52 protein-coding genes, 1 pseudogene and 1 riboswitch (1 of these 54 cut by a window edge) are annotated in these 55,435 nt (G+C 71.5%); of the genes and pseudogenes, 33 read left to right on the top strand and 20 right to left on the bottom strand.

Features of this window, described 5'->3' with window-relative positions:
* Positions 1 to 1,126: the 5' portion of a peptide-N4-asparagine amidase gene (locus tag ACFYM2_RS15295; RefSeq protein ID WP_388836447.1), read on the bottom strand. 479 nt of this gene lie to the left of the window's left edge; 1,126 of the gene's 1,605 nt are visible here — the first part of the coding sequence; it begins with the start codon at positions 1,124 to 1,126; its stop codon lies beyond the left edge, outside the window.
* A gap of 161 nt (positions 1,127 to 1,287) precedes the next feature.
* Between ACFYM2_RS15295 and ACFYM2_RS15290 the strand changes: the two genes are divergently transcribed.
* Together ACFYM2_RS15290 and ACFYM2_RS15285 are read left to right on the top strand one after the other, a co-directional pair.
* Positions 1,288 to 3,090: an ABC transporter transmembrane domain-containing protein gene (locus tag ACFYM2_RS15290; protein WP_388836444.1), complete on the top strand. Its 1,803-nt coding sequence runs from the start codon at positions 1,288 to 1,290 to the stop codon at positions 3,088 to 3,090.
* The gene (locus ACFYM2_RS15285; protein WP_388836441.1) at positions 3,087 to 4,868 is read left to right on the top strand and encodes an ABC transporter ATP-binding protein; all 1,782 of its coding nucleotides are present in this window, start codon (positions 3,087 to 3,089) and stop codon (positions 4,866 to 4,868) included. Before ACFYM2_RS15290 ends, ACFYM2_RS15285 begins: the two co-directional genes overlap by 4 nt.
* Before the next feature lie 489 nt (positions 4,869 to 5,357).
* Here ACFYM2_RS15285 and ACFYM2_RS15280 read toward each other — a convergent pair whose 3' ends face one another.
* Positions 5,358 to 6,149 carry a metal-dependent hydrolase gene (locus tag ACFYM2_RS15280; RefSeq protein WP_359003951.1) on the bottom strand — a complete coding sequence of 264 codons (792 nt, stop codon included), beginning with the start codon at positions 6,147 to 6,149 and terminating at the stop codon, positions 5,358 to 5,360.
* 95 nt (positions 6,150 to 6,244) lie between these two features.
* Here ACFYM2_RS15280 and ACFYM2_RS15275 point away from each other — a divergent pair, with 95 nt between their 5' ends.
* The 3 genes from ACFYM2_RS15275 to ACFYM2_RS15265 are packed head-to-tail and all read left to right on the top strand — an operon-like array spanning position 6,245 to position 10,266.
* The gene (locus tag ACFYM2_RS15275) at positions 6,245 to 8,818 is read left to right on the top strand and encodes a DUF3516 domain-containing protein (RefSeq protein ID WP_359003948.1); all 2,574 of its coding nucleotides are present in this window, start codon (positions 6,245 to 6,247) and stop codon (positions 8,816 to 8,818) included.
* Between the two features lie 46 nt (positions 8,819 to 8,864).
* Entirely contained in the window at positions 8,865 to 9,746 is an 882-nt protein-coding gene (locus ACFYM2_RS15270) for an acyl-CoA thioesterase II (RefSeq protein WP_359004081.1), read from the top strand.
* A gap of 31 nt (positions 9,747 to 9,777) precedes the next feature.
* Positions 9,778 to 10,266 (top strand): glutathione peroxidase, encoded by a 489-nt coding sequence (locus tag ACFYM2_RS15265; RefSeq protein WP_359003945.1) that lies wholly within the window; start codon positions 9,778 to 9,780, stop codon positions 10,264 to 10,266.
* Positions 10,267 to 10,333: 67 nt separating this feature from the next.
* Here ACFYM2_RS15265 and ACFYM2_RS15260 read toward each other — a convergent pair whose 3' ends face one another.
* Positions 10,334 to 11,560 carry an acyl-CoA dehydrogenase family protein gene (locus tag ACFYM2_RS15260; RefSeq protein WP_359003942.1) on the bottom strand — a complete coding sequence of 409 codons (1,227 nt, stop codon included), beginning with the start codon at positions 11,558 to 11,560 and terminating at the stop codon, positions 10,334 to 10,336.
* 200 nt (positions 11,561 to 11,760) lie between these two features.
* On the opposite strand from ACFYM2_RS15260, the gene ACFYM2_RS15255 reads away from it, so the two are divergent.
* Positions 11,761 to 12,414, top strand: coding sequence for a TetR family transcriptional regulator (locus ACFYM2_RS15255; protein ID WP_388456967.1), 654 nt, complete (start codon positions 11,761 to 11,763; stop codon positions 12,412 to 12,414).
* Between the two features lie 349 nt (positions 12,415 to 12,763).
* Here ACFYM2_RS15255 and def read toward each other — a convergent pair whose 3' ends face one another.
* Positions 12,764 to 13,309: a peptide deformylase gene (gene def, locus ACFYM2_RS15250; RefSeq protein ID WP_358999664.1), complete on the bottom strand. Its 546-nt coding sequence runs from the start codon at positions 13,307 to 13,309 to the stop codon at positions 12,764 to 12,766.
* Positions 13,310 to 13,426: 117 nt separating this feature from the next.
* Here def and ACFYM2_RS15245 point away from each other — a divergent pair, with 117 nt between their 5' ends.
* The 7 genes from ACFYM2_RS15245 (at position 13,427) to ACFYM2_RS15215 (ending at position 19,825) form a co-directional block, all read left to right on the top strand.
* On the top strand, positions 13,427 to 14,674 hold the full coding sequence (locus ACFYM2_RS15245; protein WP_350229100.1) for a MurT ligase domain-containing protein: 1,248 nt from the start codon (positions 13,427 to 13,429) through the stop codon (positions 14,672 to 14,674).
* 25 nt (positions 14,675 to 14,699) lie between these two features.
* Positions 14,700 to 15,428 carry a glutamine amidotransferase gene (locus ACFYM2_RS15240; RefSeq protein ID WP_350229101.1) on the top strand — a complete coding sequence of 243 codons (729 nt, stop codon included), beginning with the start codon at positions 14,700 to 14,702 and terminating at the stop codon, positions 15,426 to 15,428.
* A gap of 166 nt (positions 15,429 to 15,594) precedes the next feature.
* Positions 15,595 to 16,620, top strand: a complete 1,026-nt coding sequence (locus ACFYM2_RS15235; protein WP_358999660.1) for a 6-phosphofructokinase — start codon at positions 15,595 to 15,597, stop codon at positions 16,618 to 16,620.
* Positions 16,621 to 16,724: 104 nt separating this feature from the next.
* On the top strand, positions 16,725 to 17,681 hold the full coding sequence (locus tag ACFYM2_RS15230) for a cytochrome c oxidase assembly protein (protein ID WP_388836438.1): 957 nt from the start codon (positions 16,725 to 16,727) through the stop codon (positions 17,679 to 17,681).
* Between the two features lie 64 nt (positions 17,682 to 17,745).
* Entirely contained in the window at positions 17,746 to 17,907 is a 162-nt protein-coding gene (locus ACFYM2_RS15225) for a hypothetical protein (RefSeq protein ID WP_358999654.1), read from the top strand.
* A 96-nt stretch (positions 17,908 to 18,003) separates the two neighbouring features.
* Entirely contained in the window at positions 18,004 to 18,705 is a 702-nt protein-coding gene (locus ACFYM2_RS15220) for a lysophospholipid acyltransferase family protein (RefSeq protein WP_358999757.1), read from the top strand.
* Positions 18,706 to 18,799: 94 nt separating this feature from the next.
* Positions 18,800 to 19,825, top strand: a complete 1,026-nt coding sequence (locus tag ACFYM2_RS15215; RefSeq protein ID WP_388836435.1) for an NAD-dependent epimerase/dehydratase family protein — start codon at positions 18,800 to 18,802, stop codon at positions 19,823 to 19,825.
* A gap of 85 nt (positions 19,826 to 19,910) precedes the next feature.
* Here the strand turns inward: ACFYM2_RS15215 and ACFYM2_RS15210 are convergent, their stop codons facing one another.
* The 9 genes from ACFYM2_RS15210 to ACFYM2_RS15170 all read right to left on the bottom strand — a co-directional run bounded on the left by ACFYM2_RS15210 (position 19,911) and on the right by ACFYM2_RS15170 (position 27,643).
* Positions 19,911 to 21,488: an alpha/beta hydrolase gene (locus ACFYM2_RS15210; protein WP_358999649.1), complete on the bottom strand. Its 1,578-nt coding sequence runs from the start codon at positions 21,486 to 21,488 to the stop codon at positions 19,911 to 19,913.
* 151 nt (positions 21,489 to 21,639) lie between these two features.
* Positions 21,640 to 22,407 carry an urease accessory protein UreD gene (locus tag ACFYM2_RS15205; protein ID WP_358999646.1) on the bottom strand — a complete coding sequence of 256 codons (768 nt, stop codon included), beginning with the start codon at positions 22,405 to 22,407 and terminating at the stop codon, positions 21,640 to 21,642.
* Positions 22,395 to 23,072, bottom strand: coding sequence for an urease accessory protein UreG (ureG, locus tag ACFYM2_RS15200; protein ID WP_358999643.1), 678 nt, complete (start codon positions 23,070 to 23,072; stop codon positions 22,395 to 22,397). The genes ACFYM2_RS15205 and ureG overlap by 13 nt, the downstream gene beginning before the upstream one ends.
* A 163-nt stretch (positions 23,073 to 23,235) precedes the next feature.
* Complete coding sequence (locus ACFYM2_RS15195) at positions 23,236 to 23,910, bottom strand: urease accessory UreF family protein (protein WP_358999640.1); 675 nt, start codon at positions 23,908 to 23,910, stop codon at positions 23,236 to 23,238.
* A gap of 14 nt (positions 23,911 to 23,924) precedes the next feature.
* Positions 23,925 to 25,646: an urease subunit alpha gene (locus ACFYM2_RS15190; RefSeq protein ID WP_388836432.1), complete on the bottom strand. Its 1,722-nt coding sequence runs from the start codon at positions 25,644 to 25,646 to the stop codon at positions 23,925 to 23,927.
* The gene (locus tag ACFYM2_RS15185) at positions 25,639 to 25,950 is read right to left on the bottom strand and encodes an urease subunit beta (protein WP_350229111.1); all 312 of its coding nucleotides are present in this window, start codon (positions 25,948 to 25,950) and stop codon (positions 25,639 to 25,641) included. The genes ACFYM2_RS15190 and ACFYM2_RS15185 overlap by 8 nt, the downstream gene beginning before the upstream one ends.
* A gap of 14 nt (positions 25,951 to 25,964) precedes the next feature.
* Entirely contained in the window at positions 25,965 to 26,267 is a 303-nt protein-coding gene (locus tag ACFYM2_RS15180) for an urease subunit gamma (RefSeq protein WP_350229112.1), read from the bottom strand.
* 261 nt (positions 26,268 to 26,528) lie between these two features.
* A complete protein-coding gene (locus tag ACFYM2_RS15175; protein WP_358999633.1) occupies positions 26,529 to 26,810 on the bottom strand; it encodes a type II toxin-antitoxin system Phd/YefM family antitoxin in 282 nt (93 codons plus the stop codon).
* Positions 26,811 to 26,950: 140 nt separating this feature from the next.
* A complete protein-coding gene (locus ACFYM2_RS15170) occupies positions 26,951 to 27,643 on the bottom strand; it encodes a lysophospholipid acyltransferase family protein (protein ID WP_388836429.1) in 693 nt (230 codons plus the stop codon).
* 251 nt (positions 27,644 to 27,894) lie between these two features.
* Here ACFYM2_RS15170 and ACFYM2_RS15165 point away from each other — a divergent pair, with 251 nt between their 5' ends.
* The 3 genes from ACFYM2_RS15165 (at position 27,895) to ACFYM2_RS15155 (ending at position 29,838) form a co-directional block, all read left to right on the top strand.
* The gene (locus ACFYM2_RS15165) at positions 27,895 to 28,524 is read left to right on the top strand and encodes an ATP-dependent Clp protease proteolytic subunit (RefSeq protein WP_358999627.1); all 630 of its coding nucleotides are present in this window, start codon (positions 27,895 to 27,897) and stop codon (positions 28,522 to 28,524) included.
* Positions 28,525 to 28,530: 6 nt separating this feature from the next.
* The gene (locus ACFYM2_RS15160) at positions 28,531 to 28,839 is read left to right on the top strand and encodes a hypothetical protein (protein ID WP_350229116.1); all 309 of its coding nucleotides are present in this window, start codon (positions 28,531 to 28,533) and stop codon (positions 28,837 to 28,839) included.
* 337 nt (positions 28,840 to 29,176) lie between these two features.
* Positions 29,177 to 29,360, top strand: a riboswitch (cyclic di-AMP (ydaO/yuaA leader).
* 4 nt (positions 29,361 to 29,364) lie between these two features.
* Positions 29,365 to 29,838: a C40 family peptidase gene (locus tag ACFYM2_RS15155; protein WP_358999624.1), complete on the top strand. Its 474-nt coding sequence runs from the start codon at positions 29,365 to 29,367 to the stop codon at positions 29,836 to 29,838.
* 46 nt (positions 29,839 to 29,884) lie between these two features.
* Here ACFYM2_RS15155 and ACFYM2_RS15150 read toward each other — a convergent pair whose 3' ends face one another.
* Positions 29,885 to 30,319 carry an ATP-binding protein gene (locus ACFYM2_RS15150; protein WP_388456982.1) on the bottom strand — a complete coding sequence of 145 codons (435 nt, stop codon included), beginning with the start codon at positions 30,317 to 30,319 and terminating at the stop codon, positions 29,885 to 29,887.
* Between the two features lie 263 nt (positions 30,320 to 30,582).
* On the opposite strand from ACFYM2_RS15150, the gene ACFYM2_RS15145 reads away from it, so the two are divergent.
* Together ACFYM2_RS15145 and ACFYM2_RS15140 are read left to right on the top strand one after the other, a co-directional pair.
* Positions 30,583 to 31,437 (top strand): helix-turn-helix domain-containing protein, encoded by an 855-nt coding sequence (locus tag ACFYM2_RS15145; protein ID WP_388456984.1) that lies wholly within the window; start codon positions 30,583 to 30,585, stop codon positions 31,435 to 31,437.
* Positions 31,438 to 31,468: 31 nt separating this feature from the next.
* The gene (locus ACFYM2_RS15140) at positions 31,469 to 31,690 is read left to right on the top strand and encodes a DUF397 domain-containing protein (protein ID WP_358999616.1); all 222 of its coding nucleotides are present in this window, start codon (positions 31,469 to 31,471) and stop codon (positions 31,688 to 31,690) included.
* Positions 31,691 to 31,724: 34 nt separating this feature from the next.
* Here ACFYM2_RS15140 and ACFYM2_RS15135 read toward each other — a convergent pair whose 3' ends face one another.
* Positions 31,725 to 32,867 carry an 8-amino-7-oxononanoate synthase gene (locus tag ACFYM2_RS15135; RefSeq protein WP_358999613.1) on the bottom strand — a complete coding sequence of 381 codons (1,143 nt, stop codon included), beginning with the start codon at positions 32,865 to 32,867 and terminating at the stop codon, positions 31,725 to 31,727.
* Between the two features lie 145 nt (positions 32,868 to 33,012).
* Here ACFYM2_RS15135 and bioB point away from each other — a divergent pair, with 145 nt between their 5' ends.
* The 8 genes and pseudogenes from bioB (at position 33,013) to ACFYM2_RS15095 (ending at position 40,237) form a co-directional block, all read left to right on the top strand.
* Positions 33,013 to 34,233, top strand: a complete 1,221-nt coding sequence (gene bioB, locus ACFYM2_RS15130; RefSeq protein ID WP_358999610.1) for a biotin synthase BioB — start codon at positions 33,013 to 33,015, stop codon at positions 34,231 to 34,233.
* Entirely contained in the window at positions 34,226 to 35,536 is a 1,311-nt protein-coding gene (locus tag ACFYM2_RS15125; protein WP_388836425.1) for an adenosylmethionine--8-amino-7-oxononanoate transaminase, read from the top strand. Before bioB ends, ACFYM2_RS15125 begins: the two co-directional genes overlap by 8 nt.
* Before the next feature lie 2 nt (positions 35,537 to 35,538).
* Positions 35,539 to 36,231: a dethiobiotin synthase gene (gene bioD, locus ACFYM2_RS15120; RefSeq protein ID WP_388836422.1), complete on the top strand. Its 693-nt coding sequence runs from the start codon at positions 35,539 to 35,541 to the stop codon at positions 36,229 to 36,231.
* Positions 36,231 to 36,593: a VOC family protein gene (locus ACFYM2_RS15115; protein WP_388836420.1), complete on the top strand. Its 363-nt coding sequence runs from the start codon at positions 36,231 to 36,233 to the stop codon at positions 36,591 to 36,593. The genes bioD and ACFYM2_RS15115 overlap by 1 nt, the downstream gene beginning before the upstream one ends.
* A gap of 115 nt (positions 36,594 to 36,708) precedes the next feature.
* Complete coding sequence (locus ACFYM2_RS15110; RefSeq protein WP_388836417.1) at positions 36,709 to 37,389, top strand: class I SAM-dependent methyltransferase; 681 nt, start codon at positions 36,709 to 36,711, stop codon at positions 37,387 to 37,389.
* Positions 37,390 to 37,477: 88 nt separating this feature from the next.
* Positions 37,478 to 37,693, top strand: a pseudogene (locus ACFYM2_RS15105) (GNAT family N-acetyltransferase); the annotation flags it as partial.
* Between the two features lie 169 nt (positions 37,694 to 37,862).
* Positions 37,863 to 39,218 (top strand): hemolysin family protein, encoded by a 1,356-nt coding sequence (locus ACFYM2_RS15100; protein WP_358999595.1) that lies wholly within the window; start codon positions 37,863 to 37,865, stop codon positions 39,216 to 39,218.
* Positions 39,215 to 40,237, top strand: coding sequence for a hemolysin family protein (locus tag ACFYM2_RS15095; protein WP_388456997.1), 1,023 nt, complete (start codon positions 39,215 to 39,217; stop codon positions 40,235 to 40,237). Before ACFYM2_RS15100 ends, ACFYM2_RS15095 begins: the two co-directional genes overlap by 4 nt.
* Positions 40,238 to 40,289: 52 nt before the next feature.
* Here the strand turns inward: ACFYM2_RS15095 and ACFYM2_RS15090 are convergent, their stop codons facing one another.
* Positions 40,290 to 40,544 (bottom strand): holin, encoded by a 255-nt coding sequence (locus ACFYM2_RS15090; RefSeq protein WP_388836414.1) that lies wholly within the window; start codon positions 40,542 to 40,544, stop codon positions 40,290 to 40,292.
* A gap of 226 nt (positions 40,545 to 40,770) precedes the next feature.
* Here ACFYM2_RS15090 and ACFYM2_RS15085 point away from each other — a divergent pair, with 226 nt between their 5' ends.
* On the top strand, positions 40,771 to 41,604 hold the full coding sequence (locus ACFYM2_RS15085) for an SGNH/GDSL hydrolase family protein (RefSeq protein ID WP_358999586.1): 834 nt from the start codon (positions 40,771 to 40,773) through the stop codon (positions 41,602 to 41,604).
* 127 nt (positions 41,605 to 41,731) lie between these two features.
* Here ACFYM2_RS15085 and ACFYM2_RS15080 read toward each other — a convergent pair whose 3' ends face one another.
* The 4 genes from ACFYM2_RS15080 to ACFYM2_RS15065 form a co-directional block, all read right to left on the bottom strand.
* Positions 41,732 to 42,463 carry a GNAT family N-acetyltransferase gene (locus ACFYM2_RS15080; protein ID WP_358999583.1) on the bottom strand — a complete coding sequence of 244 codons (732 nt, stop codon included), beginning with the start codon at positions 42,461 to 42,463 and terminating at the stop codon, positions 41,732 to 41,734.
* Between the two features lie 212 nt (positions 42,464 to 42,675).
* A complete protein-coding gene (locus ACFYM2_RS15075) occupies positions 42,676 to 44,007 on the bottom strand; it encodes an MFS transporter (RefSeq protein WP_358999580.1) in 1,332 nt (443 codons plus the stop codon).
* Positions 44,008 to 44,128: 121 nt separating this feature from the next.
* A complete protein-coding gene (locus ACFYM2_RS15070) occupies positions 44,129 to 45,298 on the bottom strand; it encodes an acyl-CoA dehydrogenase family protein (RefSeq protein ID WP_388836411.1) in 1,170 nt (389 codons plus the stop codon).
* 17 nt (positions 45,299 to 45,315) lie between these two features.
* The gene (locus ACFYM2_RS15065; protein ID WP_388836408.1) at positions 45,316 to 46,872 is read right to left on the bottom strand and encodes a long-chain fatty acid--CoA ligase; all 1,557 of its coding nucleotides are present in this window, start codon (positions 46,870 to 46,872) and stop codon (positions 45,316 to 45,318) included.
* Positions 46,873 to 46,983: 111 nt separating this feature from the next.
* On the opposite strand from ACFYM2_RS15065, the gene ACFYM2_RS15060 reads away from it, so the two are divergent.
* The 6 genes from ACFYM2_RS15060 (at position 46,984) to ACFYM2_RS15035 (ending at position 55,400) form a co-directional block, all read left to right on the top strand.
* Complete coding sequence (locus ACFYM2_RS15060; RefSeq protein ID WP_358999572.1) at positions 46,984 to 47,619, top strand: TetR/AcrR family transcriptional regulator; 636 nt, start codon at positions 46,984 to 46,986, stop codon at positions 47,617 to 47,619.
* An 803-nt stretch (positions 47,620 to 48,422) separates the two neighbouring features.
* A complete protein-coding gene (locus ACFYM2_RS15055; protein WP_388836406.1) occupies positions 48,423 to 51,515 on the top strand; it encodes an amino acid adenylation domain-containing protein in 3,093 nt (1,030 codons plus the stop codon).
* Between the two features lie 68 nt (positions 51,516 to 51,583).
* Positions 51,584 to 52,237 carry a hypothetical protein gene (locus ACFYM2_RS15050; RefSeq protein ID WP_358999566.1) on the top strand — a complete coding sequence of 218 codons (654 nt, stop codon included), beginning with the start codon at positions 51,584 to 51,586 and terminating at the stop codon, positions 52,235 to 52,237.
* 81 nt (positions 52,238 to 52,318) lie between these two features.
* The gene (locus ACFYM2_RS15045) at positions 52,319 to 53,593 is read left to right on the top strand and encodes an FAD-dependent oxidoreductase (protein WP_388836403.1); all 1,275 of its coding nucleotides are present in this window, start codon (positions 52,319 to 52,321) and stop codon (positions 53,591 to 53,593) included.
* 11 nt (positions 53,594 to 53,604) lie between these two features.
* Complete coding sequence (locus tag ACFYM2_RS15040) at positions 53,605 to 54,408, top strand: HisA/HisF-related TIM barrel protein (RefSeq protein WP_358999561.1); 804 nt, start codon at positions 53,605 to 53,607, stop codon at positions 54,406 to 54,408.
* Positions 54,408 to 55,400, top strand: a complete 993-nt coding sequence (locus tag ACFYM2_RS15035) for a zinc-dependent alcohol dehydrogenase family protein (protein ID WP_388836400.1) — start codon at positions 54,408 to 54,410, stop codon at positions 55,398 to 55,400. Before ACFYM2_RS15040 ends, ACFYM2_RS15035 begins: the two co-directional genes overlap by 1 nt.
* Positions 55,401 to 55,435 lie beyond the last annotated feature (35 nt).

Raw genomic sequence — 55,435 nt, 5'->3', positions numbered from 1 at the left:
CCGTGGTCAGACGGTGGCTGCTGTGGGCGTCGAGTCGCAGTTCGGGCGAGCCCGGCTTGTACGTGGTCGAGTTGACCGGGTCCGTCTCCTCGTGACGGGTGAGGGCGCCCGTGACGACCTTGCGCCCCGAGTCCTGCCAGATGAGCAGGTTGGTGGGCGTCGACCAGCCGGCCTGCCCGGTGGGCACCCCCGCGACCGACACCTCCACCTGGTGCGGACGCCCGTCGTTGAGCAGGGCGGCGTAGGGCGTCAGGTCGTAGGTGACGGGCTGGACGTCGAAGGCGCGCGGGGCGGGCACGACGTACCAGAGGAAGGGGTTGGACCAGCCGCCCGTCCATACGGTGGGGAACGGGGCCGCTATGCCGGCGAGTTGGCCGTCGACCTTGATCTGCACCTCGCGGTTGGGCCCGGCCTGCGCCTTGCAGGAGTAGGCGGCGGGGTCGGGGACCGCGAGATACCAGAACTCCTCGCAGCCGCCGCCGGAGCCGGTGGCGTACACCTCGGCGAGCAGGCGTTCGGAGTTGCGCGGGGTGGTGACCCGCGCGGTGTCGAGGGCGAGCACCTGGTCGGGGGTGGCCGCGGGCGCGGTGCGGGTGTCGGCGGCGTAGAAGGTGAGGGTCACCTTGACGTCGATGACGCCGGTGTAGGTGTCGTCCACGGTGTTGCCGATGAGCATCTCGACGGGTTGGGCGGAGCGGAAGGTGGAGCTGTAGCGGGTGACGTCCTTCTCGACGTTCCAGGCGATGCCCTCCGCCGAGGGTTCCGGCGTCGAGGTGCGCAACACCTCGACGCCGCCCACGTGCAGATAGCCGAGCCGGTCGTACTGACGCCCCTTGACCTTGCCGTCGAGGCGCAGCACCACCTTGCTCCACCGGTCGCCGCAGCCCTTGGGGGGCGCGTAACCGCCCCGGTAGGGCGTGTAGTCGCGGAACTGGGTCTCGGCGATGGTGACTTGGCAGGACTTCGTGTGCGGGGTGGCGACCGGGGGCGCCGCGGTCAGCGGGTCGTGCCAGTCGGTGCCAAACTCGGTGGGCGGGGCAGCGGCCGCCGCAGGCCCCGCGCCGAGCGCCAGGGCGGCGGCCAGGGTGAGGCCGCCGAGCATGGACATGATCCTTCGTCGTCTCATGGACCAGGAGTGAAGCGCGAGCGCGCGCCCCGCGCCAGACCCGGGCGCCCGGACATGGCGGATTCTGGGCCCCAACGCGGAAAAACCGTTTGAAATCCGCACCGGGAAAACGCGAACCTGGCACGACTCCAGCCACTCGACGCGAGGAATCCAGGGACGTCATGCACATTCGCGATCTTCCCTATACGGATCCGGGTGAGCCGGACGTCCGCTCGGGCCCCCGGTTTCTGTACTGGCTGGGGCGCAACCAGCTCGGCGGCCAGCTCAAGGCGCTCGGCTGGGGCCTGCTGCACCAGTGCGGCATCGCCGGTCTGCCGCTGACCGTCGGTCTCGGCGTGCAGGCGGCCGTGGACCGCTCGGGCGACCGGCTCGCGCTCGCGGCCGGGCTCAACGTGCTGCTCGGCGTGGCGATCGCGCTCGGCGAAGTGATGCTGCACCGCACGGCCGTCAGCAACTGGATCACCTCCGCCGCCCGGGTGCAGCAGCTCCTGGCACGCAAGGCCGCCGAGCTCGGTTCGGCGCTCACCCGGCAGGTCGCGGCGGGCGAAGTGGTCGCGGTCTCCACGGGCGACGTCGAGAAGATCGGATGGTTCGTCGAGGCGCTGTCGCGGTTCGCCGCGGCCGCCGCCGCGCTGGTGATCATCTGTGTCGGCCTGGTGATCTACCAGCCCGCCCTCGGCGTCGTGGTCGCCATCGGCGTGCCCGTACTCGCCCTGGCCGTACTGCCGTTGCTGCCGCAGGCGACCCGGCGCGCGGATGCCCAGCGCGAAAAGGCGGGCCGGGCAACGGAGTTGGCGTCCGACACGGTCGCGGGGCTGCGGGTGCTGCGCGGCATCGGCGGCGAGGAGCTGTTCCTCGGCCGCTACCGCGAGGCCTCGCAGGAGGTCCGCCAGGCGGCCGTCCGCAGCGCCCGGATGTGGTCGCTGATCTCGGCGGTCCAGGTCCTGCTGCCCGGTCTGCTGCTCATCACGGTGGTCCTGTACGGCGCGCGCCTGGCGCTCGACGGGCGGATCGCGGTGGGTGAACTGGTCACCGTGTACAGCGCGGTGACGCTGATGCTCTACCCCTTGCAGCACTTCGCGGAGATCGCGATGGCGTACTCGTTCTCGCGGCCCTCCGCGAAGCGGGCGGCGCGGGTGCTCGCGCTCCAGCGGGTCACCGACCCGGCCGGGACGCGGGCGGGGGCGCCGTCCGGGCCGCTGTCGGGCGACCTGTACGACCCGTCGAGCGAACTGCGCGCGATTGAGGGCCGGTTCACGGCCGTGGTGTGCGGTGACCCGGACGCGGCGGGACGGCTCGCGGACCGGCTCGGCGGTCACCCCGCCGAGCCGGACGGGATGGAGTCGGTGCTGCTGGGCGGGGTGGCGCTCGACGGGCTCGCCCTCGCGGAGGCCCGCGCGGCCGTCCTCGTCCAGGACAAGGACCCGGTGCTGCTGTCGGGCACGCTGCGCGACCTGCTCGACGTACCGTCGTCCGGGCGGGTGGACGCGGCGGACGCGCTGGCGGCGGCGCAGTGCGAGGACGTACTGGACGCGCTGGCGCAGGCGTCCGTCGACGGCGGCGGGGACCCGATGGGGACCCGGATCACCGAGCGCGGCCGCTCACTCTCCGGCGGACAGCGTCAACGGCTCGCGCTCGCGCGGTCGTTGGTGGCTGACCCCGGCGTGCTCGTCCTGGACGAGCCGACCTCGGCGGTCGACACGCACACCGAGGCGCGCGTCGCGGGCGGCATCAAGCGGTTGCGCGCCGGGCGCACGACGGTCGTGTTCACCTCATCGCCCCTGCTGCTCGACGCCGCCGAGCAGGTCGTGTTCGTGGACGGCGGCGAGGTGGCATCGGTGGGCACGCACCGCGATCTGGTCCGCACCGATGTCCGCTACCGCGCGGTGGTCACCCGCGAGACGGACGAGGCGGAGCCGAAGGCAGTGTCGTGGACCCTGGAGAAAGTGGAGGAGTCGGCATGATCGGCGTGGCGGTACCGGAGTACGACCCGGCGGCCCCGCAGTCGGCCACCACCCTGCCGGTGGGCACCCCGGCGACGGTGCGCTCCTACGCGCGCGAACTTCTGCGGCGCCACCGCGCGGCGTTCGCCGTGCTGATCGGGGCCAACGCCGTCGCCGTGATCGCGTCCATGGCCGGTCCCTATCTGCTCGGCGGCGTCATCGAGGACCTGTCGACGGGGGTCCGTGACCTCCACCTGGGGCGCGTGGCGGCCCTGTTCGCGGTGGCGCTGATCATCCAGGCGGTGTTCGTCCGGACGGTCCGGCTGCGCGGCGGCATGCTCGGCGAGGAGATGCTGGCCGATCTGCGCGAGGACTTCCTGGTGCGAGCGGTCGGGCTGCCGCCCGGCGTGCTCGAACGGGCGGGCACGGGCGACCTGTTGTCCCGGATCACCACGGACATCGACCGGCTCGCCAACGCGATGCGCGAGGCGGTGCCGCAGCTGGCCATCGGCGTGGTGTGGGCGGGGCTGCTGCTCGGCGCGCTGGGCGTCACGGCTCCCCCGCTCGCCCTCGCGGTCCTGGTCGCGCTGCCGGTGCTTGTGACGGGCTGCCGCTGGTACTTCCGGCGGGCGCCGTCCGCCTACCGCTCGGAGGCCGCCGGGTACGCGGCGGTCGCCTCGGCCCTGACCGAGACGGTCGACGCCGGGCGCACCATCGAGGCGCACCGCCTGGGCGCGCGCCGCGTCGCGCTCTCGGACCGGCGCGTCAAGGAGTGGACGGCCTGGGAGCGGTACACCCTGTTCCTGCGCTCGGTGCTGTTCCCCGTGGTCAGCGTCACGCACATGATGATCATGGTGTCGGTGCTGACCATCGGCGGGGTCTTCGTCCTCAAGGACTGGATGACGGTGGGCCAGCTCACCACGGGAGCCCTGCTCGCCCAGATGCTGGTCGAGCCGGTGGGGCTCATCCTGCGCTGGTACGACGAGCTCCAGGTGGCGCAGGTCTCGCTCGGGCGCCTGGTCGGCGTGCGGGAGATCGAGCCAGGCGCGGGCGACGCGGGGGTGCGGCCGAAGGGGCGGCACGTCGAGGCGGACCAGGTGCGCTTCGGCTACCGCGCAGGGGTGGACGTCCTGCACGAGGTCTCCCTCTCGGTGGCCCCGGGCTCCCGGGTCGCCCTGGTCGGTCCTTCCGGAGCGGGCAAGTCCACTCTTGGGCGGCTGATGGCCGGGATCTACGCGCCGCGCGCCGGCCGGGTCACCCTCGGCGCGGCCGAGCTGTCCCGGATGCCGGCGGAACGGGTGCGCGAACATGTAGCGCTGGTCAACCAGGAGCACCATGTCTTCGTGGGCTCGCTCCGCGACAATCTGCTGCTCGCGCGTACCGGCGCCGAGGACGCCGAGCTGTGGGCGGCGCTCGGGGCGGTCGACGCGGACGGGTGGGCGCGGGGGCTCGACGACGGGCTCGCCACGGAGGTCGGCTCCGGCGGTCATGCGCTGACCCCGGCGCAGGCCCAGCAGATCGCCCTGGCCCGCCTGGTCCTCGCGGACCCGCACACGCTGGTCCTGGACGAGGCGACGTCCCTGCTCGACCCGCGCGCGGCCCGCCATCTGGAACGTTCGCTGGCCCGCGTCCTGGACGGCCGTACGGTCGTGGCGATCGCCCACCGCCTGCACACCGCGCACGACGCGGACGTCATCGCGGTGGTGGAGCGGGGCCGGATCGTGGAGCTGGGCAGCCACGAGGAGCTGGTGGCGGCGGGCGGGGCGTATGCGGGGCTGTGGCAGTCCTGGCACGGATAGCCTGCGGCGCGCGGCAGCCCAACCCGGCGCGCGCTGACCCGGGTCTCCCCCGCGGGGGGGCGGGTGGCGGGGCGGCGGGGCGGCGGGGCCCTCACGGCGCCCCCTACCCGCGAGCCGCGCGTGGCCGGGGCCCCGGCTCCCCTTTCCCTGCGGGCCGCGTGTGGCAGGGGACCCTCCGGCTCCCCTTCCCCGAGGGGCCGCATGTAGCGGGGGGCTTCCGGCTCCCCTTCCCCGCAGGCCGCATGTGGCTGGTCGCGCAGTTCCCCGCGCCCCCAAGGGGCCGCGTCCTGCCCAGCCGGGATCTGCCCGAAGGGCAGCCCTAAAGGGGCGCGGGGAACTGCGCGAGCGGCCCCGCACCGCCCGCAGACAAAACACCACACCCAACCTGCCCGAAGGGCAGCCCTAAAGGGGCGCGGGGAACTGCGCGAGCGGTCCCGCGCACGGCCACGGCGTGAATGGGTGGACCCGCCGCCCGGACCGGCGCGGGGGTCAGATGAAGTTCAGGGCCCCCGCCGCGCCGACCCCGCCCAGGATCATGAACACCGGCATCAACACCTTCAGCTCCACCCAGCTCCCCGCACGGAACCGCATCCCCTTCGGCGGCCCCAGCGGAGCCCACCGCTTCCGGCCGAGCGGGATCGGCCACAGGATCGGGCAGCCCGACACCGTCAGCGCGTCACCGATGTCGTGGACCAGGGCGCCCAGGACGATGGGCAGCCCCAGCCACAGGTACTCCTGGCCGGGGCCGGAGAAGAGCCAGTCGGAGCCGTTGCCCGGCTCGTCGAGCACCCCCGCCAGGATCCACGCGCTGGTCCCGCCGAGCAGCCACACCAGCACATCGCTGGAGACCCGCGCGGCCCGCCACAGCAGCCCCTCCACCGCGAGGACCAGATGGACGAAGAGGATGCCGAGCACCGCCCACCGGCCGCCGAACACCGCCGCCGCCGAGGCACCCGCCCCGATCAGGACGGCCCACAGCCAGGTGTGGGTCAACGTACGGTGACCGCCGTTGCGCCGGGGGTCGCCGGGCCCTCGGGTCGCCTTGTAGACCGCGTGCGAGAGGTCGTCGACGATCCCGCACAGCGCCTTGGACACCGGCCCGAACGCGCGCGAGATGGTCGCCGACTTGTGGTCCAGGTCGGGCGCGAGCGCCGCGCCCGCCGTGATCAGGGCGCCCACGGCGAGCACCGGCCACGGCATGGGGTGCCCCCCGGCGGCGGCAGCGGCGCCCACCCCGAGCCAGGCCGCGGCCCCCGACAGTGAGTGCGCTGGTCCCATCATCGCCGTGCCCCGCCCCATTCCTCTTGCTCGCACGCCCAGTTGACGCACAGGTGACGGCCCGTCCGCAGACGGGCCGCCGGGGCAGCCTACCCGCGATGATCTTCGCGCCGGCGGCCGGTTCCCGCTTCCGGTGCCGGGACAGGCAAGATGGGGGCGTGACCCTTATCGATCAGCTGCCGCCGAGTGCCGACCCCGATGCCCTTTTCGAGGCCTTCTCCACCTGGGCCGAGGAGCGGGGCATCACCCTGTACCCGGCCCAGGAGGAGGCGCTGATCGAGGTCGTGTCCGGGGCGAACGTCATCCTGTCCACCCCCACCGGCTCGGGAAAGAGCCTGGTCGCGGCGGGTGCGCATTTCGCGGCCCTGGCCCGGGACGAGGTCACGTTCTACACCGCGCCGATCAAGGCGCTGGTCTCGGAGAAGTTCTTCGACCTGTGCAAGCTCTTCGGCACCGAGAACGTCGGCATGCTCACCGGTGACGCCTCCGTCAACGCGGACGCGCCCGTCATCTGCTGCACCGCCGAGGTGCTGGCCTCCATCGCGCTGCGCGACGGCAAGTACGCCGACATCGGCCAGGTCGTGATGGACGAGTTCCACTTCTACGCCGAGGCCGACCGGGGCTGGGCCTGGCAGATCCCGATCCTGGAGCTCCCCCAGGCCCAGTTCGTCCTGATGTCGGCCACCCTCGGTGACGTCTCGATGTTCGAGAAGGACCTCACGCGCCGCACCGGCCGCGAGACGGCCGTGGTCCGCTCGGCGACCCGGCCCGTGCCGCTGTCGTACGAGTATGTGACGACGCCGATCACCGAGACGCTGACCGAGCTCCTTGAGACCCGGCAGTCGCCCGTCTACATCGTGCACTTCACGCAGGCGCAGGCGGTCGAGCGCGCGCAGTCGCTCATGTCGATCAACATGTGTACGCGCGAGGAGAAGGACAAGATCGCCGATCTGATCGGCAACTTCCGCTTCACCACCAAGTTCGGCCAGAACCTGTCCCGTTATGTGCGCCATGGCATCGGTGTGCACCACGCGGGGATGCTGCCCAAGTACCGCCGCCTGGTCGAGAAGCTGGCCCAGGCGGGCCTGTTGAAGGTCATCTGCGGTACGGACACGCTGGGCGTGGGCGTCAACGTACCCATCCGTACGGTGCTGTTCACGGCGCTCACCAAGTACGACGGCACCCGCGTGCGCACCCTGCGGGCGCGCGAGTTCCACCAGATCGCGGGCCGCGCCGGGCGGGCCGGGTTCGACACCGCCGGGTTCGTGGTGGCGCAGGCCCCCGAGCACGTCATCGAGAACGAGAAGGCGCTCGCCAAGGCGGGCGACGACCCGAAGAAACGCCGCAAGGTGGTCCGCAAGAAGGCGCCCGAGGGCTTCGTGGCCTGGTCGGACACCACCTTCGAGAAGCTGATCGCCTCCGATCCCGAGCCGCTGACCTCACGCTTCCGCGTCACCAACATCATGCTGCTCTCGGTGATCGCCCGGCCGGGCAACGCCTTCGAGGCGATGCGCCACCTCCTTGAGGACAACCACGAGCCGCGCAAGGCGCAGCTGCGGCACATCCGCCGGGCCATCGCGATCTACCGCTCGCTGCTGGACGGCGGTGTGGTGGAGCAGTTGGAGACCCCCGACGCGGAGGGCCGCACCATCCGGCTCACCGTCGACCTCCAGCAGGACTTCGCCCTGAACCAGCCGCTGTCCACGTTCGCGCTGGCCGCCTTCGACCTCCTGGACCCCGAGTCGCCGTCCTACGCGCTCGACATGGTCTCGGTCGTCGAGTCCACGCTCGACGATCCGCGCCAGATCCTCGCAGCGATGCAGAACAAGGCGCGCGGCGAGGCCGTCGGGCAGATGAAGGCGGACGGCGTCGAGTACGAGGAGCGCATGGAGCGGCTTCAGGACATCTCGTACCCCAAGCCACTGGAAGAGCTCCTGTGGCACGCCTACAACGTGTACAAGACCTCGCACCCGTGGGTCGGCGACCACCCCGTCTCGCCGAAGTCCGTCATCCGCGACATGTACGAACGGGCGCTCACCTTCACGGAGTTCACCTCCTGGTACGAGCTGGCGCGTACCGAGGGCATCGTCCTGCGCTATCTGGCGAGCGCGTACAAGGCGCTCGACCACACCATCCCGGACGACCTCAAGACCGAGGACCTGGAGGACCTGATCGCCTGGCTCGGCGAGATGGTGCGCCAGGTGGACTCCTCGCTCCTGGACGAGTGGGAGCAGCTGGCCAATCCCGAGGTGCAGACCGCCGAGGAGGCGCAGGAGAAGGCCGACGAGGTCAAGCCGGTCACGGCCAACGCCCGCGCCTTCCGGGTCCTTGTGCGCAACGCGATGTTCCGCCGGGTGGAGCTCGCGGCGTTGGACAACGTCGACGCGCTGGGTGAGCTGGACGCGGAGTCGGGCTGGGACGCGGACGCGTGGGGCGAGGCGATGGACGCGTACTGGGACGAGTACGACGACCTCGGCACCGGCCCCGACGCGCGCGGCCCCAAGCTCCTGTCCATCGAGGAGGACGCGGCGCACGGGCTGTGGCGCGTCCGTCAGGCCTTCGCCGACCCGAACGGCGACCATGGCTGGGGCATCAGCGCCGAGGTCGACCTCGCGGCCTCCGACGAGGAGGGCCGCGCGGTGATCCGGGTGAAGGACGTTGGCGAGCTGTGATCACGAAGTGGAGCCGCACCCCATGACGGAACCCATGACGGAGTCCCTGCCGAACCCGGCCGAAAGACTCGTCGATCTGCTCGACCTCGAACAGATCGAGGTGAACATCTTCCGTGGCCGCAGTCCCCAGGAATCCCTCCAGCGGGTCTTCGGCGGCCAGGTCGCGGGCCAGGCGCTCGTCGCGGCCGGGCGCACCACGGACGGCGAGCGGCCGGTGCACTCGCTGCACGCCTACTTCCTGCGGCCCGGCCGCCCCGGCGTGCCGATCGTGTACCAGGTCGAGCGGGTCCGCGACGGGCGGTCCTTCACCACCCGCCGCGTCACCGCCGTGCAGCAGGGCCGCACGATCTTCACCCTGACCGCGTCCTTCCACCGCCCGGAATCCGGCAGCATCGAGCACCAGCTTCCGCCGCGCCTCGACTTCCCCGAGCCGGAGTCGCTGCCCACCGTCAGCGACGAGATCCGCGCGCATCTGGGGGCGCTGCCCGAGGCGCTTGAGCGGATGGCGCGCCGCCAGCCGTTCGACATCCGCTACGTGGACCGGCTGCGCTGGACGCCCGGCGAGATCAAGGACGCCGATCCGCGCAGCGCGGTCTGGATGCGCGCGGTCGGCCCGCTCGGCGACGACCCGCTGGTGCACACCTGCGCGCTGACCTACGCGAGCGACATGACGCTCCTGGACGCGGTGCGCATCCCGGTCGAGCCGCTGTGGGGGCCGCGCGGCTTCGACATGGCCTCGCTCGACCACGCGATGTGGTTCCACCGGCCCTTCCGCGCCGACGACTGGTTCCTGTACGACCAGGAGTCCCCGGTCTCCACGGGCGGGCGCGGCCTGGCCCGTGGCCGGATCTACAACCGGGCGGGCGAACTGCTGGTGTCGGTGGTGCAAGAAGGCCTCTTCCGGCCTCTGGACCCCACCGGCACCTGATCAACTCACCTTTTTCCAGAAGGAGTCATCGATGAGCCTGTACGACATCCCGCTGCGCACCCTGACCGGCGAGCCGGCCTCGCTCGCCGACTACAAGGGCCGGGCCGTGCTCGTGGTCAACGTGGCGTCCCAGTGCGGTCTGACCCCGCAGTACGCGGGCCTTGAGCGGCTGCAACAGCAGTACGGCGAGCGGGGCCTGACCGTGCTCGGCGTGCCGTGCAACCAGTTCGGCGGCCAGGAGCCCGGCACCGCCGAGGAGATCGGTACGTTCTGCTCGGCGACGTACGGCGTGACCTTCCCGCTCCTGGAGAAGACCGACGTGAACGGCGAGGGCCGCCACCCGCTCTACGCGGAGCTCACCAAGACGGCGGACGCCGACGGTGAGGCCGGCGACATCCAGTGGAACTTCGAGAAGTTCCTGCTCTCCCCGCAGGGCGAGGTGGCCGCGCGCATCCGCCCCCGCACCGAGCCGGAGGCCCCCGAGGTCGTGACCCTCATCGAGGCCAACCTGCCGGCCTGATCAGCTTCCGCGACGCGCGAGCGCCCCGCCCTCGAACCGAGGACGGGGCGCCTTCACGTGCCGGCGGCTAGCGGATCGGCATGCCCGACAGGGTGCGGGCGATGACGAGGCGCTGGATCTCGCTGGTGCCTTCGAAAATGGTGTAAATGGCGGCGTCCCGGTGCATGCGCTCCACGGGGTACTCGCGGGTGTATCCGTTGCCGCCGAGGATCTGGATGGCCTGGGCGGTGACCTTCTTGGCCGTCTCGCTCGCGTACAGCTTGGACATCGAGCCCTCGGCCGACTCGAACTTCTTGCCCGTGGTCGCCATCCAGGACGCGCGCCACACCAGGAGGCGGGCGGCGTCGATCTGGGTGCGCATGTCGGCGAGCTGGAAGGCGACGCCCTGGTTGTCGATGATGGGGCGGCCGAACTGCTCGCGGGTCTTGGCGTATTCGAGGGCGTAGTCGTACGCCGCGCGCGCGGTGCCGACCGCCATCGCGCCGACGGCCGGGCGGGAGGCCTCGAAGGTGGCCATGGCGGCGTTCTTGACACGCTCCCCCTGCGTCTTGGCCTTCTCGCGGGAGCGGGCGAGCCGTTCGTCGAGCTTTTCCTTGCCGCCGAGCAGGCAGTGCCCGGGGACGCGGACGTCTTCGAGTACGACCTCGGCGGTGTGCGAGGCGCGGATGCCGTGCTTCTTGAACTTCTGACCCTGCGTCAGGCCCGGGGTGCCCGGCGGGACGATGAAGGAGGCGTGGCCCTTGGAGCCGAGTTCGGGGTCGACCACGGCGACCACGACATGGACGTTGGCGATGCCGCCGTTGGTGGCCCAGGTCTTGGTGCCGTTGAGGACCCACTCGTCCTTGGCCTCGTCGTAGACGGCTCTGGTGCGCATGGAGGCGACGTCGGATCCGGCGTCCGGCTCGGACGAGCAGAACGCGGCGACCTTGACGTCGGTCACATCGCCGTACATCTGGGGGATCCAGGTGCCGATCTGTTCCTCGGTGCCGTTGGCCAGGACGCCGACGGCGGCGAGTCCGGTGCCGACGATGGACAGCGCGATGCCGGCGTCGCCCCAGAACAGTTCCTCCATGGCCACCGGGATGCCGAGACCGGTGGGGTCGAAGAACTGCTGCGCGTAGAAGTCGAGGGAGTAGATTCCGACCTTCGCGGCCTCCTGGATGACCGGCCAGGGGGTCTCCTCGCGCTCGTCCCACTCGGCGGCGGCGGGGCGGATCACGTCTTTGGCGAAACCGTGCAGCCAGTCCCGGACCTGCTTCTGGTCGTCGTTGAGATCCATCGTGAACTCGGCCATGACCCCTCCACCACTCCCTGCGTTACTTGCGGTAACCGCAGTCTGTTACCGACGGGTAGCCGATGTCAACCGGCCTCGGGCCCGGCGGCGCCGGGGGCTGCCGGGGTGTTACGTTGCGCAAGGCTTTCTGGAGACGAAGACCCACAGAGCACGCGGTGCACGCAGCACGCGGTGCACGCAGTACGGGCGGGGAGAGACCCATGGAGACCACGCAGCAGGCCGAGCAGCAGCGTACGGCGGCCGAGCGCCGGCGGCGCGAACTCCTGGAGGCGGCGGACCGGGTGGTGCTGCGGGACGGTCCGAAGGCGTCGATGAACGCGATCGCGGCGGAGGCGGGCATCACCAAGCCCATCCTGTACCGGCACTTCGGCGACAAGGGCGGCCTCTACCGGGCGCTCGCCAAGCGCCACACCGACGCGCTGCTCGCCGCGCTCAGGTCCGCGCTCGACGCGCCGGCCGAGCGCCGCGAGAGGGTCGAGGCGACGCTTGAGACCTATCTCGCGGCGATCGAGGCGCGGCCGCAGGTCTACCGCTTCCTGATGCACCCCGCGGAGGACGCGCCCGCGCCGGAGCCGGAGCAGGGGTTCGACGTGGGCCGCCACTCGGCGCCGCTGCTGCGGCGCATGGGCGAGGACCTGGGCGTGGTCATAGCCGAGCGGATCGATCTCGGGCCGGGCGGGGACGTGCTGGCGCGGGTGTGGGGCCACGGGATAGTCGGCATGATGCATGCGGCCGGTGACTGGTGGCTGGGTGAACGGCCCTGTTCCCGTGCGGAGTTGGTGCGGGCGCTGGCGGATCTCCTGTGGGGCCGCCTCGCAGCGGCGGCCGACCGCGCGGGGGGCCCCGCGTTCTGACCCTGGCGGCGGCGGTACGGGTGGCCTGCCCGGCCGGGGTCTGGGGCGGGTGCGGCCCGTACGTGGCTGGTCGCGCAGTTCCCCGCGCCCCTGACTATCCGGTGCGGGTCGGCGCGGCATACCCAGCACGGGGTCTGGGGCGGAGCCCCAGGGGCCCCGGCTGCGGACCGTGCTGGGCTGAGCGCGCAGTTCCCCGCGCCCCTGGCGGGGCTGGTGCTGGCCCGCATGTGCATACCCAGCCCGTCATGGGGGTCCCCCCTGGCCCTTAAGGCCTTGGGGGAGATTGAGGACGAGGCCGTTCAGGCCGAACGGGGTCTGGGGCGGAGCCCCAGGGGCCCTGGCGGAGGGGTCAGGCGGGGTGGGACCAAGGGGATTTGCGGATGGCGCGCCGCAGGCGGGCACCGTGGCGCCCCGTCACACGGTCGGCGTACACCACCCCCTCAAGGTGATCGCACTCGTGCTGAAGGCACCGCGCGAAGAACCCGGTCCCCTCGACCCGCACCGGCGCGCCGGAGCAGTCCACCCCCTCCACCACCGCCCGGTCGAACCGCGAGGTGGGCGCCTCGAGACCCGGCAGGGACAGGCACCCCTCGGGCCCCTTCACCTCGACGCCGTCCGCCTCGACGAGGCGCGGGTTGACGACGTACCCGAGATGCCGCACGTCCTCGTCGTCGGGGCAGTCGTACACGAACACCCGCTGGCAGACGCCGATCTGGTTGGCCGCCAGGCCGACCCCGTCGGCCGCGTACATCGTGGCGAACATGTCCTCGACGAGGCGGCGCAGCGCGGGCCCGAAGTCGGTGACGGGCTCGCAGGGGGCGTGCAGGAACCGGTCACCGAGGAGACTCATCTCTCTTACGGAGCCGGAACTGCCGGGAATGGGACGGTGGCGCATGGGCGCAAGAGTACGTTCCACGGGGCGCGGGCCATTTCGGATGGTGGCGCGGTTCGGGGCGCTGACCGGATCTCGATAGGCTGACACCTGACCCAGGCGCAAGGAGGATCAAGGACGATGTCAGGACACGTTGGAGGTGCCGGGCCCCTGTCACCGCGAGCCAAGCTGGCGGTGACCGCGGGCAAGGCCGCCGCGGCGGTGTCGCGCGCGGCGGGCCGGGGCAGTGGATCGGTGATCGGCGGGCGCGTCGCGCTCAAGCTCGACCCGGATCTGCTCGGGCGGCTCGCCACTCATCTGGACGTCGTCCTGGTGTCGGCGACGAACGGCAAGACGACCACGACCCGGCTGATCGCCGAGGCACTGCGGGCCAGCGGCCCGGTGGTGTCGAACGCGCTCGGCGCCAACATGCCGGCCGGTATCACGTCGGCGCTCGCGGGTGGTTCGGACGCGAAGTACGGCGTGATCGAGGTCGACGAGAAGTATCTGGCGGGTGTGGCGCGCGATGTGACGCCGAAGGCGATCGCGCTGCTCAACCTGTCGCGCGACCAGCTCGACCGCGCCGCCGAGACCCGGATGCTCGCCGAGAAGTGGCGCGAGGGCCTGTCCGGCTCGAAGGCCGTGGTCATCGCCAACGCGGACGACCCGCTGGTCGTGTGGGCGGCGTCCTCCTCCCCCAACGTGGTGTGGGTGGCGGCCGGTCAGGAGTGGAAGGACGACGCCTGGTCCTGCCCCGCCTGCGGCGGTGTGATGCAGCGCCCCGGCGACGACTGGTTCTGCGGCGAGTGCGGTTTCCGCCGCCCCGCGCCCAGTTGGGTCCTCAACGGCGACTACGTCCTTGACCCGCACGGCTCGGCCTGGCCGATCCACCTCCAGCTGCCCGGCCGCGCCAACAAGGCCAACGCCGCAACCTCGGCCGCGGTCGCCGCGGTGTTCGGGGTGCCGCCGCAGGTCGCCCTGGAGCGCATGTACCAGGTGCAGGCGGTGGCGGGCCGCTACGACGTGGTCAGCTTCGCCGGCCGTGAGCTGCGGCTGCTGCTCGCGAAGAACCCGGCGGGCTGGCTCGAAACGTTTTCCCTCATCGACCCGCCGCCGACCCCGGTGGTCCTGTCCGTCAACGCGCGCGGCGCCGACGGCACGGACACCTCGTGGCTGTGGGACGTCGACTACACCCGGCTCGCGGGCCACCCGATCTTCGTGATCGGCGACCGCAAGCTCGACCTGGCGGTGCGCCTGGAGGTCGCGAACCTGGACTTCCGGGTCTGCGAGAGCCTGGAGGAGTGCACTCAGCTCGCGCCGCCCGGCCGGATCGAGCTGATCGCCAACTACACCGCTTTCCAGGACGTCCGCCGCGTCGTCGGCAACTGACCCCAGCAAGGAGCAAGCAAGCGACATGGCAGACAACAGCCTGCGCCTCGTGTGGGTCTACCCCGACCTGCTGAGCACCTACGGCGACCAGGGCAACGCCCTGGTCGTGGAGCGCCGGGCGCGCCAGCGCGGCCTGGAGGTCCACCGGCTCGACGTCCGCAGCGACCAGCCGATCCCCACCTCCGGCGACATCTACCTCATCGGCGGCGGCGAGGACCGGCCGCAGCGGCTCGCCTCCGAGCGGCTGCGCCGCGACGGCGGCCTTGAGCGCGCCGCGTCCAACGGCGCGATCATCTTCTCGGTGTGCGCCGGCTACCAGATCCTCGGCCACGAGTTCGTCAACGACCTCGGCGAGCGCGACCAGGGCCTCGGCCTGATCGACGTGGTCTCCACGCGCGGCGAGGGCGAGCGGTGCGTCGGCGACGTGCTCGGCGACATCGACGAGCGCCTTGGCCTGCCGCAGCTGACCGGCTTCGAGAACCACCAGGGCATCACGCACCTGGGCCCCACGGCCCGCCCCTTCGCCCGGGTCCGCATGGGCCGGGGCAACGGCACGGGCGACGGCACCGAGGGCGCGTACAACGACACCGTGTTCGGCACGTACATGCACGGCCCGGTCCTCGCGCGCAACCCGCAGATCGCGGACATGCTCCTGAAGCTGGCCCTCGACGTGAACGCGCTGCCGCCGACCGACGACCGCTGGTACGAGGCGCTGCGCGCGGAGCGCATCGCGTCGGCGACGCAGCCCGCGTAGGACCGCGCCAGCCGGCCCCGGCCGGCGCCGGACTCGTACCTTCCTACGACGTCCATCAGGCGGACCTCCGATTCGGCCCCCGTCACCCTGCGCCGGTAGGGTGACGGGGATCCAACCGGACGACGTGGTCCGGTCGTCGGCCCACGTTGCAAAGGTTCTCCGGGCAATGCGAATTGGTGTGCTCACCTCCGGCGGCGACTGCCCCGGCCTGAACGCCGTCATCCGATCCGTCGTGCACCGCGCCGTGGTCGACCACGGCGACGAGGTCATCGGCTTCCACGACGGGTGGAAGGGCCTGCTCGAAGCCGACTACCGCAAACTCGACCTCGACGCGGTCGGTGGCATCCTCGCCCGTGGCGGCACCATCCTCGGCTCCTCCCGCGTCCAGCCCGCGCATCTGCGCGACGGCGTGGAGCGCGCCAGGGGCCACGTCGCCGAGCTGGGCCTCGACGTGATCATCCCGATCGGCGGCGAGGGCACCCTGAAGGCCGCGACGCTCCTGTCGGACGCGGGACTGCCCATCGTCGGCGTGCCCAAGACCATCGACAACGACATCGCGTCGACCGACGTCACCTTCGGTTTCGACACCGCCGTGGGGGTCGCGACCGAGGCCCTTGACCGGCTGAAGACCACCGCCGAGTCCCACCAGCGCGTGCTGATCGTGGAGGTCATGGGCCGCCACACCGGCTGGATCGCCCTGCACTCGGGCATGGCCGCCGGCGCCCACGCCATCGTCGTCCCCGAGCGTCCCTTCGACATCGACGAGCTGACCGAACTGGTCGGCCGACGCTTCTCGGCGGGCAAGAAGTTCGCGATCGTGGTCGTCGCCGAGGGCGCCAAGCCGCGCGAGGGCTCGATGCAGTTCGACGTGGGCGGCACCGACATGTACGGCCACGAACGTTTCGCGGGCGTGGCGCGTCAGCTCTCCATCGAGCTGGAGCGGCGTCTGAACAAGGAGGCGCGGCCGGTCATCCTCGGCCACGTCCAGCGCGGCGGCACGCCCACCGCGTACGACAGGGTGCTCGCCACCCGTTTCGGCTGGCACGCGGTGGAGGCCGCCCACCGGGGCGAGTTCGGCATGCTGACCGCGCTGCGCGGCACCGACATCGTCATGGTCCCGCTCGCCGAGGCGACGGCCACCCTCAAGACCGTCCCGGCCGAGCGCTACGCCGAAGCGGAGTGCGTCCTCTAGATTCCGGACGGATGTGTACGCGAGGAACCGCCCCCGGCCGCACCACCGGCCGGGGGCGGTTCTAGTCTGGTGCGGGACAACCGGTACGAATCAGGAGTCAGCGGATGGATCACAGCGGGCACGGCATGGACATGAACATGGACCTGCCGCCGTTCACGCTGGCGCGGGGCCTGGAGTGGTCGGCCGACTCCTTCTTCCTCATCGGCTGTCTGCTCGGGCTCGCCCTGTACGCCTGGGGCGTGGTGCGGCTGCGGCGGCGCGGCGACAGCTGGCCGGTCAGCCGGATGATCCTGTGGACCGTGGGCGTCCTGACGATCGCGCTGGTCATGTGCACCAAGCTCAACGACTACGGCATGGTCATGTTCAGCGTGCACATGGTGCAGCACATGGTGATCAGCATGCTCTCGCCGATCCTGCTGCTCCTCGGCGCCCCCGTGACGCTCGCGCTGCGCGCGCTCCCGGTGGCGCCGCGCGGCCGCAAGGGGCCGCGCGAGCTGCTGCTCATGCTGCTGCACAGCCGGTACATGAAGATCATCACGCACCCGGCGTTCACCATCCCCCTCTTCATCGCCAGCCTGTACGGGCTCTACTTCACTCCGATCTTCGACTTCCTGATGGAGTCGAAGACGGGGCACGTCGCGATGATGGTCCACTTCCTCGCCGTCGGTCTGGTCTTCTTCTGGCCGATCATGGGCGTGGACCCGGGTCCGCACCGGCCCGGCTATGTGATGCGGATGCTGGAGCTCTTCGCGGGCATGCCGTTCCACGCCTTCTTCGGCATCGCTCTGATGATGGCGAGCGAGCCCATGATCGGCACGTACAGGAACCCGCCCGCCTCGCTCGGCATCGAAGCGCTCACCGACCAGCAGGCGGCGGGCGGCATCGCCTGGGCGTTCAGTGAGATCCCCTCCGTGCTCGTGCTGATCGTCCTCGTCTTCCAGTGGTACGCCACCGAGAAGCGCCAGGCCCGCCGCACCGACCGGGCCGCCGACCGCGACGGCGACAAGGAGCTCCAGGCCTACAACGCCTACCTCTCCTCGCTGAACACCCGCGGCCAGTAGCGCGGGGCCCCCTCGCCGGGGGACGATGGTCCCCACGGCGCCCGCCGGCAGGAAGGGGAGCGTGATGCCCCGTTCGACGAGGTCGATGATGGTGCTCACCCTGGCGATGCTGGTGGTGATCACCGCGTACACGGTGGCTCTGGGGAGCAACGGCTGGCTGTGGTTCGGCTGGGTGGTGCTCGGGCTCACCGCGATAGGGACGGCGGCGGTGTCGCGCGGCACCTGAGCCCGCGCCCCGGAGGGGATCCGCGCCCGCGATGGTTACAGCTGCCGGGGCCCGCCCCTACACTGGCCACCTTTCCGCATGGTGAGGAGCTGGTGGGTGCTCTACTACGTCCTCAAGTACGCCGTCCTCGGCCCGCTGTTGAGGCTGCTGTTCCGGCCGCGGCTGGAAGGGCTCGAGCATGTCCCCGAGGAGGGCGCGGCGATCGTCGCGGGCAACCACCTCTCGTTCTCCGACCACTTCCTGATGCCCGTGATGCTCAAGCGGCGCATCACCTTCCTCGCCAAGCAGGAGTACTTCACCGGGCCCGGCGTCAAGGGCCGGCTGACCGCCGCGTTCTTCCGCGCGGTCGGGCAGATCCCGGTGGACCGCTCGGGCAAGGAGGCGGGGCAGGCGGCGATCCGTGAAGGGCTCGGGGTGCTCGCGCGGGACGAACTGCTCGGCATCTACCCCGAGGGCACCCGCTCGCCCGACGGCAGGCTCTACAAGGGCAAGGTCGGGGTGGCGGTGATGGCGGTCAGAGGCGGCGTCCCGGTGATCCCGTGCGCCATGGTGGGCACCTTCGAGATCCAGCCGCCGGGACAGGCCCTGCCGAAGATCAAACGGGTCTCGATCCGCTTCGGCGCACCGCTGGACTTCTCCCGGTACGCGGGGATGGAGGGCGAGAAGGCCGTCCTGCGCGCCGTCACGGACGAGATCATGTACAAGGTCATGGAGCTCTCGGGCCAGGAGTACGTGGACCGGTACGCGGCCGATGTGAAAGCGGAACAATCCCGCAGGTTCCGGGGCATCATCGGCTGAGCCGGGAAGTTCCCCGTACCGCTCGGCCCTGGGCGGATCCGCGCACGGCGGAAGAGTCTGGCCCCGGTGATCATCTGCGGCGTAGCTTCCCGGCATGGACAACAAAACAGCATTCGTATTGGGAGCCACAGGACAGATCGGGCGGGCCGCGGTGCGCGCGCTCGCCGAGGACGGCTGGTCGGTGCGGGCCGCCTCCCGAAGCGGCGGTCAGGATTCCACCTGGCCCGCGTCGGTCGAGGCGGTGCGGCTCGACCGCGAGGACGACGCCCAGCTCGCCGCCGCGCTCGGTGACGGCGCGGACGTGCTGGTCGACATGGTGGCGTACGACAAGCGGCACGCGCGGCAGCTGACCGGGCTCGGCGACCGGATCGGATCGGTGGTGGCGATCTCCACCGGCGCGGTGTACGAGGACGATCAGGGGCGCGGCTTCGACACGATGGCGAGTCCGGCCGGCCCGCCGTGCTACCCGGTGCCGATCCCGGAATCGCTCGGCACGGTGGCGCCCGGTGACGCCACGAACAGCACCCGGAAGATAGATCTTGAGCGGGAGCTGCTGGAGTCGGCGCTGCCCTCGACGCTGCTGCGGGCCGGCGCGGTCCACGGCCCCCACTGCCGGAGCCCGCGTGAACTCCACTTCGTGAAGCGGGCGTTGGACCGGCGGCCGGTGCGGATCCTGGCGTTCGGCGGCCGCAGCCGCTTCCATCCCGCGCACGTGGACAACATCGCCGAACTGATCCGGCTGGCCGCGCTCCGGCCGGGCTCGCGCATACTGAACGCGGCGGATCCCGAGGCACCCACGGTCGCGGAGATCAGCGCGGCCGTCGACGACGTGCTCGGCGCGCACGGCGAGATCGTGCCGGTGGAGGGCCTGCCGGACAGCGGCGTGGGTCTGACCCCGTGGAGCGGTCCGCACCCCATCGTGTTCGACATGGCGGCGGCCGAGCGGGAGCTGGGATACCGGCCGGTGACGGGTTACGCGGAGTCGCTGCCCCGGACGGTCGAGTGGATCGCGGGGCAGCTGGAGGGCCGGGACTGGCGGGAGGCCTTCCCGGCGATGACCAAGTACGGCGACCTGTTCGACTACGCGGCCGAGGACGCCTGGCTGGCCGGACGGCACTGACCCGGGCCGAAGCGGCGCGAAGGGCGCCCGGAACGGCGCGAAGGGCGCCCGCAGAGGTTCCGGCCGCCCTTCGCTCAACTGCCTTCTACGGCACGGGAGTCGCGTGCGGGGTGCACGTGAAGTCCGCGCTGTCGGTCTTGCCGGTGAGCAGGTAGTCGTCCACGCGCGAGTTGACGCACGGGTTGACGAGACCGGTCACACCGTGCGAACCGGCGCCCTTCTCGATGATGAGGCGCGAGTTCTTGAACGCCTTGTGCAGTTCGACGGCGCCGTGGAACGGGGTGGCGGCGTCATTGGTGGACTGCACGATCAGGACCTGCGGGAGACCCTTGCCGGTCTTGACCTTGACAGGAGTCTGCTGCTGGGTGGACCACGTGGCGCACGGCAGGTTCATCCAGGCATTCGACCAGGTCAAGAACGGGTAGTCCTTGTTCAGGCGGGTGTTGTCCCGGTCCCACTTGCGCCAGCTGGTGGGCCACTTGGCGTCGGCGCACTCGATGGCGGTGTAGACCGCGTTGCCGTTCTCCGAGGAGATGTTGCCCTTGATGTCCGACATGTCGGAGGCGGCGGCCGCGACGACCGGCTTGGAGTCACCCGACGCGTAGGCGCTGAGCGCCTTGGCGACCGGCACCCAGTACGAGTCGTAGTACGGGGCCTTCTGGAAGTACCCGAGGAGTTCGGCCGGGCCGACCTTGCCGTCGAGCGGGCTCTTCTTGGCGTCGGCGCGCAGCTTCAGCCAGTGCGCCTCGACCTGGGCCCGGGTGGTGCCGAGGTGGAAGGTGGCGTCGTACTTGGCGACCCAGTCCTCCCACTCGTTCCAGCGGGCCTGGAAGGCGACGTCCTGCTCCAGGTTGGCCTGGTACCAGATGTTGTCCTGGTCCGGGTTGACCACGCTGTCCACGATCATGCGGCGCACGTGTGAGGGGAAGAGCGTGCCGTAGACCGCGCCCAGGTAGGTGCCGTAGGAGACGCCCAGGTAGTTGAGCTTCTTCTCACCGAGCGCGGCGCGGATGACATCCAGGTCGCGGGCGGTGTTGGGGGTGGTCATGTACGGCAGCATCCAGCCGCTGCGCTCGGCACAGCCGTCCGCGTACTCGGCGGCGAGCTTGCGCTGGGCGCGCTTGTCGGCCTCGGTGTCGGGGACCGGGTCGGCCTTGGGGCCCTTGGCGTACTCCTGGGGGTCCACGCACGAGATCGGCGTGGAGTGACCCACACCGCGCGGGTCGAAGCCCACGAAGTCGTACGCCTTGGAGGTGTTGGTCCACAGCGGGTTCTTCTTGGTCACCCGGGTCGGGAACGCCATGCCCGAACCGCCGGGGCCACCCGGGTTGTAGACGAGGGCACCCTGGCGCTCGGCCTTGGTGCCGGTGCTCACGGCGCGGTCGACGGCCAGCTTGATCTGCTTGCCGTAGGGCCGCGCGTAGTCGAGCGGAACGCTCACATAGCCGCACTGGACGGGCTTGGCGAACGCCCAGTCGGCCGGGCAGTCGGTCCAGTCGATGCCCTGCTTGGCCGCGCGGTCGGCCGCGACCTGCACGCCACGCGCCTCGGACCAGCCGTGGTTCCGGTTGTCGGCTTGGGCGACCGGGGCCGCTATCGCGCCCACCAGCAACGTGCCCGCGATCAGTGTGCCGGCCGAGCCGAGCACTGCGGTGCGTCTCAAGTGGTACCTCCCCCTGCTGAAGTGCGCTGTCAGTCTCAGCGCTCCATTTGGGCCTGTCGGGGGATCCTTTCGTCTGTGAGCACCCTGTGCACAGGCCGGACAGGTGTTTCTTTACCGAACCGATAGCCGGATGGAGGATTCCGCTGAGCGGTCATGACACCGGGCCGTGCGCGCGCAGGGCGTCGTCGAGCGCCCGGCGCAGCAGCCGTGCGTCCGGGGCCAGGGCCGTGACGAGAAGCGCCGGCCCCGCGAGCGGGGTGAGCACCGCGTACTCACCGAGGAGCCGGGCCTCGACGGGCCGGCCCGCCAACTCCGGGTCCACCACGAGCAGTTGGCCAGCCGCACGGTGCCCGCCAAGCACCGCGCCGCCGTCCCAGCCGCCGGGCGCCCCCGGCCCGAACGCCAGCTCCTGGTCGAGCAGCGGCCGGCCCGCGCGGTGCACGGTGAGACGGGTGGCGAGCGTGCCGGGGGCCTCGCCGTGCCGCCCGAGCACCTGCTCCTCGCGGAAGACCAGGCGGGCGCCGGGCGCGAGTTCGATCCGGGTGCGCATGCGCAGGTCGCTGCCCCGGGCGCAGATGAGCGGTTCCGGCAGCCAGCGCAGCTCGCCGCCCTCGGCCACGGTGAGCCTCACGTCGTAGTGGGCGCGCTCACCACCACGGCCGGGCAGGGCGATGGTGGCGGCGGCGGAGTCCACGTCGAGCCGCGCCCCGGCGCGCACCTGTGCCTCAAGGGTGATCCGGTCGCCGCCGAGCGGGGCGCTCATGGCGCCCACGACGGTCACCCGGTGGTGGGCGCCCCGGGCCCGGGTGCGGCGCAGGGCGAGCGGGCCCTGCCCCTCGAGGACGGGCAGGCCTTCGGGGGTGGCGACGATACGGGCGGTGGCGCGCACCCCGGCCGCGCCGAGCGTCACGCCTTCCATGCCGCCAGCTGCTCCCCCACCCACGCCGCGACCTCGCCGACGCCGGCCTCGGACCGCAACGACTGGAAGACGACCGGGAGTTGGTCCCGCTGCTCCTTGGCGTCGCGGGCCATGCGGCCGAGGTCGGAGCCGACGTAGGGGGCGAGGTCGGTCTTGTTGACCACGAGCAGGTCGGCGGTGGACACGCCCGGGCCGCCCTTGCGCGGGATGTCGTCGCCGCCGGCCACGTCGATGACGAAGATCTGGGCGTCGACGAGTCCCTTGGAGAAGGTGGCGGTGAGGTTGTCGCCACCGGACTCGACGAGGATCAGATCGAGCGGCCCGACGGCGTCCTCCAGATCCTCGACGGCTTCGAGGTTGGCGGAGATGTCGTCGCGGATCGCGGTGTGCGGGCAGGCCCCGGTCTCGACGGCCTGGATCCGCTCGGGCGGCAGTACGGCGTTGCGCAGCAGGAAGGCGGCGTCCTCGCGGGTGTAGATGTCGTTGGTGACGACGGCGATGGACAGCTGGTCGCGCAGGGCACGGCAGAGCGCGGCGACCGTGGCGGTCTTACCGGACCCGACGGGCCCGCCGAGCCCGACGCGCAACGCGCGGCGCGAGCCGTCGGGCCGGCGGGCGTCGGCGCTGACGGCGGCGGATCCTTCGTGGGAGTGACCGAGATGCATGGGATCTCCAAGGGTGAGAAGGGACGGGGTTGAGGCTGCGGGGACCTTCTGAAGCTCCGGCCGGGCCCAACCCCTTCAGCCCGTCCGGCGTTTGAGGACGAGCGCCGTTCAGGCGCAACCGGGGGTCCGGGGGCGGGAGCCCCCGGGACGCAGGGAGACACTGCTACGACGCGAACAGCCGCACTGGCCACCCCGCATGCGCCTCGGCCATGATGTCCAGGAGCGGAGCGGACGGCGCGGGCAGTGCGTCCAGGCCGTCCACCACCGCCTCGGCCGCTGCGACCGCGGCCCGCCGGGCCACCGTGTCCAGCTCCGGCGCGAGCCGGGCGAGCACGGCCGTCGCGTCGAACGGGTCGAGGCTCAGCAGCCGTACGACCGCCGTGGCCGGCCCGCTGACCGCCTCGTACGCCGCGCAGTGCCCCGCGTCCTCGGGCCCGAGCCCAGCGGCGCGCGCGACGAGGCCGAGGACGACCGGCTGGTGCGCTCCGCGCGGCCGCGCGGCGGCCAGCGCGTCGAGTTCGGCCGACGGCCAGGTCGCGCGGGCCGCCCGGGTCAGCTGGCGCCCGAGCTTGCGGGCGGTGGCCCGCAGCGCGGGGGACGGGGTGCGGGCGTCGGCGGCCTCGTCGAGGGCGAGCGGGTCCAGGCCCGCCGCCGCGGCGGCGGCGAGCGCGGCGGCGGTCAGTCCCGTGGTGTGCAGCCGGCCCCGGCAGAACTCCGCCAGGTCGGCCGCGTCCCGGACGCGTCCCGCCTTGACGGCCGCTTCGGCGCCACCGGAGTGGGCGTGGCCACCGGCGGGGAAGCGGCCGTCGGCGAGGACGAGCAGAGCAGCGCGACTCATGTGATGACAGCCCGTCAGAAGAGGAAGTACCGCTGGGCCATGGGCAGTTCGGCGGCGGGCGCGGGCTCCACCACATCTCCGTCGATGGCCACGGTGAAGGTGTCCGGGTCGACGCGGACGTCCGGCAGCGCGTCGTTCTCCCGCATGTCCGCCTTCCCGACCCGCCGGGTGTTCTTGATCGCCACGAACTCCTTGGCAAGACCCAGGCGTTCGGGGAGCCCGTCGTCGAGGGCGGCGGAGGAGACGAAGTTGAAAGAGTTGGCGGCGGGCGCCTTCCCGTACGCCCCGAACATGGGCCGGGGCAGGATCGGCTGCGGGGTCGGGATCGACCCGTTGGCGTCGCCCATCTGCGCGTAAGCGATCTGACCGCCCTTGATGACGAGCTGGGGTTTGACGCCGAAGAACGCCGGATCCCACAGGACCAGGTCCGCGAGCTTGCCGGTCTCCACGGAGCCGATCTCGTGGTCGAGGCCCTGGGCGACCGCCGGGTTGATGGTGTATTTGGCGACGTAGCGGCGTACGCGGTGGTTGTCCGCCCGTCCGTCGCCCGGCAGCGCGCCGCGCCGCACCTTCATGACGTGCGCGGTCTGCCAGGTCCGCAGGATGACCTCGCCGATCCGGCCCATGGCCTGCGAGTCGGAGGAGAGGATCGAGATGGCACCGAGGTCGTGCAGGAAGTCCTCGGCCGCGATCGTGGAGGGGCGGATGCGGGACTCGGCGAAGGCCAGGTCCTCCGGGACCGCCGGGTTGAGGTGGTGACAGACCATCAGCATGTCGAGGTGTTCCTCGATGGTGTTGACGGTGTGCGGCCGGGTCGGGTTGGTGGAGCTGGGCAGCACATGGGGCTGCGAGACCACGGTGATGATGTCCGGCGCGTGCCCGCCGCCCGCGCCCTCGGTGTGGTAGGCGTGGATCGAGCGGCCCGCGATGGCGGCGAGCGTGTCGCCGACGAAGCCGGCCTCGTTCAACGTGTCGGTGTGGATGGCGAGTTGGGCGCCGGTCTCCTCGCAGACGCTCAGGCAGGCGTCGATGACGGCGGGCGTGGCGCCCCAGTCCTCGTGAATCTTGAACCCGAGCGCTCCACCACGCAGTTGGGAGTGCATGGCCTCCCGGGACATCGTGTTGCCCTTGCCGAGCAGACCGATGTTGACGGGTGAGTTCTCCAGGGCGGCGAACATGCGGGCCAGGTGCCAGGGGCCCGGCGTGATGGTGGTGGCCTTGGTGCCCTCGGCGGGGCCCGTGCCGCCGCCGACCAGGGTGGTGATGCCCGAGGAGAGCGCCTGGTCGATGAGGGTGGGTGAGATGAAGTGGACGTGGGTGTCGACGGCTCCCGCCGTGAGGATTTTTCCGTTGCCCGCGATGATCTCGGTCTCGGGTCCGATGACGAGGTCGGGGTGGACGCCGTCCATGGTGTCGGGGTTCCCGGCCTTGCCGATGCCGGTGATGCGGCCGTCACGGATGCCGACGTCGGCCTTGACGATGCCCCAGTGGTCGATGATCAGGGCGCCGGTGACAACGGTGTCGGGGGCGCCTTCGGCGCGGGTGGTCCGCGCCTGGCCCATGGATTCGCGGATCACCTTGCCGCCGCCGAACACCGCCTCGTCCCCCGCGCGGCCCGGGCCGCCGCAGCGGTCCTCCTCGATCTCGACGAGCAGGTCGGTGTCGGCGAGCCGGACGCGGTCGCCGAGGGTGGGGCCGAACAGGTCGGCGTAGACAGCACGGTCGAGGTCAGTCATCGAGGGCACCTCCGGTCTCGGCGCGCAGACCCGGCACGACGCGCCGTCCGGACAGCGGGATCAGTTCCACGTCGACGGGGATGCCGGGCTCGAAGCGCACGGCGGTGCCGGCGGCGATGTTCAGTCGCTTGCCCCGGGCAACCGTACGGTCGAAGTCGAGACCGGGGTTGGCCTCGGCGAAGTGGTAGTGGGAGCCGACCTGGACGGGCCGGTCGGCGGCGTTCACCACGGTCAGCCGCACACTTTCCCGGCCCTCGTTGAGGGCGACGGGTGTGTCGGCGAAGAGGATTTCTCCGGGAATCACGGTGGCCTCTCCCGTCAGACGATCGGGTCGTGGACGGTGACCAGCTTGGTGCCGTCGGGGAAGGTGGCCTCGACCTGCACGTCGTGGATCATCTCCGCGATGCCCGGCATGACGTCGTCGCGGCCGAGCACCTTGCGCCCCGAGGCCATGAGTTCGGCGACCGTGCGGCCGTCGCGGGCGCCTTCGAGGATGTGCGAGGTGATGAGGGCGACGGATTCGGGGTGGTTGAGTTTCACCCCGCGGGCTCTGCGCTTCTCGGCCACGTCGGCGGCCACATGGATGAGCAGCCGTTCCTGCTCGTGCGGCGTCAGTTGCACGCTTCCCACCTCACAGTCGTGCCTTCCGTCCACGGGCAGCCGTGCACGGACTCAGCGGCGTCGAGGCGGAGACCTACCGGACGGGGCACTTCCACTCGGACGCAGCGGAACCGTATCCGACTTCAACATCCTGTTGAACGGCATCTCCCGGCCCCTTGGCCAGGCATTGCACGTTAGGGCGCAAGTTTTTCCGGCACGTTAACTGACGCTTTAGGAACGCGTGATCATCGCGGCCCCGGCGGGGCGGCTTGGCGCCCCCCGTCAGCCCCGGGTCGGATCCTGGTGCTCGGCGGCGATCCCGAAGCGGCGGGGCTCCACGGGAGCGGCGGGCCTCAGGGGGTGCACGGACGAGAGCGCGCTGGTCGCCCGCTGCTCCTCAGGCTCCGGCTCGGCCTCCAGTTTCTCCAGGTCGGCGGCGGAGACCAGCGCGACGAGCGGCTTGCCGTGGCGCGTCACCACGACCCGCTCCCCGCCGTACACCACGCGGTTGATCAGCTCCGCGAGCTCTGCGCGGGCTTGCGTCACCGGAATCTCGTAGGCCATGCGCTCCAGCTTAGACGCCGCCCCTCGCCCCCGTGAGGCCCGCGCGGAACGGCTTGACCGCAGGTCACAGGGGTGGGAGCGGGCCTGCGGGCGCGGGCCCGGCACCGGTACGGCGAGCGGCCCGCGCCCCGAGTGGCAGGTCAGGCGGCCGCGGCGGCCGCTTCGCGCGCTCCCCTGGCCTCGGCCGCGTACACGTCCACGTACTCCTGCTCGGACAGCGTGCGCACCGCGTACATGATCTGGTCCGTCACGGCCCGCAGCACCAGACGCTCCTCCTCAAGACCCGCGTAGCGGGAGAAGTCCAGGGGCTCGCCGAAGCGGAGCGTCACCGGTACGCGCCGGGGCAGCCTGCGCCCCTTGGGCTGGGCCTGGAACGTCCCGATGATCGCGACCGGCACCACCGGGGCGCCCGAGCGCAGCGCCATCGCGGCCACCCCGACCTTGCCCTTGTACAGCCGTCCGTCGTGCGAACGCGTGCCCTCGGGAAACACCCCCAACGCCGCGCCCCTGTCCAGGACTTGGAGCGCGGTGTCGAGCGCGGCCCGGGCCGCTTCCTTGCCCGAGCGGTCGACCGGGATCTGGCCGAGCGCGCGGAAGAAGGCAGCGGTGGCGCGGCCGGTGAGGCCCGGCGCGGTGAAGTACTCCTGTTTCGCCAGGAAGGTGAGGCGGCGCCTGAGCACCACCCCGAGCAGGAACTGATCGGTGAACGACTGGTGGTTTCCCGCGATGATCACCGCACCCGTCCCCGGCACCCGCCCGCTCCCCTCCACGCTCGGGCGGAGCAGCCACCGCAACAGCGGCGACAGCACGAGACGCAACGCGTAATAGAACACGTCAGTAAGCCCTCTCCCCAGGTGACCCCCGCGCCGCCGCACGCTAGCCATCGACGAAGGCAGCCGGGAGAGCGCCTATCGCGCCAGACCCCGCACCCGACGGCGCGATCTCTCGCTCGCCCACAGCGAAACCGCCGCCTGGCCCCTTGCCTCGCGCGTGCTCCCCGACGGATGCTCAACCCGGCGCTTCTGTACGTCCTGTACGTTTTTTACGGAGGCCGCCCCGAGGTCCGGTCAAGGAGAGGTACGCCATGAACCACCGCCCCGCCGCCCGCTATGTGCTGCCCGAGTTCCAGGAGCGCACCACCAACGGCGTCCGCACGCTCGATCCGTACTCCAAGCTCTTCGAGGAGCGGATCATCTTTCTGGGCACACCGGTCGACGACGCCTCCGCCAACGACGTGATGGCCCAGCTCATGCACCTGGAGCACGCCGATCCGGACCGGGACATCTGCCTCTACATCAACTCCCCCGGCGGCTCGCTCACCGCCATGACCGCGGTCCACGACGCGATGCGGTTCGTCAGCTGCGATGTGCAGACGTTCTGCCTGGGGCAGGTGAGTTCGGTCGCGGCGGTGCTCCTGGCGGCCGGGACGCCGGGCAAGCGCCTGGTGCAGCCGGCGTCACGGGTGCTCCTCAAGGAGCCGGCCATGGAGGAGCCGCTGCGCGGCCAGCCGTCCGATCTGGAGATCCAGGCGGCGGAAGTACTGCGCGGCCGCGCGCTGTTGACCGGGCTCCTGGCCCAGTACACCGGGCGCGCCGCCGAGCAGGTGGCCGCCGACATCGAACGGGACCTGGTCCTGGACGCCAAGGCGGCGGTGGCGTACGGGATCGCCGACCACGTCCTGGAGAGCCGCAAGACCTCCGCGCGCGGGAACTGAGGCGCCGTGCTGCCGCCGGAACTGCCGCCGCTGCCCGCGCTCACGCGCGCCGAAGGCGAGTTCATCGACGCCTATCTCGAAGTGGTCGACCTGCTCGGCCGGGTGAACCCGGCGCACGGCCATGACACCTACAGCGCGTTGCGGGCGGCGCAGGCCCTGGTGGGACGGGCGGCCGCGCTCAAGGACGCCCTCACCCTCATGCATCTGCGCGGGGAGACACGGGTGCACGCCAGCACGTTGACACGGGCGCTTCGCGTCCTGGACGGCGAGCGCCGCGCGGGCCGCCTCACGGTGCCACCCGGGACGGGGAGTTAGAGGCGCCGCGCGGCCCGGGCGGCATTCGACGCGCTCACCGGGCAGGCGAAACGGACCAGATGGAGTACCCCCTTTCGGCCCACCCGCGGCTCCACCCACTGACCCTTATGAGTTGCTTATGGCGGCCACCCCTATGCGGAATCGATCCTTCCGTAGCTGGTACGAGCCTGGTCAGGACCGGTCGAGAAGGGGTTGAAGTGCCCGTGTCCACCCGAATGGGGCAGGCGTGAGCAGTCTCACACAAAGCCGTTTCGGTCCGGTAATCCGACAGTCGTTGCGTGAAGATCCCTGAGACGACAAGCCCCCGCCACCTCGGCGAGGCGGTCCGGGCGGACGCCGAGTCCTGCCGCCGTTCCGGACGACTGGTCGACAGGAGTGGACCGGCAGGAGTGGAGGACCCGAGTACTTCGGGAGGGCCGGTGAGCCGGCCCTCCCTCGGGGTGAAGCCGCGCACGCGGCCGGGCGTCTTCGCCAGTCCGAACCCGACAGGTCATCCTTCGCAGGCGGTTTGACGAAGGGTTGCGCATGACCGCGCGGACGTACATCCCGTCCCTGGCTGTCCGCCTGGGCACCGTCTGTGCCTTCGCTCTCGCCGCGACGGGCGCCACGACGCTGGTACCGGGTGCCACGCCGGAAGCGAACGCCGCCGCCGTGGCCGCCAGGGCGCTCCATGTGGCCGCGTCCAAGAAGGGCTCGCCCTACCAGTACGGCGCGTCGGGCCCCTCACGCTTCGACTGCTCGGGGCTCACGCTCTACTCGTTCAAGCAGGCGGGCCGCCACCTGCCCCGCTCGGCGCAGCAGCAGTACAACACCTCCCGGCACGTCTCCGCTTCCTCGCGCAAGGCCGGCGACCTGGTGTTCTTCCACTCCGGAGGCAGCGTGTACCACGTCGGCATCTACGCGGGGGGCGGCCGCATCTGGCACTCGCCCAAGTCCGGGACCGTGGTGCGCCTGGAGCGGATCTGGAGCCACAGCGTCTGGTACGGGCGGGTGGGCTGACGGGCGCTCAGGAGCCGGCGCGGGTGGCGCGCCCCGGCCCGGGCGGTTATCCGTCCTGGACCGCCGTCGGCCACGGCAGTGCGATCGAGACCGTTTTGCCGCCGTCCTGCGTGGGCTCGACGGACAGCCTGCCCCCGGATTCGGCGGCCAGCCAGCGGATGATGACCATGCCCCGCCCGTTGTCCTGCTGCACGGCCGCGGGCAATCGTTTCGGCCAGCGCGGATGGCTGTCGGTGACGCCGATCCTGAGCACTTCCTCGCGCTCAAGACTCAGGTTCACGGTGAAGGTGGGCGACTGGCCGAAGGTGTGCTGCACGGCGTTGGTGGCGAGCTCGGAGACGATGAGCCGCACCGTGTCGACCGCGTCGGCGTCCGGCGGCAGGCCCCAGTCGGCCAGGATCGTGGCGGCGTAGCGCCGTGCGGCGGAGACCGAGGCGGGATCGCTCGGCAGAGTGAGGGTTGCTTCGAGATGGTCTGCCATGGCGACGCTGTCCCTTTCCCGCCCGGGCCGGCTCTGAGACTCCTGGCGAATGAGCGCTCGCGGAGAGGACGACAGGCCTCGGACTGTGCTTCGCGTCAGAGTGGCACTCATCGTGCCGGTCCCGGGCGCCATCCACCAAGATATGCATATATCTGTCGCTCAAAGCAGTGAACTCTGCGACGGAAGACCGTATGTGGGCCCACACTTACCCATCGCCGAAGACGAAGGAGGCAACAGAGCCGACAGAGCCAGAGGAGGCGGCCATGGGGCACGGACCGGCGGTGCGCAGACGCAAGCTCGGCGAGGAACTGCGGCGGCTGCGCGACGACAGGGGGCTCACCAGTGGCGAGGCGGCCGCTCTCGTCGGCTGGCACCAGTCGAAGGTGAGCCGGATCGAGACCGGCCGCAGCGGGGTCAAGCCGGCGGACGTGGCCCGGCTGCTCGACGCCTACGGCGTGCGTGACCCGCGACTGCGGGCGCTGCTGGGCGCGTTGGCGGATTCGGCGGGCGGCGCGGAGGCGGGCTGGACGCACGCGTACCGCGGGCTGCTGGCGCCGCAGTACCGGGACTTCATCAGCCTGGAGTCACAGGCGCGTTCGGCCCGGACCCTGGAGACCTCGGTGGTGCCGGGCCTGTTGCAGACGCCGGCCTACGCGCGGGCGGTGACGCGGGCCGCGCTCGGTGGTCTCGCCCCGAAGGAGGTCGACTCCCTCGTGGAGGTGCGGATCGCCCGCCAATTGGTGCTGCGCGCCGATCCCCCGCTGATGCTCAGCGCGGTACTGGACGAGGCGGTGCTGCGCCGCAGGGTGGGCGGGCCCGCGACCATGCGCGAGCAATTGCGCCACCTTGTGGAACTGGCCGCCCTGCCCCAGGTGCGGCTCCAGGTCATCCCCTTCCATTACGGCGGCTATGTCGGGCTCACCGGCCCTTTCACGATGTTTTCGTTTCCGGCCAACTCGGATCTGGATGTGGTCGTTGTCGACCACTTGACGAGTAGCCTCTATCTGGAGCGGAGAGAAGACCTGGAGGCGTACGGTGCCGCGTTCCGGACCGTCCAGGCACTCGCGCTCTCCATGGAGGACTCGTTGGATCTCATCGCCCTGATGGCCCGGGAATGACCGGGCCGGGCCGGGCGAGTGGGGAGGCATGATGTCCGCGCATCCCGCGCACGTCCCTTCCAGTCACCTTCTCACCCAGGCCGCGTGGCGGCGTCCGCGTCGCAGTGTGGGCATGAACAACTGCGTCGAGACGGCACGGCTCAATGGCGAGCTGCTGGCCGTACGCGACTCGAAACGCACTGCGGGACCCGCGCTGCTCTTCGGCACGCCGGCCTGGCGCCGCTTCATCTGCCTGGTGTCAGAAGGGAACTGATCACCCATCAGTTGATGGGGAGAACCAGTAGCACTCAATTCGTGGGCGCGGTCCGCAGGATCGTGCCCACCGCCGTCTCGATCTGCCGCTCCGTCAGGTCGGCCCGGGCCGTCAGACGGATGCGGGAGATCCCGTCCGGCACCGACGGCGGCCGGAAGCAGCCGACCGCGAGCCCGGCCGTGCGGCAGTCGGCGGCCCAGGTCACCGCCGCCTCCGGCGAGGGGGCCCGCACGGAGACCACCGCCGCGTCCGGGCGCACAGCGGCGTGCCCGGCCGAGGTGAGGCGCGCGTGCAGCTCGGCGGCGACGGCCCGGGCGCGCCCCGCGCGTTCCGGCTCCGCGCGCAGCAGCCGCAGCGCGGCGAGCGCGCCGCCGACCGCCGCCGGGGCGAGCCCGGTGTCGAAGATGAAGGTGCGGGCCGCGTTCACCAGATGCCGGATGACGCGAGCGGGGCCGAGGACCGCGCCGCCCTGGCTGCCGAGCGACTTGGACAGGGTGACGGTGGCGACCACGTCGTCCGCGCCCGCGAGCCCCGCAGCGCACGGAGCGCCACGGCCACCGGCGCCGAGCACGCCGAGCCCGTGCGCGTCGTCCACCACGAGGGCCGCCCCGAACTCCCGGCATTGTGCGGCCAGTTGGGGCAGCGGGGCGGCGTCGCCGTCCACCGAGAACACCGTGTCCGAGACGACGAGCGCGGGGCCGCCGTGCGCGTCGAGCGCCTTGCGGACGGCCTCGGGATCGGCGTGCGGCACCACGTCCGTACGCGCGCGGGCGAGCCGGCAGCCGTCCACGATGGAGGCGTGGTTGCCCGCGTCGGAGACGATCAGGGAGCCGTGCGGGCCGAGCGCGGTCAGGGCCGCCAGGTTGGCCGCGTACCCGCTGGAGAAGACCAGGGCCGCCTCGAAGCCGCAGAAGTCGGCGAGTTCGCGCTCCAGCTCCGCGTGCAGCGCGGTGGTGCCGGTGACGAGCCGGGATCCAGTGGCGCCGGCGCCCCAGCGGCGGGCCGCGTCGGCCGCGCCCGCCGTCACCGCCGGATGCCGGGTCAGGCCCAGATAGTCGTTGCTCGCCAGGTCCAGCAGCTCCTGCCCGGCCTCGCGCGGACGGAGCGTTCGCACCAGGCCGGCGCGCTCGCGGCGCTGGGATTCGCGGTCGATCCAGTCGAACGGCGCTCGCAACATGGTGGCGTCCCTTTTTGTAGGCTGCCGACAGACCCTAGCCGGTGGTCCGGCAGGTCAGGGTGTGGCGATACACACACCTCAAACCCCCGGTGTTGTGGGATACCTACCTTGGCCAGGGACGGTGCGGTACGCGAAGATCGGCGCCATGGACCTGCTGAACACGCTGGTGGACAAGGGGCTGCGGCGCGAACTGCCGACCCGCGAAGAGGCGCTCGCCGTACTGGCGACGTCCGACGACGAACTGCTCGATGTGGTGGCCGCGGCCGGCAAGGTGCGCCGCCAGTGGTTCGGACGCCGGGTGAAGCTGAACTATCTGGTCAATCTGAAGTCGGGTCTGTGCCCCGAGGACTGCTCGTACTGCTCCCAGCGGCTCGGCTCCAAGGCCGACATCCTCAAATACACCTGGCTCAAGCCCGACGAGGCGTCCAAAGCGGCGGCCGCGGGCGTGGCGGGCGGCGCCAAGCGGGTCTGCCTGGTGGCCAGCGGCCGGGGGCCGACCGACCGTGACATCGCCCGGGTCTCCGAGACCATCGAGGCGATCAAGGAGCAGAACGACGGCGTCGAGGTCTGCGCCTGTCTCGGGCTGCTCTCCGACGGCCAGGCCGAGCGGCTGCGCGCCGCCGGGGCCGACGCGTACAACCACAACCTCAACACGTCCGAGGGGACGTATGGGGACATCACGACCACGCACACCTACCAGGACCGCGTGGACACCGTCACCAAGGCGCACGGCGCGGGGCTCTCGGCCTGCTCGGGTCTGATCGCGGGCATGGGCGAGTCCGACGAGGACCTGGTCGACGTCGTCTTCTCGCTGCGCGAGCTCGACCCGGACTCGGTGCCGGTGAACTTCCTCATCCCGTTCGAGGGCACCCCCCTCGGCAAGGAGTGGAACCTCACCCCCCAGCGCTGCCTGCGCATCCTCGCCATGACCCGTTTCGTCTGCCCGGACGTCGAAGTCCGTCTCGCGGGCGGCCGTGAGGTGCATTTGCGCTCGATGCAGCCGCTCGCGCTGCACCTGGTCAACTCGATCTTCCTGGGCGACTACCTCACCAGCGAGGGCCAGGCGGGCCAGGCCGACCTCGACATGATCGCGGACGCCGGGTTCGAGGTGGAGGGCGCGGGCACCACGACCCTGCCGCGCCACCGCGCCGACGCGCTCGCCGCCGGGGCCCCCGGTACGGCGTCCGCCGGGTGCGGCTCGCACGAGGACAGTGGCTGCGGCTCCCACGAGGGCGGCGGCTGCGGGCCCTGCGGCGGCCACGGCGCCGAGCTGCCCGAGCAGGCGCCCGCCGCCGAGACGGCGCGCACCGATCTGGTGGCCGTGCGCCGCCGTGGCGCGGGGACGGATCTCGCGCCCAATGCCTGAGCTCTCCCCCGCACGGCCCGACCTCTCCCCCGCGCACCTGCTCGACCTGGACCGCCGGCACGTCTGGCATCCCTACGGCCCGATGCCGGGCCGCCAGGAGCAGCTGCTGGTCGAGTCGGCGTCGGGCGTACGGCTGCGCCTGGCCGAACCGGCGTACGGGCAGCGGGAGTTGATCGACGGCATGGCGTCCTGGTGGTCGGCCGTGCACGGTTACAACCACCCGGTGCTGAACGAGGCGGCGCGCGGCCAGCTGGAGCGGATGAGTCATGTGATGTTCGGCGGGCTCACCCATGAGCCCGCCGTCCGGCTCGCCGCCCGGCTGGTCGAGATCACGCCCGGACCGCTTCAGCACGTCTTCCTCAGCGACTCCGGTTCGGTCGCGGTCGAGGTCGCCGTGAAGATGTGCCTCCAGTACTGGCGCTCGGTCGGGCGGCCCGGCAAGCAGCGCCTGATGACCTGGCGTGGCGGTTACCACGGCGACACCTGGCAGCCGATGTCGGTGTGCGACCCCGAGGGCGGGATGCACGAGCTGTGGCAGGGCGCACTGCCCCGGCAGCTGTTCGTGGGCGCGCCGCCCGCGGAGTTCGACGAGGCGTACGCCCGTGAGCTGCGCGAGACGATCGCGCGGCACGCCGACGAGCTGGCCGCGGTGATCGTGGAGCCGGTGGTGCAGGGCGCGGGCGGCATGCGCTTCCACGCGCCCGCGTATCTGCGGGTGCTGCGCCAGGCGTGCGACGAGTACGGCGTGCTGCTCGTGCTGGATGAGATCGCGTCCGGGTTCGGCCGCACCGGGGAGCTGTTCGCGGCTGAACACGCCGGGATCTCACCGGATGTGATGTGTCTGGGCAAGGCGCTGACCGGCGGCTATCTGTCGATGGCGGCCACGCTGTGCACGAGCGAGGTCGCCGACGGCATCTCCTCGGGAGACGTCCCGGTGCTCGCCCACGGCCCCACGTTCATGGGCAATCCGCTGGCCGCGTCGGTGGCGCTCGCCTCGGTCGATCTGCTGCTCGGCCAGGACTGGCGCGCCGAGGTCAAGCGGATCGAGGCGGGGCTGCTCGACGGGCTCGGCGCGGCCCGCTCGATCGAGGGCGTACGCGATGTGCGCGTCCTGGGCGCGATCGGTGTGGTGCAGCTAGACCACGACGTGGACATGGCGGCCGCGACCGCGGCGGCCGTGCGCGAGGGCGTGTGGCTGCGGCCGTTCAGGGATCTTGTTTACACGATGCCGCCCTATGTGACGGGCGACGACGATCTGGCGCGTATCTGCCGTGCGGTGTGCGCGGCGGCGCGGGAGGGCTGAAGATGACGATTCTGGTCGTGAGCGGTACGGGCACGGAGATCGGCAAGACGGTCACGACGGCCGCGCTCGCCGCAGTGGCGCTCGCCGGTGGCCGTTCGGTGGCCGTGCTCAAACCGGCCCAGACGGGTGTCGCGCCGGGTGAGCCCGGCGACGTCTTCGAGGTGCGGCGGCTCGCGGGCGAGGCGGTGACCGGCGCCGAACTGGCCCGGTTCCCCGAGCCGTTGGCGCCCGCGACCGCGGCCCGCCGGGCCGGCATGACGCCCGTGCGGCCCGAGGACGTGGCCGGGGCGGCAACCAAGCTGGCCACCGAGCACGATCTCGTCCTGGTCGAGGGAGCGGGCGGGCTCCTGGTCCGTTTCGACGAGGAGGGCGGCACGCTCGCGGACGCCGCCCGGATGCTCGACGCCCCCGTCCTGGTGGTGGCGACCGCCGGTCTGGGCACACTGAACGCGACGGCACTCACCGGCGAGGCCCTGCGAGCCCGGGAGCTCGCCTGCGCGGGTGTCGTGGTGGGCAGCTGGCCCGCGGAGCCGGACCTGGCCGCGCGGTGCAATCTCGTGGACCTGCCCGACGCGGCCGGCGCACCCTTGGCCGGCCTCGTCCCCGAGGGCGCCGGACGGCTGGCGCCCACCGACTTCCGTACCCGCGCGGCCGGTTGGCTCGCCCCGGCGCTCGGCGGCGTTTGGAGTATCTGATGGCTGTGTTACGAGCCCGCCTCGGGCAGCTCGTCGTGGACTGCGCCGACCCGGGGCGGCTCGCCCGGTTCTGGGCGGCGCTGCTGGGCGGGCGCCCGGTGGTGCGGGACTCCGCCTGGGCGCATGTCGATCCGCCGGGCGCGCCACGGCTCGCCTTCCAGCAGGGGGCGCGGGTCACGACGGGCGAGAACCGGCTGCGCCTGGATCTGGTGGTCGAGGACGTGGGCCGGGCCCGGGCGGCGGCCGTACGGCGCGGGGCGCATCCGGTGGGCGCGACGGTGACCGACGCGCGGGGCGCGTTCCAGGTGATGCGGGATCCGGAGGGCAACGAGTTCCGCTTCGTGGAGTCCGGCGACGGATGAGCGGGCGCGGCACGGGGACAATCCCGGTAGGAGGTGTCCGCACGTCCGGGCAGGCGTTCGACCCCGACCCGCCGGGCGCCTCCGGCCGGCTGTCGGCAGGTACAGGAGGTCCGCCATGGCGCAGCGCACCACGATCACCCCGGATGCCGTGCACCACCCCGTCTTCGCCCGCTTCTACGCGCGCTACAGCGAGGCGGCCGACCACAAGGCGGGCATCGCCCGCTACCGCGCGGAGCTGCTGGCCGGGCTCAGCGGACGCGTCATCGAGATCGGCGCGGGAAACGGGCTGAACTTCGCGCACTACCCGCGTGCCGTGTCCGAGGTGGTGGCGCTCGAACCGGAGCGCACACTGCGGCAGTTGGCGGTGCGGGCGGCGCTGGGGGCCGATGTGCCGGTGGACGTGGTGCCGGGCGCGGCGGAGGCGTTGCCGGTCAAGAGCGAGGCGTTCGACGCGGCGGTCGCCTCGCTCGTGCTGTGCTCGGTACGCGATCTGCCGCGCGCGCTCGGCGAGATCCGGCGCGTGCTGCGCCCGGGCGGTGAGCTGCGTTTCTTCGAGCACGGCAGGGCGCGGGGCCGGACGCTGGCCGGCGTGCAGCACGTCCTTGACCACACGGTGTGGCCGCTGTTGTTCGGCGGCTGCCACACCGCGCGCGATCCGCTGGACGCGATCGAGGCGGCGGGCTTCGAGATCGTCGGCCACCGCCGCCTGAGGGTGCCCGAGCGGGGCGTCGCCCTGCCGTCGTCGCCGTGCGTACTCGGGGTGGCGCGGCGCCCGGCGGCCGGCCCGGGGGACTGAGGCCTGTCCGGCCCCCCAGCGCGGTGTCCGCATGCCAGAACGGTTCACCCCGGACCCGGACCCGGTGGTGGGATGACGCCATGAACGAGCTGCGCATCCGGGCCGCCGGGCCCGATGGCCTGGACGCGGTGCCGGCCTTCTGGAAGACGGCCGCCGAGGGCACCAGGGGCGCTTCGTCGCCGTCGGCGGGCGCCGGGCGGACGCCATGGTGCTGGTGCGCGACGAGCGGGCCCGGCATGCCTGGGCGGCCTCGGGGTACGAGCGGCAGGAACAGTGGCGGCGGTGGGTGAAGCCACTGGGCTGAACGAACGGACAGGCCCGCACTTTGCCAGTGCTTTACCATAGGTGGATCTCCGTCCCCCCGACGAAAGGTGTGAGCGTCCGCCCATGGGCGAGCCTCCCCGTACCCGTACCGCCGCGCGACACCGCGCGCGCCGCCTCCGCCTGGCCGATCATGGGACGGAGGTGACCCGATGACCGAAGTGCTCCTGCTCCTCGCGGCCGTACTGCTCTCGTTGGTGTGCGCGGTCTTCGTGGCCGCCGAGTTCTCCCTCACCACCGCCGAGCGCAGCGATCTGGAACGCGCAGTCGAGCGCGGGGAACGCGGCGCGGCCAGTGCCCTCAAGGCCGTACGGAGCCTCACCTTCCAGCTCTCCGGCGCGCAGCTCGGCATCACCGTCACCGGGCTCGTCATCGGCATGCTGGCCAAACCGTCGATCGCGGGGCTCCTCACCGGGCCCCTCAGGTCGCTCGGCCTGTCCGCGTCGGCGGCCGCCTCGGTGGCCCTGGTGCTCGGAATGGCGCTCTCCACCGTGTTCCTCATGGTCGTCGGCGAGCTGGTCCCCAAGAACTGGGCCATCTCCTCACCGCTGGCCGTCGCCAAGGTCGTCGCGGCCCCCCAGCGCGCGTTCAGCGCCGCTTTCCGGCCGCTGATCAGCCATCTCAACACCTCGGCCAACCATCTGGTGCGCCGCTTCGGCCTGGAACCCGCCGAGGAGCTGGCCTCCGCGCGCAGCCCGCAGGAGCTGGTCGCCCTGGCCCGGCACTCGGCCAAGGAGGGCGCGCTCGAAGCGGACACCGCCGAACTCTTCGTACGCTCCCTCACGCTCGCCGAGCTCAACGCGGAGAACGTGATGACCCCGCGCGTCCAGGTCACGGCCCTTGAGGTGCAGGCCACCGCCGAGGACGTCGCCAACGCGACCCGCGCCACCGGCCTGTCCCGCTTCCCCGTCTACCGGGGCAGCCTCGACTCGGTGGTGGGCATAGCGCACATCAAGGACGTCCTGGCGGTGCCCGCCGAGCGCCGGCGCCTGCGCCCGGTGACCTCGCTGCTGCGCGAACCGCTGCTCGTGCCGACGACCCTGACCGTGGACCGCCTCCTCGACCAGCTGTACGGGAAGCGGACGATGGCCGTCGTCATCGACGAGTACGGGGGCACCGCCGGCGTGGTCACGCTGGAGGACATCCTGGAGGAGGTCGTCGGCGAGGTCCGCGACGAGCACGACCCGCACGAGACCCCCGATCTCGCGGCCGCGGGACAGGACGCCGACGGCAGGACGCTGTACTCCGCCGACGGCGCGGCCCGCGACGACCAGCTCGCCTCGATCGGGCTGCGCGTGCCGGACGGCCCCTACGAGACCCTGGCCGGCCTGGTGGCCACCGAGCTCGGCCGGATCCCCCGGCTCGGCGACCGTGTGGAGCTGGGCGGCTGGCGCATGGAGGTGGTCGACGCGACCGGGCGGCGCGCGGCGCGCGTTCTGCTGCACGCGCCGCACACCCACGGCGAGGGCGATGAGGACAACGAAGGCGACGAGGGGGCCCGCCGGTGATCGCGATCCAGATTCTCATCGGTGTGGCCACTCTGGTCGTCAACGCGTTCTTCGTCGGAGCCGAGTTCGCCCTGATCTCCGTGCGCCGCAGCCAGATCGAACCGCTCGCCGAGGACGGCGACCGCCGTGCGCGCAGCGTCATTTGGGGCCTTGAACACGTCTCGGCCCTGATGGCCGCCGCGCAGCTCGGCATCACCCTGTGCACCCTGGTGCTCGGCGTGGTCGCGGAGCCGGCCATCGCGCACCTGGTCGAGCCGGTCTTCGACGCCGTCGGTGTGCCGGACGGACTCATCCACCCGGTCTCCTTCGTGCTCGCCCTGGCGGTCGCGACGTATCTGCACATGCTGCTCGGCGAGATGGTGCCGAAGAACGTCGCGCTCGCCGAGCCGGCGCGCACCGCGCTGCTGCTCGGGCCGCCCCTGGTGACGCTGGCCCGGGCGCTGCGTCCGGTGATCTTCGCGATCAACGCCTTCGCCAACTCGATCCTGCGAATGCTCAGGGTGGACGCCAAGAGCGAGGTCGCGGCGGCGTTCTCGGACGACGAGCTGGCCCGTCTGGTGACCGACGCGGGCGACGCGGGCCTGCTCGACGACCGGGCCGCCGAGCGGCTGCGCGACGCCCTCGAGCTGGGGCGCCGCCCGGTGCGTGACGTGGTGGTGCCGCTGGACGAGGTGGTGCGGGCCGAGGTCGGCACCACCCCTGAGGGACTGGAGCGGCTGGCCGCGAGCTCCGGGTTCTCCCGCTTCCCCGTCGTGGACGACGACAGCCGCATCCTCGGCTATCTGCACGTCAAGGACGCCCTGGACGCGTCCCCGCGCGATGTGGCCTTCCCGGTCACGGCGCTGCGGCCGATCGCCCGGGTCCGCGCGGAAACCCCGCTGGACGACGTGCTCACGGCGATGCGCCGCAGCCGTACGCATCTGGCGGCCGCCGTCGGCGAGGACGGCAAGCTCGCGGGCCTGGTCACGATGGAGGACGTGCTCCGGGAACTCGTGGGGCCGCCGGCGGCCACGGCCTAGCGGGGCGCGGGGGTGCTGGGCCCGGCGCTCGAAGGGTCGGCGCCGGCGCCGCTCACCGTGCCGTGCTCGCGCGGCGGGCCGGTTTCGTGGTCTCGGTGAGGCCGGGGCCCGACGCCCCGAGCCCCGCGGACCCGACCGCCATCAGGACGGCGAGGACCGCCGCCATCCCCGCCGTCGCGAACGCGGCGGTCCAGTGGACGTCGAGCAGACTGGTCGCGCCCGCCGTCAGGACGGCGGCGAGCGCCTGGGCGAAGGTGCGGATGGCACGCTCGGCGGTGGCCTGCCAGAAGGCCGCGGTGAACAACATCGCATGCTCGCTCTCTCACGGGGCCGTCGCGGCCTCGGTCCGAAAGGTGCGGGCCCGTGGCAAGCCGGCGGGCCCGGAAAAGGTGAGGTGTACCTGGCATACCGCGGAAGCGGGGCCGCGCACAGGGGGCGGCCGGCTTCGATGTGATCACGGTCGGGGTGGGCCCGTCGCGGGGGCGGCCATCGCCCGGGCGGGCGTTGCTACCGCGCGGTACGATCGCAGCGCCATGGAGATGAATGCGCCATACACCAGCTTTGCCGCGGTCGGGGACTCCTTCACCGAGGGCATGTCCGACCGGCTTCCCGACGGGTCCTACCGGGGCTGGGCCGACCTGCTCGCCGCCCGCCTTGCGGCCCGCACGCCCGGTTTCCGCTACGCCAACCTCGCGGTGCGCGGCAAGCTGATCGGGCAGATCGTCCAGGAGCAGGTGCCGGCCGCCGCGGCGCTGCGGCCGGACATCATCACCTTGGTGGGCGGCCTGAACGACACCCTGCGCCCCAAGTGCGACATGGGCCGGGTACGCGCCCTCCTGTCGGACGCGGTCGAACAGCTCGCGCCCGCGTGCGAGCAGCTGGTCCTGATGCGCAGCCCGGGACGCGACGGGCCGGTGATGGAGCGCTTCCGGCCCCGCATGGAGGAACTGTTCGCCCACGTCGACGAACTCGCCGAGCGGCACGGGGCGTTGGTGGTCGATCTGTACGGCGCGCCGGTCCTCGGCGATCAGCGGCTGTGGGACGTGGACCGGCTGCACCTGACGGCGGCGGGGCACCGCAGGGTGGCCGAAGCGGTCTGGCAGACGCTCGGTCTGGACCCGCAGGAGGACTGGCGCGCCCCGCTGCCGCCCGCCGTCCGGCCCCGGTGGGCCGCGAGCCGCACCGCCGATCTGCGGTTCGCCCGGCAGCACTTGGTGCCCTGGATCGGGCGCCGCCTCACCGGCCGCTCATCGGGCGACGGCCGCAGCGGCGCCCACTACAGCGCCGAACACGGCCGGGCGTTCTGGGTCGGCCCGGCGGACGGCTCGACGGCGCCGGTGCACGAGTGGCGCCGGGTGGAGGACTGAGTGCTCGGCGGGTACGGGCGGCGGTTGAGGCTCCGCGCGTACCGGGACGCGGCCGGGTCCCGCCGTCAACTCCCCCTGCCTGGGCGCCAGCCTGCCAACTCCCCGTGCCTGGGCGGCAGTCCGCCCGTCAGGGCCGGGAGCAGCCCGTGTCCCGCTCCGGCACCCGGGCGCCGACGAACCGGGTGGCGCGCCGGTGCCGGAAGCCCAGGGACTCGTACAGCCGGATGGCGCCGGTGTTGGCGGCGGCCGTGTGCAGGAACGGGATTTCACCCCGCTCCCTGATGCCCACGGCGACCGCACGCACAAGGCGCGAGCCGAGGCCCTGGCCGCGGTGGTCGTCGTCGGTGCAGACGGCGCTGATCTCGGTCCAGCCCGGCGGACGCAGCCGCTCCCCCGCCATCGCGACGAGCCGGCCGCCGCGCCGGATGCCCAGATAGGTGCCGAGTTCCACCGTGCGGGGCAGGAACGGCCCGGGCCGGGTGCGCTCCACGAGGGCCAGCATCTCGGGAACGTCCCGCGCGCCGAGCCGTACCGCCTCCTCGTCGGGCCGGGCGTCCACGGCTTCCCCCACGAGCTGCACGCCCGCCACGTCGAAGGTGACCTGCCAGCCCTCGGGCAGCGGGGCCCGCACCCCCGGAAGCTCCAGCTCCGCGCCGGGCCCGGCGAGCGCCGCGAGGTCCGCCCAGTCGGTGGCGTCCGGCCGCAGGGGCAGCGCGAGCCAGGGCGAGACGTCGGTCCGGTAGCGCACCACCCGCCCCCGCCGCTCGGCGAACCGGGCGTGCGGCCCGGTCAGCGAGGCGTACGCGGGATTGTCCAGCGGATGCGCCGGGTGCTCGGTGTGGGCGGCGGCGTGGTGCATGATCTCCTCGTTCGGAGCGGGTCGGGCGGGGCGGAGGGTCGGCGCGGGCCGGCCGGGGCGGGGCCGGCTTCGGTATCGGCCCGTGCGGAGTCTTTCCCCGAATGCCCCTCCGGAGAAAGCCCAGGGGGCCGCCGCGCATTCCCTCGGGTCCGCCCGAAGCCGCCCGCAGCCGGCAGGTGACGCGCTTCTCCCGCCCGTGCGGCTGAGGACGGTCAGCGCGCGGGGTCCGCAACGGCGCGCTCCAGGCCCAGACGGTGGGCGTCGCGCTCCGGCCGGATGGCCGTCAGGGCGAAGGCGCCCGCGGTGACCATCACCGCGGCGGCGATGAGGAACGCGGTGGTGTAGCCCGCGGCCGGACTGTCGGCCGCGTCGATGAGGCGCCCGGTCAGGAACGGCGCGATGAGACCGGGCAGGGTGCCCGTGGCGGCGGCGATGCCGAAAACGGCGCCGCGCTGTGCGGGCGGGACGACCTCGGCCGTCGTCATGTAGTGCAGGGGGATGACGATGGCGGCGCCGCCGAAGGCCAGAGCGATCAGGACGAGCCGGGGGCCGGGCGCGTCGACGAGCGGGAACACCGCCATCGCACAGCCCGACACGCACACGGCGATGCCCTGGGCCGCCCCACTGGACCAACGGCTGCTCACACCACGGGACTTCAACGCGTCCACGAAGGGCGAGATCGCCAGCAGCAGCATCAGTCCGAAACCGGAGATGACGCTGATGACGGTGGCGGCGGCCCCGGCCGACATGCCCAGCTCGGTTCTGAAGTAGGCGGGAAGCCAGGCATGGCTGAGGGACAGCGCCCACTGCGCGCCGAAGGCGCTGGAGATACCGCCGAGGACGGTGCCGGTCAGCAGAATCCGGCTGTAGGGCAGTCTGAGGCCGACGCCGCTCGTGGAGCCGGCGCGCGTGTGGTCGTACGGCCCGTCGTGCCCGGTCCGCCACCACACCGTGGCCCATGCCGCGCTGACCACGGCGAGGACGGCGTAGACCGAGCGCCAGCCGAAGCCCTCGATCAGCCAGGTGACCAGGGGCGCCGCGATGAGCGTGCCGAGCGCCGCCCCGCCGATTTGCAGGGCCGATGGCAGGCCCCGGCGCTCGGGCGGGAACCACTGGTACAGGGCGTGCATCGACATCGAGGCCGCCGGTCCCTCGGCGGCGCCCAGCAGGATGCGCCCGGCCATCAAGGAGGCCACCGAGGACACGGCAAGGACCGGGAGCTGTGCCACGGTCCACAGCAGGGCCATGCAGAACAGCAGGACGCGGCTGGAGATCCGGGTGGAGAGGAATCCGACGAGCAGTCCGGAGAGGCTGAAGAGGAAGAAGAAGGAGCTGGAGACCAGTCCGTAGGTGCTGTTGCTGAGGTCCAGCTCTTCCATGATCGGTACGGCGGCGAGGCCCAGGACGGACTTGTCGGCGAAGTTGATGACCATGAAGGCCACGACCATGGCCGTGATCAGCCATGCCCTGCGGCCAACAGGTGTGGGGGCGGCGGTGGCCTCGTCCCCTCGCCGGGTCGCGGGGGTGAGCGGGCGGGGTGTCATGGGCGACTCCTGCGGGTGGGGGTGGAGCAGGGGGCCGCGCGGCCGGGGGCGGATCCCCGTATGCGCGGGCCCCGGCTGCGAGGGGCCCTCGGCACCGCCCTCAGTCACCGCCGGCCTGGGGTCAGATCAGGCCCTTGGCGATGGCGTTCTTGTGGATCTCGGTGGTTCCGGTGACGATCCGGAACATGCGCAGGCTGCGGAAGATCTGCTCGACCTCGTTGCCCCGGGTCAGCCCGGCCTTGCCGTGGATCTGGACGGCCTGGTCCGCGACGCGGAAACACGCCTCGGAAGTGAACAGCTTGCACATGTTGGCCTCGACGGAGACGTTGTCGCCCCGGTCGGCCTTCGCCGCCGTCGCCATCACCATCGACCGGGCGGCGTAGATCTCCGTGGCCATCTCGGCGATCTTGTGGTGGATGGCCTGGTGGGCGAGCAGCGGCTGTCCGAAGACGACGCGGTTCATCGCGTGGTCCAAGGACAGGTCCCAGGCGCGGCGGGCCGCGCCGATCAGGGACGGACAGTGCAGGAGGCGATTGAGGGTGATACGGCCGATGCCGATGCGCAGGCCCTGGCCGATCTCGCCGAGCAGGTTGCCGGACGGGATCCGGCAGTCCTCGAAGAGCAGGTCGCCCTCCACCCGCTGTCCGGACATGGGGACTTCGCCTTCCAGGACGCGGCAGCCGGGGGTGTCCAGGTCGACGAGGAAGGCGCTGTATGTCTCCTCGGCGCCGGCCATGCGGGCCACGACGATGGCGAAGTCCGCGAAGGGCGCAGCGGAGCTGAAGACCTTCTTGCCGTTGAGGACGTATGTGCCGCCGTCCGGTGTGGCGGTGGTCGTCATCCGGCGTACGTCGGAGCCCGCGTCCTGTTCCGTGATGGAGAAGCAGCAGGCGCGCTCGCCCCGGATGACGGGCATGAGGTATCGCTCGCGCTGCTCCTCGGTGGCGTACTTCACGATGGCGCCGACGCGCAGCGGTCCCCCCATGTCGCCGAGGACCGAGTGGGAGAGGGTGGCGCCGGAGGCAGTCAACTCCTCTTTCAGGGCGCACAGTTCGAAGAAGCTCAGACCCTGGCCGCCGAGCTCGACGGGCAGGCTGACGCCGTAGAAGCCGAGTTCACGGCTGCGCTTCCAGACGTTCTGAAGGGTGGGGCGATCGAGTGTGCTCTCAGCCGTGATGCCGCGCTCGCGCTCGAAGGGGACCAGTTCGTCGCGCAGGTAGCCACGCAGGCGGACGATGAGTTCCTGAAGGCGGGGGTTGTCGTCGTAGGAGGGTTCGAGGGTGAAAGTCATGAAGGGGTGCTTTCGGTTCAGTTGACGCGGCGGTCGGCGCCGGCCCAGTAGTGGTCACGGATCGCGCGGCGGTCGATCTTGCCGTTGGGGTTGTGGGGCAGCGCGGTGACGAAGTCGACCGAGCGCGGTTTCTTCATGCGGGCCAGTCGGCCGGCGCAGAAGTCGATGAGGTCGGACGCGGCCGGCGCGGTTCCCTCGCGCGGCACGACGACCGCCTTGACCGCCTCGCCCCACTGCTCGTCGGGGACGCCGACGACGGCCGCCTCGTAGACGTCGGGGTGCTGGTGCAGGACGGACTCGACCTCGACGGAGTAGACGTTGAACCCACCGGAGACGATCATGTCCTTCTTGCGGTCGACGATGAAGACATAGCCGTCCGCGCGGCGGCGGGCGAGATCGCCGGTGAGGAACCAGCTGTCGCGGAAGGAGGCGGCGGTCAGGTCGGGCGCGCCCAGATAGCCGGGGACGACATCCGGACCTCGTACGGCGATCTCACCGATCTCCCCGTCGGGAAGCGGAGTCCCGTCCTCGCCGAGGATCGCCACCTCGGCTTCGGCGAGCGGGCGCCCGCAGGACAGCAGCAGTTCCTCGTCCTGGCCTTCGACGGCCCGGCGGTGATCTTCGGTGGAGAGGAACAGCACGCCGGAGGTCGTCTCGCCGCATCCGTAGCCCTGAGACAGCACCGGGCCGAAGAACTCCCAAGCCTCGCGGATCCGTTGCGGGGACATGGGTGCGGCGCCGTAGATCAGCTGGCGCAGGCTGGAGGTGTCGTAGGTGTGGGCGTCGGGCAGCGCCAGCACGCTGTTGACCATCGTCGGGACGACGAACGCATGGGTGGCGCGCTCGCGCTGGATGGTGGCGAGGAATTCCCGGGGGTCCCAGCGCGGCAGAACCACCGCGCAGCCGCCGGTGAAGAAGATGCCGAGCAGCGGCATGCCGGAAGCGTGCGTGACGGGGCCGGCGAGGACCTGCTTGTCCCCGGGGCCGACCCGGGCGTCGACGCTCATCACCATCTTGCGCAGCAGGGCCAGACGGTTGCCGTACGTCTGGACCGCGGCCTTGAGCCTGCCGGTGGACCCCGAGGTGAAGTGGAGAACGGCGGCGTCGCGCTCGGCACACTCCACGTCCACCGGTTCAGGGGCATTCTCAGACAACATGTCCAGGTACGCGGGCCCGAGAGCACTAGGACCGTCGTAGCCGATGACCGTCTCCGTGCCGGTGCCGGGCAGGGCGACGCGTACGGCCTCCAGATGGTCGCTGTCCGCGAACAGCACCCGGGCATCCGACTCGCGCAGCAGGTGGGACACCTCAGGGGCGCCGAGTCGCGCGTTGATCGGAACGCGCACCAACCCCGCCTTGTACAGGGAGATCTCCGTCACGACCAGCTCGGCCCTGTTCCCGGCGAGAGTCGCCACGCGGTCGCCCTGACGCAGGCCGAGCCCGCGCAGGGCGACCGCGAGCCGGTCGCTGTGGTCGTCCAGTTCCGCGTACGTGAGCCGGTTCGTACCGCAGATCACGGCTTCGGCATCGGGTTGGTGACCCGCCGCCCGACGGACGTAGCGCCCCAGGTTCATCGTCGCTCCCTGCGAGTTACTGAACAAACTGTCTGGTATCTAGCTTGGCGTCCAGCAACGTAAGGCCAGCGTTAAGGTCAGGTCAATGGTCCGGACGACAAGGAGACCCCCGTGGAAACGAAGCCCGCCGGCGACCGGCGCGTCCGCCGGACCCGCGCCGCCCTGCGCACGGCGCTGGTCGATCTGGTGCTGGAGAAGGGGTTCCACGCGATCACGGTCGAGGAGATCGCGGAGCGCGCGAACGTCGGACGCGCCACCTTCTACGGGCATTACCGCGACAAGGAAGACCTGCTGGTGGGGATCGTGCAGGACCTCTCCGAGGACCGCGAACGGCTCCTGCCGGCCGTGGAACAGGCCCAGGACAAGGGCTTCACCGGTCTTCCCGTGCTGTACGTCTTCCAGCACGCCGAGCAGGAGCGGTCCGTCTACCGGGTCATCCTGCGCGGCGAGGGCGACGGACGGGCGCTGCGCGAGTTCACCGGGATCATCTGCGCGCAGGCCGAGAAGGTCTTCCGTACCCGTGCCGAGCAGCTTGGCGTCACGCCGCGCGTCCCGCTCGACGTCGTGGCCCGCGCCTGGACCGGCGAACTGGTCGGCCTGCTGTCCTGGTGGGTGGAGTGCGACACCGGCTACGCCGCCGAGGAAATCACCGCGCACCTGCGGGATCTGTCCGTGTACGGCCGGGTCTGGGCCACCGGGCTCACCCCGGCGGACGCTCCTGGAGCGCTGGATCTGGCGCGGCCGTAAATGGCTGCCGGGACCCGATGTCCCCAAGTGCTGCCCGGGGACGGGCGGTCGGTAGGTCGGGCCCGCGGCCAGAGGGCACAGCCTGCCGCACGCGCCGCACGCCGGACGCCGTGTTCGGTGTTCAGGGTGGCGCGACCGGCTTCGGTGCCTGACGGCGCAGTCGCGACTTTCCGGTACGCATGGCGCGGAGATCAGCCCGGTGGCCGGTACTCCACATCGCTCGGCAGGGCATATCCGTGCGCACCCCGAAGAAGTGTTGTTTCTGCGCGTGAAAGTAATTCCGGCTACGTGCGGGGCAGTCGAAACGGACGGGCAGATTTCGCTTCGCACGCTTTTCGGTCATTCGCAGATCCTCTGGTTGCGCGCGCTGGATCCGGGTACTTCAAATCCCGGCAGGTACTGCGGGAACGAAGTCTCTCGATCGCTTGAGGATTTCCTCGTCCGCCCATCGCCTCTGTTGCATCCGATGGGTGGCGGATCAGGCACGTTCAGACGGTTCGCCGTCCCTGCAATGCCGCATTACAGGGAAGTGATGTGAATGCATGTCCGCGCCTCGTTCTCATTGAGCCGCCGGGTGCCATGCCCGTGGTCGACAGGTCATCGACGGTCGGACGCGGATGGGCTCGGGCGCCGGCACACCGTGGAATGCTACGCGCCTTGGCCGTAGCACCCATGCCGATCCGAGCGCACGGCTGGGTTTTCCAGATTCTTCGGGAATCGAGCACCTGCGAGCACTGTGCCGTATCCCCGAAATTCAAGACCGTACTGTCCGCCGACCATCCATGCCATGGTAAGGAATAGTCGTGGTCACACCATCGGACGCCGCTTGTTGCGATCACGCTCGCACCTGGAATCGCGTACAAGTCGATTACCCGCGCAACGCCACCATTCCTTCCCTCTTCGTCGAGCAGGCGGAACGCTGTCCCGATGCGCACGCCGTCGAGTGGCAGGGCGGAAAATGGAGCTACCGGGAACTGGCTGAACGGGCCCGGCGCGGTGCCACGGGCCTGCGAACCCGCCGGGTGCAGGGGGGAGACGTGGTCGCCGTCGCGATGGACCGTTCCCCGGAAGCGGTCGCCGCGATCTTCGCGATTCTGCTCGCCGGAGCGACGTATCTCCCGCTGGATCCCTCCTACCCCGCGGACCGGCTCGCGCGGATCCTCATTGAGGCGGACGTGCGCGTGGCGCTGTCCGCGCCCGGCCGGTCGATCGAGGTGCCCGACGGTGTGACGGTCCTCGACACCGACGCCCTGTTCGCCACCGCGGACGAGGCCGACGAGCAGTGGTGGCGCGGGCGGGCCGCGGGCGACGCGGCCTACGTCATCTACACCTCCGGTTCGACCGGCGCTCCCAAGGGTGTGGTCTGTCCTCATCGCGGCCAGACAAGGTTGGCCCGCGGCGGTGGTGACCTGCGCATCCTCCCCGAGGATCGCGTGCTGGCGACCACCAACTTGACCTTTGACATCTCGTGCTACGAGATGTTCGCCACGCTGCTCAACGGGGCCTGTCTCATCCCTGTCCGCGCCGAGGATCTGCTGGATTCCAAAACTCTGGAGACGGTGCTGAGGGAGCGGCGGATCAGCGTGATGTGGCTGAGTGCCGGGCTGTTCCACCAGCATGCCCACGCCGCCCCTGAGATGTTCGCCGGTCTGCGGTGTCTGATCGCGGGCGGTGACGCGCTCGGGCCGCGTGCGGTGCGCGCGGTGCTGGAGAACGGGCGGCCCCACATGTTCCTCAATGGTTACGGGCCTACCGAGGACTCCTCTCTGGCGACGACCCACCGCGTCACGGAGTTGTCCCAGCGGGCGAAGAACGTGCCCATCGGGACCAACGTGCCGGGTTCGACGGCCTACGTGGTGCGCGATGACGGCACCATCGCCGCCCCGGGCGAGACCGGCGAGCTGTGGGTGGGCGGGGACGGCGTGGCCCTTGGCTATCTCAAAGACCCCGAGAAGACGGCCGACCGGTTCGTCGAGGACCCGTGGTCGCCCCTGGAGGTGCGCTCGCGCCTCTACCGGACCGGCGACATGGCACGGTGGCGCCAGGACGGCGCGCTCGAATATCTGGGCCGGCGCGACCGGCAGGTCAAACTGCGCGGCTATCGGGTGGAACTGGACGAGATCGAGGCGGTGTTGGCGGACCATTCCCGGGTGCGGCAGGCCGCCGTGGGGGTGGTCGGACAAGGTGCCGGCGAGTTGCTGGCAGCCGCGGTGGTGGCACAACCCGGCCAAGCACGAGGAGAGTTGTCGCAGCGGTTGCGCGAGCACGCGCGCGATCGGCTGCCCTCCTACATGGTTCCCGCCCGCATCGCTGTGGTGGACGCGTTGCCTCTGTCCTCCAGCGGCAAGGTCGACCGCCGGGAACTCGCGGACCTGGCGGCGCCCGCCTCGTCCTCCGGCGCCGATGACACCGCGCCCCGTGATGAATGGGAACGGGCCGTCGCCGACGTCTGGCGTGACGTCCTGCACCTGGACACCGTGGCCCGCGACGACACCTTCTTCGCGCTGGGGGGCACCTCGCTGCATGCCACCCAGATCACCGCCGCGATCCGTGAACGGCTGCGGACAGACGCCGGATGCGGACGCGCGATGATCCGCGAGCTGGTCGGCGACCCGTCCCTGGCCGGCTTCGCCGCCACCGTGCACGCCCTGCACGAGGGGCGGGCGGGGGACGAGACACCCGTGGACTTCGCGACCGAGACCCGGCTCGCACCCGACCTGCGTTTCACGGCGCCCGCCGCCGCGAACCCCCGGGCCCCAGCCCAGGTACTGCTGACCGGCGCGACCGGCTTCCTGGGCACCCACCTCGTGGAGCACCTGCTGCGATCCGGCGTCGAACGGGTCCATTGCCTGATCCGCGCCGACGACCCGGAGACGGCCCTCAACCGGCTGACCGCCCGGATGCGGCGCTACGGCGTGGACTGCGAGCCGTTGCTGGACCGCGTCGTCCCCGTCCCCGGGGACCTGGCGGAGTCTCACCTGGGCCTGTCCGATACGACGTGGGGCCACCTGGCCGGCGGACTCGACCTGATCGTGCACTGCGGCTCACGTGTCAACTTCGTCTACCCCTATGCGGCGCTGGCCCCGGTCAACGTCGGGGGCACCCGCACCGTGCTGGAACTCGCGGCCGAGCACACCACCAAACCGGTCCACTACATCTCCTCCATCGCCGTGCTCGCCGGCTTCGGCACCGCCGGTGTCACCCACGTCGAGGAGAACACCCCTCTCGATCACGCGGACCGCGTCTCCCTGGGCTACCCCGAGACCAAATGGGTCGCCGAGAGTCTGGTTGCCGAGGCCGGGCGCCGTGGGCTGCCGGTGGCCATCCACCGGCCGTACGAGGTGACCGGAACCCGCGACGGCGGCGTGTGGAACACCGACACCATGATGTGCGCCCTGTTCCGCACCACCGCGGAGACCGGTCTCGCCCCGGACCTGAGCCTGCCCCTGGACTTCGTCCCCGTGGACTACACGGCGGAGGCGATCGTGCACATCCTCACCCATCAGGAACCCGATGGACGCGTCTACCACCTCACCAACGCCCACGACGCCCGTCTGCCCCTCCTGGTGGACCGCCTGGTCGCCATGGGATACCCGGTCCGGACCATCTCGTACGACGCCTGGAGCAGCATGCTCGCCAGGCTGACCGCCAAGCTGCCCGACCATCCCATGGCCCCGTACGCGGACATGTTCCTCGAACCCGCTCGCGGCAGCGACATCTCGGTCCAGGAGATGTACGCCGACGGCACGTTCCCGGCCTTCGGACGCCACAACGCCGAGAGGGCGCTGGCCGACAGCGGCCTCGTCTGCCCGCCCGTCGACGCCGGTCTGCTCGACACCTACCTGTACGCGTTCCGGCGCGCCGGATATCTGGAGCCGCCACCCGAAAAGCGCTGAACGCGGACAACCGCACCGCCCAGGCGCCGTCCGCGCCTGTCCACCCCGCACGAGTCAGGAGAACGCAGATGACGACCCGTATCGAATCCGCCGAGCAGCTCGTCGACGAGGTCGAGAACCGACGCCGCAGCCATCCCGTCCCCAACCCCCTGCTCGCGACGGACACGCCACCGACCCTGGAGCACTTACGACGTCTGATCGGCGTCGAGGCACAGTGCCACCGCACGGAACTCGTGGCCTACGGCACGATGCTCTCCCGCTTCCCGCACCGCCCCGCGGCCGACCTCTACCTGCGCCTTGGACGCCTGGTGTACGACGCGTCCCCCAAGCTGGAGACATGCGCCCGCGCCCTGGGCCTGGATTTGGACGAGATGAAATTCTGGCCGCCCGATCGCACGACATACGCCTTCGACGGAGTCCTGTCATGGGTGGCGGCTCAGGGCTCACAGGCGGCCACGGGCATGTCCTCGTACGCCGACTTGACCGGCTACTACGCCGGATGCGCCGAATTCTTGGCGCTCGTACGCTCCTCGGACCTGAAAGTGCCGGACGAGTTCCTGGCCTACTACGACGACGAGACCCCCTCCGACCTCTGCCGCCTGGCGCTGGAGGTCGTCCAGGACGGACTCGACCGAGGCGACGACCCCAGCGAGATCCTTCTGACCGCGCGTCTGCTGGACGAGAGCGTGGGCGACTTCTGGCGCGCCGCGGCAGCCGTCTGACCACGCTCGGGCCCGGGAGCCGGCATTGACCGGACGGATCTCCCACGGCCGGACCGCACGATCGGGAAGAGGAGTTTCGCGATGAGAATCGGTATCGCGGGTGCCGGTATCGCCGGCTTGACCCTGGCCTGGCTGCTCGACGGAGTCCACGAGAGTGTCGTGCTCGAAGCCCGGGCCGACCTCGGCGGCAACCTCCGCTCGCAGCGGTTCATCGACACGCACGGCACGCCGCGGATGGTCGATCTGGGTGTGCACAGCGTGTCGTTGGAGGCCTTCCCCCTCTTCTCGCGGCTGACAAACGCCCTGGGTCTTGGCGCGGACGACTGGGTGTCCGCGCCCGCGTCCCACACCATCGAGGTCGCCGAACAGGAGGCCCCGCTCTTCCAGGGGCCGCTCACCGCATCCGCCGGCGACGAAGAGGCAGAAGGCGATGGGCTCCCACCCCGGGACGCGGGGCAAGCGGTGACGACGCTCGTGCGTGAATCCGCCAAGTGGGCCGCGCGCGGCCTCGACTGGCAGGTTCCGCTGCGCGACATGGTGGAGCCGTGGCCTTGGCCCACGGCGCTGAAGGAGAACGTGGTGTACGCGCTGGCCGCCTCTCTTTGGGGCTGCGACCTGGCGCGGGCCTCGACGCTTTCCGCACGGGCGGTTGCCGCTCTGTTCGCGGACGAGGCCCCCGCCGGGTCGACGCCGCTCACGCAGACACTGCGGCACGGTATGCAGGACGTCGCCTGGCGGCTGGCGGCGCAACTGAACAGCGCCGACCTGCGCCCCGGGACCGCGCTGCGGGGCATACGGCGTGCGGGCGACCGGCTGGCCATGGTCGACGCCACCGGTGTCCCACACGAGGTCGACGCGGTCGTCCTGGCCGTTCCCGCCGACGCCGCCGCCCGGGCGCTCCAGGACTTGCCGGACGCCGAGACGGCACGGCGGGCCCTCGCCTCGTACCGGTACGCGGACATCAACCAGGGCCTGCACCTGGACCCTTGCTACCTCGCCCGCGACCCGCGCCACCGGTCCACCACGAACATCACCGTGGAGGGGTCCTGGGCCCTCGGTTGCATCCGGCGCCGCTTCGAGGACAGCGCCGAGGTGTACGTCAGCCAACTCGACCACCGCGCGAACCTTCCGCGTCGGCTCCTCGCGCGGACCACCTTCCGCACTCTTCTGCCATCTCCGGCCATGTTCGCCGCGCAGCGGCGACTCGGCCCGCTCCAAGGCCGTGGCGGTCTTCACTTCGCCGGCCATGTCGTGGCGCGAGGCGCGACCCAGGAAGCAGCCGTCGCCACCGCGGTCGACACGGCACGGCGACTGGGATGCGACAGCGCACGCCTGAAAACACTCGCCCCCTCCTGAAAGGCAAGACCATGGGATCCTCCCCACAGGCGTTCCAGGACCGTAATGCCCACATCGGCGACCTCATCATCCCCTGTATCGATGTCGCCCGGGGCGCCGCCACCGAACCGTCCGCGATCCCCGGCCTGCGCGACCCGTCGGACGTGATCGAGATCGTCCGGGCGTACGCCGCCGGCAGCGCGCAGAAGATCTTCCTGGACGTCTTCGACGCATGGGACGCCATCGACTACCTCCCGGCTGTCCTGAGCAGCGTCAAGGAGAGCGGAGTGGACATCCTGGTCTCGGTGGAACACGGCCTTCTCCCGTCCGTGAAACTCCTCGGAGATCTCTTCGAGGCCGGCGCGGACATCGTGTCCATCAGCACCGCGATGGTCGATGACCCAGGGACCGTGCGGGCGGCCATCGGCGAGTACGGCGGTGACCGGCTCATGGGCGTCATCAACAGCAGGCAGACAGCCCCCGGGGAATGGCAGGCGTACGTCCGTGACGGCGAGCAACGCGCCGGCGCCGACGCTTCCGCCATGGCCACGCGCTTCGCCGACCTGCGGGTCGGCGCGATCCTGGCGAACAGCATCGACCGCGAGGGCACAGGACAGGGCTTCGACCTCGCGCTCACCCGGGCCGTGGCCGAGGCATCGAGGCTCCCGGTCATCGCCTCCGGCGGCTGCGGCACCCTCCAGCACCTGCGCGACGCTCTCCACAACGGCCAGGCCACCTACGTCCTGGTCAACAAGATGGTCCACAACGGCAAGCACTCCATCGCGGAGATCAGGGACTTCCTCATGGCCGACAGCCTCTACCGGCCGGACCACTGATGCGTTCCGTCGTCTTCACCCCGTACGGAGAACCCGCCGACGTCCTGACGGTGACCGAGACCCCGATGACCGACCCCGGCGCGGGTGAGGTCCGCGTTCGCCTGACGGCCCGTCCCATCAACCCCTCCGACCTGCTGCTGATCCGGGGACACTACGGTCGGCCAGCAGGGCTTCGACCGCCCTCACCAGGCGAACCGGCCACGGCGCTGGTGGGTTTCGAAGGGGCGGGCGTGGTGGACAAGGCGGCCGCCGGCGTCGGCCTTCGACCGGGAGACCGAGTCGCGGTATCCGCCGACGGCACCTGGCAGGAATACCTCAACGTGCCGGCGGCGGACGTGGTGGAGATCCCCGACTCCCTGCCGGACGACCTCGCGTGCCAGCTGACCATCAATCCCATGACCGCGAACCTGCTCCTGGACGGCTTGGGCCTGGTCGCGGGCGACGTCCTGCTCCAGACCGCCTCCGCCTCCGCCGTGGGCCGGATGATCACCACGCTGGCACGGCAACGCGGTATCCGCTGTGCCGGCCTGGTTCGCCGTCCGCACCCGGCCCCGCCCGACAACGACTCGGCGCAGATAGTCGCCGACCCCTCGGACTCGGCCCGTGAACAGCTCGCGGAATTCGCCGGCGCACCGGGCATCGCGGCCGCTATCGACGCCGTCGGGGGTGCCACCGGCCGACTCGCTCTGGACTGCCTCCGGGAGGGCGGACGCATGACCGTCTACGGCATGCTGTCGGGCTCCCCCATCCCCGTCCCACCGGACGCACTCGTCTTCCGTGGCATCACTCTCGACGGCTTCTGGCTGCCCGAACGACTCAAGGGCATGCTCCCGGAGCAGATCGCCGACCTGACCCGCACCGTGACCGAGCAACTGACGTCCCGTCAACTGAACGCGCCCGTCGCGGCCCGCTATGACCTCGCGGACATCAAGGAGGCGGTGCGCCGGGCCGAAAGCGGACCGGGCGGCGGCAAGATCCTGCTGGTGGGCTGAGCGCAGCCGGCCGTGCTTCGCCCGTCAGCCGTACG

This window comes from Streptomyces sp. NPDC006711 (assembly GCF_042869775.1).
In the GTDB taxonomy this organism is placed as follows: domain Bacteria; phylum Actinomycetota; class Actinomycetes; order Streptomycetales; family Streptomycetaceae; genus Streptomyces.
This window is presented reverse-complemented; position numbering and strand designations above follow the sequence as displayed.

Excerpts from the sequence above, each read along its gene's own strand:
- bioD (WP_388836422.1), top strand. The coding sequence starts at position 35,539 with ATGACGATTCTGGTCGTGAGCGGTACGGGCACGGAGATCGGCAAGACG.
- ACFYM2_RS15145 (WP_388456984.1), top strand. The coding sequence starts at position 30,583 with ATGGGGCACGGACCGGCGGTGCGCAGACGCAAGCTCGGCGAGGAACTG.
- ACFYM2_RS15125 (WP_388836425.1), top strand. The coding sequence starts at position 34,226 with ATGCCTGAGCTCTCCCCCGCACGGCCCGACCTCTCCCCCGCGCACCTG.
- ACFYM2_RS15135 (WP_358999613.1), bottom strand. The coding sequence starts at position 32,867 with ATGTTGCGAGCGCCGTTCGACTGGATCGACCGCGAATCCCAGCGCCGC.
- ACFYM2_RS15235 (WP_358999660.1), top strand. The coding sequence starts at position 15,595 with ATGCGAATTGGTGTGCTCACCTCCGGCGGCGACTGCCCCGGCCTGAAC.
- ACFYM2_RS15215 (WP_388836435.1), top strand. The coding sequence starts at position 18,800 with ATGGACAACAAAACAGCATTCGTATTGGGAGCCACAGGACAGATCGGG.
- ACFYM2_RS15045 (WP_388836403.1), top strand. The coding sequence starts at position 52,319 with ATGAGAATCGGTATCGCGGGTGCCGGTATCGCCGGCTTGACCCTGGCC.
- ACFYM2_RS15290 (WP_388836444.1), top strand. The coding sequence starts at position 1,288 with ATGCACATTCGCGATCTTCCCTATACGGATCCGGGTGAGCCGGACGTC.
- ACFYM2_RS15190 (WP_388836432.1), bottom strand. The coding sequence starts at position 25,646 with ATGACTGACCTCGACCGTGCTGTCTACGCCGACCTGTTCGGCCCCACC.
- ACFYM2_RS15175 (WP_358999633.1), bottom strand. The coding sequence starts at position 26,810 with ATGGCCTACGAGATTCCGGTGACGCAAGCCCGCGCAGAGCTCGCGGAG.
- ACFYM2_RS15245 (WP_350229100.1), top strand. The coding sequence starts at position 13,427 with ATGTCAGGACACGTTGGAGGTGCCGGGCCCCTGTCACCGCGAGCCAAG.
- ACFYM2_RS15090 (WP_388836414.1), bottom strand. The coding sequence starts at position 40,544 with ATGTTGTTCACCGCGGCCTTCTGGCAGGCCACCGCCGAGCGTGCCATC.
- ACFYM2_RS15115 (WP_388836420.1), top strand. The coding sequence starts at position 36,231 with ATGGCTGTGTTACGAGCCCGCCTCGGGCAGCTCGTCGTGGACTGCGCC.
- ACFYM2_RS15265 (WP_359003945.1), top strand. The coding sequence starts at position 9,778 with ATGAGCCTGTACGACATCCCGCTGCGCACCCTGACCGGCGAGCCGGCC.
- ureG (WP_358999643.1), bottom strand. The coding sequence starts at position 23,072 with ATGCATCTCGGTCACTCCCACGAAGGATCCGCCGCCGTCAGCGCCGAC.
- ACFYM2_RS15205 (WP_358999646.1), bottom strand. The coding sequence starts at position 22,407 with ATGGAAGGCGTGACGCTCGGCGCGGCCGGGGTGCGCGCCACCGCCCGT.
- ACFYM2_RS15110 (WP_388836417.1), top strand. The coding sequence starts at position 36,709 with ATGGCGCAGCGCACCACGATCACCCCGGATGCCGTGCACCACCCCGTC.
- ACFYM2_RS15080 (WP_358999583.1), bottom strand. The coding sequence starts at position 42,463 with ATGCACCACGCCGCCGCCCACACCGAGCACCCGGCGCATCCGCTGGAC.
- ACFYM2_RS15255 (WP_388456967.1), top strand. The coding sequence starts at position 11,761 with ATGGAGACCACGCAGCAGGCCGAGCAGCAGCGTACGGCGGCCGAGCGC.
- ACFYM2_RS15100 (WP_358999595.1), top strand. The coding sequence starts at position 37,863 with ATGACCGAAGTGCTCCTGCTCCTCGCGGCCGTACTGCTCTCGTTGGTG.
- ACFYM2_RS15195 (WP_358999640.1), bottom strand. The coding sequence starts at position 23,910 with ATGAGTCGCGCTGCTCTGCTCGTCCTCGCCGACGGCCGCTTCCCCGCC.
- ACFYM2_RS15035 (WP_388836400.1), top strand. The coding sequence starts at position 54,408 with ATGCGTTCCGTCGTCTTCACCCCGTACGGAGAACCCGCCGACGTCCTG.
- ACFYM2_RS15240 (WP_350229101.1), top strand. The coding sequence starts at position 14,700 with ATGGCAGACAACAGCCTGCGCCTCGTGTGGGTCTACCCCGACCTGCTG.
- ACFYM2_RS15050 (WP_358999566.1), top strand. The coding sequence starts at position 51,584 with ATGACGACCCGTATCGAATCCGCCGAGCAGCTCGTCGACGAGGTCGAG.
- ACFYM2_RS15075 (WP_358999580.1), bottom strand. The coding sequence starts at position 44,007 with ATGACACCCCGCCCGCTCACCCCCGCGACCCGGCGAGGGGACGAGGCC.
- ACFYM2_RS15260 (WP_359003942.1), bottom strand. The coding sequence starts at position 11,560 with ATGGCCGAGTTCACGATGGATCTCAACGACGACCAGAAGCAGGTCCGG.
- ACFYM2_RS15140 (WP_358999616.1), top strand. The coding sequence starts at position 31,469 with ATGTCCGCGCATCCCGCGCACGTCCCTTCCAGTCACCTTCTCACCCAG.
- ACFYM2_RS15275 (WP_359003948.1), top strand. The coding sequence starts at position 6,245 with ATGATCTTCGCGCCGGCGGCCGGTTCCCGCTTCCGGTGCCGGGACAGG.
- ACFYM2_RS15065 (WP_388836408.1), bottom strand. The coding sequence starts at position 46,872 with ATGAACCTGGGGCGCTACGTCCGTCGGGCGGCGGGTCACCAACCCGAT.
- ACFYM2_RS15280 (WP_359003951.1), bottom strand. The coding sequence starts at position 6,149 with ATGATGGGACCAGCGCACTCACTGTCGGGGGCCGCGGCCTGGCTCGGG.
- ACFYM2_RS15285 (WP_388836441.1), top strand. The coding sequence starts at position 3,087 with ATGATCGGCGTGGCGGTACCGGAGTACGACCCGGCGGCCCCGCAGTCG.
- ACFYM2_RS15225 (WP_358999654.1), top strand. The coding sequence starts at position 17,746 with ATGCCCCGTTCGACGAGGTCGATGATGGTGCTCACCCTGGCGATGCTG.
- ACFYM2_RS15150 (WP_388456982.1), bottom strand. The coding sequence starts at position 30,319 with ATGGCAGACCATCTCGAAGCAACCCTCACTCTGCCGAGCGATCCCGCC.
- ACFYM2_RS15085 (WP_358999586.1), top strand. The coding sequence starts at position 40,771 with ATGGAGATGAATGCGCCATACACCAGCTTTGCCGCGGTCGGGGACTCC.
- ACFYM2_RS15070 (WP_388836411.1), bottom strand. The coding sequence starts at position 45,298 with ATGACTTTCACCCTCGAACCCTCCTACGACGACAACCCCCGCCTTCAG.
- ACFYM2_RS15165 (WP_358999627.1), top strand. The coding sequence starts at position 27,895 with ATGAACCACCGCCCCGCCGCCCGCTATGTGCTGCCCGAGTTCCAGGAG.
- bioB (WP_358999610.1), top strand. The coding sequence starts at position 33,013 with ATGGACCTGCTGAACACGCTGGTGGACAAGGGGCTGCGGCGCGAACTG.
- ACFYM2_RS15230 (WP_388836438.1), top strand. The coding sequence starts at position 16,725 with ATGGATCACAGCGGGCACGGCATGGACATGAACATGGACCTGCCGCCG.
- ACFYM2_RS15155 (WP_358999624.1), top strand. The coding sequence starts at position 29,365 with ATGACCGCGCGGACGTACATCCCGTCCCTGGCTGTCCGCCTGGGCACC.
- def (WP_358999664.1), bottom strand. The coding sequence starts at position 13,309 with ATGCGCCACCGTCCCATTCCCGGCAGTTCCGGCTCCGTAAGAGAGATG.
- ACFYM2_RS15040 (WP_358999561.1), top strand. The coding sequence starts at position 53,605 with ATGGGATCCTCCCCACAGGCGTTCCAGGACCGTAATGCCCACATCGGC.